This window comes from Vreelandella sp. L-15 (assembly GCF_056857635.1).
In genome coordinates this window covers 1-57,671 of record NZ_JBSXNN010000096.1, presented here as the reverse complement: position 1 = coordinate 57,671, position 57,671 = coordinate 1, and the positions used below count along the sequence as shown (strand labels likewise).

At 56.1% G+C, this 57,671-nt stretch carries 49 protein-coding genes (1 of these 49 running past the window's edge); 20 read left to right on the top strand and 29 right to left on the bottom strand.

Features of this window, described 5'->3' with window-relative positions; all coding sequences use genetic code 11:
• The 3 genes from AC13CY_RS15485 to AC13CY_RS15475 form a co-directional block, all read right to left on the bottom strand.
• Positions 1–560, bottom strand: partial view of an NADH:ubiquinone reductase (Na(+)-transporting) subunit B gene (locus tag AC13CY_RS15485; RefSeq protein WP_054645012.1) — the start only. 667 nt of this gene lie to the left of the window's left edge; 560 of the gene's 1,227 nt are visible here — the first part of the coding sequence; the start codon lies at positions 558–560; its stop codon lies beyond the left edge, outside the window.
• Positions 560–1,909, bottom strand: coding sequence for a Na(+)-translocating NADH-quinone reductase subunit A (locus AC13CY_RS15480; protein ID WP_172514423.1), 1,350 nt, complete (start codon positions 1,907–1,909; stop codon positions 560–562). Before AC13CY_RS15480 ends, AC13CY_RS15485 begins: the two co-directional genes overlap by 1 nt.
• Before the next feature lie 306 nt (positions 1,910–2,215).
• Positions 2,216–3,679 (bottom strand): glyceraldehyde-3-phosphate dehydrogenase, encoded by a 1,464-nt coding sequence (locus AC13CY_RS15475; protein WP_044628069.1) that lies wholly within the window; start codon positions 3,677–3,679, stop codon positions 2,216–2,218.
• Between the two features lie 242 nt (positions 3,680–3,921).
• Between AC13CY_RS15475 and mfd the strand changes: the two genes are divergently transcribed.
• Together mfd and AC13CY_RS15465 are read left to right on the top strand one after the other, a co-directional pair.
• Positions 3,922–7,371, top strand: coding sequence for a transcription-repair coupling factor (mfd, locus tag AC13CY_RS15470; RefSeq protein ID WP_172514422.1), 3,450 nt, complete (start codon positions 3,922–3,924; stop codon positions 7,369–7,371).
• Positions 7,372–7,469: 98 nt separating this feature from the next.
• Positions 7,470–8,603, top strand: a complete 1,134-nt coding sequence (locus AC13CY_RS15465; protein WP_044628071.1) for a L,D-transpeptidase family protein — start codon at positions 7,470–7,472, stop codon at positions 8,601–8,603.
• Positions 8,604–8,702: 99 nt separating this feature from the next.
• Here AC13CY_RS15465 and AC13CY_RS15460 read toward each other — a convergent pair whose 3' ends face one another.
• From AC13CY_RS15460 to AC13CY_RS15435, 6 genes are all read right to left on the bottom strand, one after another.
• Complete coding sequence (locus tag AC13CY_RS15460; protein ID WP_016914087.1) at positions 8,703–8,966, bottom strand: Lpp/OprI family alanine-zipper lipoprotein; 264 nt, start codon at positions 8,964–8,966, stop codon at positions 8,703–8,705.
• Between the two features lie 224 nt (positions 8,967–9,190).
• Positions 9,191–9,823, bottom strand: coding sequence for a L,D-transpeptidase family protein (locus AC13CY_RS15455; RefSeq protein ID WP_089674789.1), 633 nt, complete (start codon positions 9,821–9,823; stop codon positions 9,191–9,193).
• A 153-nt stretch (positions 9,824–9,976) separates the two neighbouring features.
• The gene (locus AC13CY_RS15450) at positions 9,977–10,441 is read right to left on the bottom strand and encodes a 2-hydroxyacyl-CoA dehydratase (RefSeq protein WP_228219516.1); all 465 of its coding nucleotides are present in this window, start codon (positions 10,439–10,441) and stop codon (positions 9,977–9,979) included.
• Positions 10,442–10,566: 125 nt separating this feature from the next.
• Positions 10,567–11,028, bottom strand: a complete 462-nt coding sequence (locus AC13CY_RS15445) for a DUF6586 family protein (RefSeq protein ID WP_054640988.1) — start codon at positions 11,026–11,028, stop codon at positions 10,567–10,569.
• Positions 11,025–13,652, bottom strand: coding sequence for a type I DNA topoisomerase (topA, locus tag AC13CY_RS15440; protein ID WP_483052776.1), 2,628 nt, complete (start codon positions 13,650–13,652; stop codon positions 11,025–11,027). Before topA ends, AC13CY_RS15445 begins: the two co-directional genes overlap by 4 nt.
• A gap of 321 nt (positions 13,653–13,973) precedes the next feature.
• Positions 13,974–16,415, bottom strand: coding sequence for a DUF3141 domain-containing protein (locus AC13CY_RS15435; RefSeq protein WP_137093770.1), 2,442 nt, complete (start codon positions 16,413–16,415; stop codon positions 13,974–13,976).
• Positions 16,416–16,689: 274 nt separating this feature from the next.
• Here AC13CY_RS15435 and AC13CY_RS15430 point away from each other — a divergent pair, with 274 nt between their 5' ends.
• Positions 16,690–17,679, top strand: a complete 990-nt coding sequence (locus AC13CY_RS15430) for a LysR family transcriptional regulator (RefSeq protein ID WP_062359427.1) — start codon at positions 16,690–16,692, stop codon at positions 17,677–17,679.
• A 190-nt stretch (positions 17,680–17,869) separates the two neighbouring features.
• A complete protein-coding gene (gene lipA, locus AC13CY_RS15425) occupies positions 17,870–18,922 on the top strand; it encodes a lipoyl synthase (RefSeq protein WP_044628077.1) in 1,053 nt (350 codons plus the stop codon).
• A gap of 45 nt (positions 18,923–18,967) precedes the next feature.
• Here lipA and lipB read toward each other — a convergent pair whose 3' ends face one another.
• The 11 genes from lipB to AC13CY_RS15370 all read right to left on the bottom strand — a co-directional run bounded on the left by lipB (position 18,968) and on the right by AC13CY_RS15370 (position 29,477).
• Positions 18,968–19,636, bottom strand: a complete 669-nt coding sequence (lipB, locus tag AC13CY_RS15420; RefSeq protein WP_054645017.1) for a lipoyl(octanoyl) transferase LipB — start codon at positions 19,634–19,636, stop codon at positions 18,968–18,970.
• A gap of 2 nt (positions 19,637–19,638) precedes the next feature.
• Entirely contained in the window at positions 19,639–19,950 is a 312-nt protein-coding gene (locus AC13CY_RS15415; RefSeq protein ID WP_044628079.1) for an HP0495 family protein, read from the bottom strand.
• A 105-nt stretch (positions 19,951–20,055) separates the two neighbouring features.
• Complete coding sequence (locus AC13CY_RS15410) at positions 20,056–21,255, bottom strand: D-alanyl-D-alanine carboxypeptidase family protein (protein ID WP_044628080.1); 1,200 nt, start codon at positions 21,253–21,255, stop codon at positions 20,056–20,058.
• Positions 21,256–21,324: 69 nt separating this feature from the next.
• A complete protein-coding gene (locus AC13CY_RS15405; protein ID WP_058577797.1) occupies positions 21,325–22,287 on the bottom strand; it encodes a septal ring lytic transglycosylase RlpA family protein in 963 nt (320 codons plus the stop codon).
• Positions 22,280–23,305, bottom strand: coding sequence for a lytic murein transglycosylase B (gene mltB, locus AC13CY_RS15400; protein WP_062359393.1), 1,026 nt, complete (start codon positions 23,303–23,305; stop codon positions 22,280–22,282). Before mltB ends, AC13CY_RS15405 begins: the two co-directional genes overlap by 8 nt.
• Positions 23,306–23,349: 44 nt before the next feature.
• The gene (rodA, locus tag AC13CY_RS15395; RefSeq protein WP_044628083.1) at positions 23,350–24,510 is read right to left on the bottom strand and encodes a rod shape-determining protein RodA; all 1,161 of its coding nucleotides are present in this window, start codon (positions 24,508–24,510) and stop codon (positions 23,350–23,352) included.
• 2 nt (positions 24,511–24,512) lie between these two features.
• Positions 24,513–26,420 (bottom strand): penicillin-binding protein 2, encoded by a 1,908-nt coding sequence (gene mrdA / locus AC13CY_RS15390; protein WP_483052770.1) that lies wholly within the window; start codon positions 26,418–26,420, stop codon positions 24,513–24,515.
• 95 nt (positions 26,421–26,515) lie between these two features.
• Entirely contained in the window at positions 26,516–26,983 is a 468-nt protein-coding gene (rlmH, locus tag AC13CY_RS15385) for a 23S rRNA (pseudouridine(1915)-N(3))-methyltransferase RlmH (RefSeq protein ID WP_044628085.1), read from the bottom strand.
• Positions 26,980–27,366, bottom strand: coding sequence for a ribosome silencing factor (gene rsfS / locus AC13CY_RS15380; RefSeq protein WP_044628086.1), 387 nt, complete (start codon positions 27,364–27,366; stop codon positions 26,980–26,982). The genes rlmH and rsfS overlap by 4 nt, the downstream gene beginning before the upstream one ends.
• Before the next feature lie 132 nt (positions 27,367–27,498).
• Positions 27,499–28,173, bottom strand: a complete 675-nt coding sequence (nadD, locus tag AC13CY_RS15375; RefSeq protein ID WP_228168815.1) for a nicotinate-nucleotide adenylyltransferase — start codon at positions 28,171–28,173, stop codon at positions 27,499–27,501.
• Positions 28,170–29,477: a glutamate-5-semialdehyde dehydrogenase gene (locus tag AC13CY_RS15370; RefSeq protein WP_483052769.1), complete on the bottom strand. Its 1,308-nt coding sequence runs from the start codon at positions 29,475–29,477 to the stop codon at positions 28,170–28,172. Before AC13CY_RS15370 ends, nadD begins: the two co-directional genes overlap by 4 nt.
• Before the next feature lie 155 nt (positions 29,478–29,632).
• Between AC13CY_RS15370 and AC13CY_RS15365 the strand changes: the two genes are divergently transcribed.
• The 3 genes from AC13CY_RS15365 to AC13CY_RS15355 are packed head-to-tail and all read left to right on the top strand — an operon-like array spanning position 29,633 to position 32,831.
• The gene (locus AC13CY_RS15365; protein WP_483052768.1) at positions 29,633–30,487 is read left to right on the top strand and encodes a hypothetical protein; all 855 of its coding nucleotides are present in this window, start codon (positions 29,633–29,635) and stop codon (positions 30,485–30,487) included.
• Positions 30,484–31,410 (top strand): diguanylate cyclase domain-containing protein, encoded by a 927-nt coding sequence (locus tag AC13CY_RS15360; protein ID WP_483052767.1) that lies wholly within the window; start codon positions 30,484–30,486, stop codon positions 31,408–31,410. Before AC13CY_RS15365 ends, AC13CY_RS15360 begins: the two co-directional genes overlap by 4 nt.
• A gap of 23 nt (positions 31,411–31,433) precedes the next feature.
• Complete coding sequence (locus AC13CY_RS15355) at positions 31,434–32,831, top strand: bifunctional DedA family/phosphatase PAP2 family protein (RefSeq protein WP_230834242.1); 1,398 nt, start codon at positions 31,434–31,436, stop codon at positions 32,829–32,831.
• 30 nt (positions 32,832–32,861) lie between these two features.
• Here AC13CY_RS15355 and AC13CY_RS15350 read toward each other — a convergent pair whose 3' ends face one another.
• Genes AC13CY_RS15350 through mpl form a run of 3 tightly spaced genes read right to left on the bottom strand, consistent with a single transcriptional unit; the run spans position 32,862 to position 35,523 of the window.
• Complete coding sequence (locus AC13CY_RS15350; RefSeq protein WP_228219510.1) at positions 32,862–33,485, bottom strand: LysE family translocator; 624 nt, start codon at positions 33,483–33,485, stop codon at positions 32,862–32,864.
• Positions 33,482–34,141, bottom strand: a complete 660-nt coding sequence (locus tag AC13CY_RS15345) for a flavin prenyltransferase UbiX (RefSeq protein ID WP_483052766.1) — start codon at positions 34,139–34,141, stop codon at positions 33,482–33,484. The genes AC13CY_RS15350 and AC13CY_RS15345 overlap by 4 nt, the downstream gene beginning before the upstream one ends.
• Positions 34,138–35,523 carry a UDP-N-acetylmuramate:L-alanyl-gamma-D-glutamyl-meso-diaminopimelate ligase gene (mpl, locus tag AC13CY_RS15340; protein ID WP_058577807.1) on the bottom strand — a complete coding sequence of 462 codons (1,386 nt, stop codon included), beginning with the start codon at positions 35,521–35,523 and terminating at the stop codon, positions 34,138–34,140. Before mpl ends, AC13CY_RS15345 begins: the two co-directional genes overlap by 4 nt.
• 246 nt (positions 35,524–35,769) lie before the next feature.
• Between mpl and AC13CY_RS15335 the strand changes: the two genes are divergently transcribed.
• Positions 35,770–36,159, top strand: coding sequence for a glutaredoxin family protein (locus tag AC13CY_RS15335; RefSeq protein ID WP_054640994.1), 390 nt, complete (start codon positions 35,770–35,772; stop codon positions 36,157–36,159).
• A 19-nt stretch (positions 36,160–36,178) separates the two neighbouring features.
• Here AC13CY_RS15335 and AC13CY_RS15330 read toward each other — a convergent pair whose 3' ends face one another.
• A complete protein-coding gene (locus AC13CY_RS15330) occupies positions 36,179–36,691 on the bottom strand; it encodes a hypothetical protein (protein WP_063610118.1) in 513 nt (170 codons plus the stop codon).
• 278 nt (positions 36,692–36,969) lie between these two features.
• On the opposite strand from AC13CY_RS15330, the gene AC13CY_RS15325 reads away from it, so the two are divergent.
• The 7 genes from AC13CY_RS15325 to pepQ all read left to right on the top strand — a co-directional run bounded on the left by AC13CY_RS15325 (position 36,970) and on the right by pepQ (position 45,021).
• Positions 36,970–38,541: an ABC transporter substrate-binding protein gene (locus AC13CY_RS15325; RefSeq protein ID WP_483052765.1), complete on the top strand. Its 1,572-nt coding sequence runs from the start codon at positions 36,970–36,972 to the stop codon at positions 38,539–38,541.
• 134 nt (positions 38,542–38,675) lie between these two features.
• Positions 38,676–39,725, top strand: coding sequence for an ABC transporter permease (locus AC13CY_RS15320; protein ID WP_058577810.1), 1,050 nt, complete (start codon positions 38,676–38,678; stop codon positions 39,723–39,725).
• A complete protein-coding gene (locus tag AC13CY_RS15315) occupies positions 39,722–40,666 on the top strand; it encodes an ABC transporter permease (RefSeq protein WP_058577811.1) in 945 nt (314 codons plus the stop codon). Before AC13CY_RS15320 ends, AC13CY_RS15315 begins: the two co-directional genes overlap by 4 nt.
• A gap of 7 nt (positions 40,667–40,673) precedes the next feature.
• Positions 40,674–41,690, top strand: a complete 1,017-nt coding sequence (locus tag AC13CY_RS15310; RefSeq protein ID WP_054640996.1) for an ABC transporter ATP-binding protein — start codon at positions 40,674–40,676, stop codon at positions 41,688–41,690.
• The gene (locus AC13CY_RS15305) at positions 41,687–42,748 is read left to right on the top strand and encodes an ABC transporter ATP-binding protein (protein WP_044630421.1); all 1,062 of its coding nucleotides are present in this window, start codon (positions 41,687–41,689) and stop codon (positions 42,746–42,748) included. Before AC13CY_RS15310 ends, AC13CY_RS15305 begins: the two co-directional genes overlap by 4 nt.
• Positions 42,749–42,797: 49 nt before the next feature.
• Positions 42,798–43,709, top strand: coding sequence for a LysR family transcriptional regulator (locus tag AC13CY_RS15300; protein WP_062359403.1), 912 nt, complete (start codon positions 42,798–42,800; stop codon positions 43,707–43,709).
• Positions 43,710–43,722: 13 nt separating this feature from the next.
• Positions 43,723–45,021 (top strand): Xaa-Pro dipeptidase, encoded by a 1,299-nt coding sequence (gene pepQ, locus AC13CY_RS15295; RefSeq protein ID WP_348665487.1) that lies wholly within the window; start codon positions 43,723–43,725, stop codon positions 45,019–45,021.
• A gap of 66 nt (positions 45,022–45,087) precedes the next feature.
• Here the strand turns inward: pepQ and AC13CY_RS15290 are convergent, their stop codons facing one another.
• Positions 45,088–45,699, bottom strand: coding sequence for an OmpW/AlkL family protein (locus AC13CY_RS15290; protein ID WP_208596165.1), 612 nt, complete (start codon positions 45,697–45,699; stop codon positions 45,088–45,090).
• An 880-nt stretch (positions 45,700–46,579) separates the two neighbouring features.
• Between AC13CY_RS15290 and AC13CY_RS15285 the strand changes: the two genes are divergently transcribed.
• Positions 46,580–47,344, top strand: a complete 765-nt coding sequence (locus tag AC13CY_RS15285) for an SDR family oxidoreductase (RefSeq protein WP_483052764.1) — start codon at positions 46,580–46,582, stop codon at positions 47,342–47,344.
• 74 nt (positions 47,345–47,418) lie between these two features.
• Here AC13CY_RS15285 and AC13CY_RS15280 read toward each other — a convergent pair whose 3' ends face one another.
• Together AC13CY_RS15280 and AC13CY_RS15275 are read right to left on the bottom strand one after the other, a co-directional pair.
• Positions 47,419–48,495, bottom strand: a complete 1,077-nt coding sequence (locus AC13CY_RS15280) for a 2,3-butanediol dehydrogenase (protein ID WP_483052763.1) — start codon at positions 48,493–48,495, stop codon at positions 47,419–47,421.
• 31 nt (positions 48,496–48,526) lie between these two features.
• Complete coding sequence (locus AC13CY_RS15275) at positions 48,527–50,341, bottom strand: NAD(P)/FAD-dependent oxidoreductase (RefSeq protein WP_427721212.1); 1,815 nt, start codon at positions 50,339–50,341, stop codon at positions 48,527–48,529.
• Positions 50,342–50,629: 288 nt separating this feature from the next.
• On the opposite strand from AC13CY_RS15275, the gene AC13CY_RS15270 reads away from it, so the two are divergent.
• From AC13CY_RS15270 to AC13CY_RS15260, 3 genes are all read left to right on the top strand, one after another.
• Positions 50,630–52,603: a sigma-54-dependent Fis family transcriptional regulator gene (locus tag AC13CY_RS15270; RefSeq protein WP_287837969.1), complete on the top strand. Its 1,974-nt coding sequence runs from the start codon at positions 50,630–50,632 to the stop codon at positions 52,601–52,603.
• 90 nt (positions 52,604–52,693) lie between these two features.
• Positions 52,694–53,548, top strand: a complete 855-nt coding sequence (locus AC13CY_RS15265) for an AAA family ATPase (RefSeq protein WP_287838091.1) — start codon at positions 52,694–52,696, stop codon at positions 53,546–53,548.
• Positions 53,549–53,551: 3 nt separating this feature from the next.
• Positions 53,552–54,730, top strand: a complete 1,179-nt coding sequence (locus AC13CY_RS15260) for a vWA domain-containing protein (protein WP_483052762.1) — start codon at positions 53,552–53,554, stop codon at positions 54,728–54,730.
• Between the two features lie 153 nt (positions 54,731–54,883).
• Here the strand turns inward: AC13CY_RS15260 and AC13CY_RS15255 are convergent, their stop codons facing one another.
• Positions 54,884–55,444 (bottom strand): hypothetical protein, encoded by a 561-nt coding sequence (locus AC13CY_RS15255; protein ID WP_044630412.1) that lies wholly within the window; start codon positions 55,442–55,444, stop codon positions 54,884–54,886.
• Between the two features lie 187 nt (positions 55,445–55,631).
• Between AC13CY_RS15255 and AC13CY_RS15250 the strand changes: the two genes are divergently transcribed.
• The gene (locus AC13CY_RS15250) at positions 55,632–56,036 is read left to right on the top strand and encodes a RidA family protein (RefSeq protein WP_054641791.1); all 405 of its coding nucleotides are present in this window, start codon (positions 55,632–55,634) and stop codon (positions 56,034–56,036) included.
• A 6-nt stretch (positions 56,037–56,042) separates the two neighbouring features.
• Here AC13CY_RS15250 and AC13CY_RS15245 read toward each other — a convergent pair whose 3' ends face one another.
• On the bottom strand, positions 56,043–57,491 hold the full coding sequence (locus AC13CY_RS15245; RefSeq protein ID WP_054645377.1) for a cobyric acid synthase: 1,449 nt from the start codon (positions 57,489–57,491) through the stop codon (positions 56,043–56,045).
• Positions 57,492–57,671: the final 180 nt, after the last annotated feature.

Sequence of the window (57,671 nt, the reverse complement as noted above, 5' to 3'; positions counted from 1 at the left end):
AAGATCTCCTTACCGATCACGACACCGAAGGTAATGCCGAGTGCAACCTGCCATAGTGGAATAGTGGCTGGCAGAATCAGCGCAAACAGCACGGAAGTCACGAAGAAACCTTCGTTGACTTCGTGACCACGCTTAATGGCGAACAGCACTTCCCAGAAACCACCCACGACGAACGTCACGAGGTAAATGGGCAGGAAGTATGTCGCGCCAAGAACGAAGTTAGCCCACAGGCTGCTGGGATCATGACCGCCCGCGAGGGTCATCATGATGGCATCGCGCCAGCCGTTCATGGAGGCATAACCCGCTTCGATGGCAGTGTTCGCCTGCCAGCCTGCGTTCCACATACCGAAGAACATGGCCGGGAAGGTACACATCCATACCGTGATCATGATGCGTTTCAGGTCGACGCCATCACGCACGTGAGCGGTGGTTTTTGCAACGCTGGGGGGCGAGTAGAAAATCGTATCTACCGCTTCATAGAGCGGATAGAACTTTTCGTACTTACCACCTTTGTGGAAGTGCGGCTCGAGATTATCGAGTGTTTGTCGAATACCCATCATCAGGCCTCTTTCTCGATCATGGTGAGATTGTCACGCAGGATGGGGCCGTACTCATATTTGCCGGGGCAAACGTAGGTACACAGCGCCAGATCCTCTTCGTCCAGCTCAAGACACCCGAGCTGCATGGCAACCTCAATGTCGCCCACAATCAGCGAACGCAGCAGTTGCGTTGGCATAATATCCAACGGCATGACGCGCTCGTAGTTACCCACCGGCACCATGGCACGCTCGGAGCCATTTGTAGAAGTAGTCGGCGCGTAGTTACTCAGGCCTTTAAATTTGGAAAGATAAATGCCCATAACGGAGTGGCGATTCGCACCCAGAGATAACCATCCCATAAAGGTGCGCTTATTGCCCTCTTCCAGCAAACTGATTTGGTTGTGGAAGCGACCCAGATAAGTCAGTTTGCCTTCAGCGACGGCGCCAGAGAAAACCGAACCGGAAATCACGCGGGTGTCATCGGGCTTGATGACTTCACCTGCTAAGAGTTCCTGAGTGCTGGCACCCACACGGGTACGCAGAATGCGCGGTTTTTCTGCACGCGGGCCACCTACCGCTACGATGCGGCTTATGTCCAGCTTACCTTCTACAAACAGCTTGCCGAAGGCAATCACGTCCTGATAACCGATGTGCCACACTTTCTTATGCAGCGCCACGGGCGAGAGGTAGTGAATGTGTGTGCCTACCAAACCAGCCGGATGCGGCCCAGCAAAGCTTTCGGTTTTTACACCGCTGACATCACCACCCGGAATTGAGGCGTTTGCACCCGTGCACAGAAAAACGTTGCCCTCGGTCAGGCGGGTTAGCACCTTGAGGCCGTCTTCAAATGCTTGGGCATTTTCATTGATGATAAAGGCAGGGTCAGCGCTTAGCGGATGAGTATCTACAGCGGTGACAAAGATATCAGCAGGAACGCTATCGATGGCTGGTGTGCGTGAGAAAGGACGGGTGCGCAGGGCAGTCCAAAGTCCTGACTCAACAAGCTGATCGACAACGGCTTGACGATCAAGCTGTCCTAAAGCACCACGATCATGAGAAGCAAATGTAATCGCTTCTTCATTTTCATCGACTTTAATAACCACAGACAGCAGACGACGTTTTTCGCCACGGTTAATTGCGACTACTTCACCACCGGCAGGCGCGGTAAAACGCACGCCATCAATTTTCTTGTCGGTGAAGAGAAGCTGGCCTAACTTGACCTTGTCCCCTTCCTGAACTTTCATTGTTGGTTTCATACCAACATAGTCAGTGCCCAGGATTGCCACGTGACGCACAGGCTGCGCATCTTCAATACGCTGCTCGGGCGCTCCCGTGATGGGGAGATCCAGGCCTTTTTTGACTTCGATCATAGTCTCGCCCAGTTGATGGATCGGATATACGAAGGTAAGGGGTTCGAATGCTTATTTTCTGCTCAGTGAATTCTTATTTTCTGTTCAGATTGTTACCAGTCAGGCCCAAGCAAGCTTGAACCACCCCGAAAAATCTATCGCATTATAAAGATAAGCGCGGCCAATGACCACATCCCTGATGGCCTCCAAAAGTGCTATATGCATTTGTAGTGCATTTGTTTCTGGTACAAAAACGCCACCCGAAGGTGGCGTTGATTCAACGTTTTAAGTAATGCCCTAATTTAGCGCACTACGGACCCGCACCAATTAACTCGCCTGACGTGGCAGCTTCAAAAACTGCACATTCGACATATGCTGAAGAATACGAATGACCTGGCAGCTATAACCAAACTCATTGTCGTACCAGACGTAGACCACTGCATGATTGCCGTTAGCAATGGTCGCTTTGGCATCAACAATGCCCGCGTGGCGATTACCAACGAAGTCAGAAGAAACCACTTCTGCAGAGTCAACGAAATCGATTTGCTTTTGGTAAGCAGAATCAATCGACATACGGCGCAGGTAGTCGTTCAGCGCGTCTGCATCGGTACCTTTATCCAGCGTCAGATTCAAAATCGCCATAGATACGTTCGGGGTCGGTACGCGAATGGCGTTACCAGTCAGCTTGCCTTCTAACTCCGGCAGCGCCTTAGCAACCGCTTTAGCTGCGCCTGTTTCGGTCAGTACCATGTTAAGCGCCGCACTACGGCCACGACGATCACCTTTATGATAGTTATCAATCAGGTTCTGGTCGTTGGTATAGGAGTGAACGGTCTCTACGTGCCCTGTCGCCACACCGTACTCATCGTTGAGTACTTTCAACACCGGCACAATGGCGTTCGTCGTACAGGAAGCCGCCGACACGATGCGGTCATTATCGCCAATCGTTTCGTGATTAATGCCGAATACGATATTTTTGATGTCACCTTTACCCGGCGCCGTCAGCAGCGCTTTTGCTGCACCTTTACACTCAAGGTGCTGGCCTAGACCCGCTTCATCACGCCAAATACCGGTGTTATCAACAATCACCGCGTTGTGAATATCGTAGGTGGTGTAATCAATTTCGCTGGGGGAGTCGGCGTAGATGACCTGCACCACGTTGCCGTTAATGGTCAGCGTACGCGCGTCAGCATCCACGGCGATGGTGCCATCAAACGGGCCATGAACCGAGTCGCGGCGCAGCAGACTGGCACGCTTCTCCAGGTCTTTCGCCACATCACCACGGCCGCGCACCACAATGGCACGCAAACGCAGTAGGTTTCCGCCGCCAGCCTTCTCGACCATCACGCGCGCCAGCAGGCGACCAATACGGCCAAAACCATACAGCACGACGTCTTGAGGCTCGCCTTTGTTGCCGCCCGGCTGAAAGCCGTCGATGATCTCGCCTAGCTCATGGCGCAAAAACGCATCAAGGTCGCCACCGCCCTGGCGCTTAAAGCTCACTGCTAGCTTACCCACATCGACGTGAGCAGGCCCCAGATTCATCTCACTCATCGCTTTTACGATGGGGTACGTGTCTTCTACCGACAGCTCTGTGCCTTCAATTTTGCGCACAAAACGGTGATCTTTAAGGATACGAATGACCGACCGCTTGATCAGAGAGCGTCCGAACATCGTGGCCACAACGTTGTTCTGGCGATAGAGCTGCCCCACTAGTGGGATCATTTGCTCCGCCAGAGCTTCGTTGTTTTGCCATTCCTGAAAAACGTTTTCGAGCGCTTGCTGACTCACGTGCGGCCTCATTGAGTTATGAACGGGGATGTCCCGAGCATTATCCGGAGCTTATTAAGGTGCCGCAATGAATGGATAGTCGCACAACATGTAGGGGTATTACAGAAACAGGGTATTGACTACAAACGCCAATGATGCAGCGACCAAGCGATCTTAACTCCCCATGGCGCCAAAGCCTCTGCGCGAAAGGGCGGATCGTGTATGATCTTGGTTCCGTTTCTGTGCAAAACGATACCTTTACTATGCCTTCTTTCTCTCTGTTCGAACCGCCTCAGCCGCAAGGGATTCGCGATACGCTCTATTTGCAAGCGCCGCCGGGCAGTGCGACTGCCCTGGCGCTAGCTCAGGTAGCGTCAAGCGCACCGTTACTGGTGATCACTCCCAACACCGCCAGCGCCCAGAGGCTGGAACAAGATCTCGCTTTTTATAGCAGCGTACCGGTTCTCCCCTTCCCCGATTGGGAAACCTTGCCCTACGACAGCTTCTCGCCCCACCAAGATATTATTTCTGCTCGGCTGAGAACGCTGCGCCTGCTACAGGATGGCGTGCGCGGTATCGTGCTTGTGCCAGTCAATACCCTCATGCAGCGGCTGCCGCCTGTCTCGTACATCGCTGGCCGCGTGATGACGCTAAAGGCGGGGGCCACGCTGAATCGCGAAACCTTCCGCGAATCGCTCTCCCGGGCAGGCTATCGTGCGGTAGAGACCGTTTATGAGCCGGGCGAATACGCCATGCGCGGCGCGATTATCGACCTATTTGCCATGGGCATGGATGAGCCGATTCGTATTGATCTATTTGATGATGAGATCGACACACTGCGCCACTTCGACCCCGGCAGCCAGCGCTCTACCGACAAAGTGGATGTCATCGAACTGCTGCCCGCCCATGAGTATTCGCTCAGCCGCAGCGCCATCGCATGCTTTCGTGAGCAGTTTGAAACCCTGTTTGATGTCGACCCGCGCCAGTGCCCGCTCTATAACGATGCGCTGAAAGCGATTCCCTCTCCTGGGCTAGAGCAGTATTTACCGCTCTTTTTCGAGGAAACCGCCTCGCTGTTTGAGCATCTCACCGAAGACACTCGCATCGCCTTGCTCCCAGACGTTTTCCACGCGGCTGAGCAGCACTGGCAGTCGATTGAATCGCGCTATGAGAATTTAGGTGTTGACCCTACACGGCCGCTACTACCGCCTCACCGGGCGTTCTTCCCAGTTAACGAAGTGTTTTCAGCCATTAAAGCGCGGCCTCGGCTTGAGTTCACTGAGGACGACAGCCAACGCCATGCGCTTGCTCCTCTGGCCCAAGCACTCCCTTCTCTGGCCATCAATGCGCGTGCCAAACAGCCGCTGAGCGAGCTGGCGAGCTTCTTAGATAACCATCCCAAGACCCGCATGCTGTTTGTTGCCGAGTCTCGCGGGCGGCGAGAAGCACTGGAGGAAGTCCTCTCCCCGCTGAAACTATCGCTGCCCCATAGCGATAGTTTCCAGGCTTTTTTAGCAGGCAGCGAGCACATCGCTATAACGGAAAGCTTGGTGGGCAGTGGCCTATGGCTCACCGAGCCCGATGTCGCGGTAATTAGCGAAACCGAGCTGTTTGGCGACGTCGTGCGGCAAAGCCGTCGGCGGGAAAAAGCCACCGACGATAACGAACTAACGGTCCGCCACCTTTCCGAGTTGCGCGAAGGAGCACCGGTGGTTCACCAAGCCCACGGCGTAGGCCGCTACCTGGGCCTGGAGACTCTGGAAGCGGGCGGCCAGGCCAACGAGTTTCTCGCCCTCTCCTATGCCGACGGCGCCAAGCTGTATGTGCCAGTAGATAGCCTGCACCTTATCTCGCGCTATAGCGGTGCCGACGACGAACTTGCCCCGCTGCACAAACTCGGTTCTGACCAGTGGGAGAAAGCACGCCGCAAGGCCGCCGAGAAGATCCGCGATACCGCTGCCGAATTGCTAGATATTTATGCCCGCCGAGAAGCCCAGCAAGGCACAGTGTACGACTCACCGGGGGATGAGTACGTTCGCTTTTCAGCCAGCTTCCCGTTTGAGGAAACACCCGACCAGCAAGCCGCCATTGAGGCGGTGATTAGCGATATGGTGTCGCCACAGCCAATGGATCGCGTGGTATGTGGCGACGTCGGCTTTGGTAAAACCGAGGTGGCCATGCGCGCCGCCTTCCTCGCCGTACAGTCCGGCAGACAGGTCGTAGTGCTAGTGCCGACAACGCTGCTAGCACGCCAGCACTTCGAGAACTTCCGCGACCGCTTTGCCGACACTGCCGTCAATATCAGCCTAATCTCGCGCTTTACCGGTGGCAAAGAGATGACGCAAACCCTGGAAGGCATCAAAAGCGGCCAAACCGATATCGTTATTGGCACCCATAAGCTGCTCTCGAAAAGCGTCGAGCTGCCCAAAATGGGACTGCTGATTATCGATGAAGAGCACCGCTTCGGCGTCGCCCAAAAAGAGAAGTTGAAAACCCTACGCGCGGAAATCGACATTCTCACACTCACCGCCACGCCTATTCCGCGTACGCTCAATATGGCCATGGGCGGCATCCGTGACCTTTCTATCATCGCCACTCCGCCCGCAAGGCGCTTATCGGTAAAAACTTTTATACAGCAGCGCGATAACAGCATTATTAAGGAAGCGCTACTGCGGGAGATCCTGCGCGGCGGTCAGGTCTACTTCCTGCACAACGAAGTTAAAACCATTGAGAATGCTGCTGAACAGATCCGCGAGCTAGTGCCGGAAGCCCGCGTTGCTGTGGCCCACGGCCAGCTTCCAGAGCGCAGCCTTGAGCGGGTGATGTCTGATTTCTACCACCGACGCTTTAACGTGCTGGTGTGCTCCACCATTATAGAAACCGGCATTGACGTACCTAGCGCCAACACCATTTTGATTGAGCGTGCGGATAAGTTCGGCCTAGCACAGCTACACCAGCTGCGCGGCCGCGTAGGGCGCAGCCACCATCAGGCCTATGCTTACCTACTAACCCCGCCACCCAAAGCCATGACGCGAGATGCCGTAAAACGCCTTGAGGCGATTAGCGCCTCCGACGACCTGGGGGCAGGCTTTACATTGGCCAGCCACGATATGGAAATTCGCGGTGCGGGTGAGCTTTTGGGAGACGAGCAGAGCGGCCAAATGGAAACCATTGGCTACACCCTTTATATGGAAATGCTGGATCGGGCGGTGAAAGCAATCCGCGCAGGCAAAACCCCTAACATCGACGCGCCCTTCAACACAGGCGTCGAAATAAGCCTGAATCTGCCTGCCCTCATTCCCGATGATTACATTCACGATGTACAGCAGCGCCTAGTCATGTATAAACGCATCGCTAATACGCAATCAGATACCGAGCTTAAAGAGTTGCAGGTAGAGTTGATCGACCGTTTTGGTCTACTGCCACAGCCGTTGAAGAACCTGATTCGGCAGACGAAGCTGCGCCACCGGGCAGAACAGCTCGGTGTTGCGCGCATAGAAGCAGGTGAACAGCGCGGCCGCGTGATTTTTAACACCACTACCCAGGTAGACCCGCTGACCCTGGTCACGCTGATTCAAAAATCTCCCCAGCACTACCGCTTAGATGGTTCCGATACTTTACGTTTTGAATTTCCAATGGAAACGGTCGAACAGCGTTTCGAAAAGATTGAAGCACTGCTAACGACCCTTAATCAAAAAGTAGCGGCGGCGTGAACCTTGGGGCAAACTTGTCATTAAGCAGCACATATCGGTAACGCATCGCTGCCCATTACCATGCGTACCAGCAGTGCATACATTGATTAGGATCGACCATGAACATTCGTAAGAACATTACCCGTTGGGGACCTACCAGCCTGGCAGTTCTGCTGGCAGCGAGCCTTGTGGGCCCCGTTTATGCACAGCCGTCGGCCGAGCAGGCCGAAAGCACTGCGGCGATTACTGACGACGCCACTGCTAGTGCAGAGCAAGTTGCTGAGGCGCAGGAACTACCGCGCGGCCACTTCCGACTACCCGAGCACGGCGATATTATTGGTGAGTACTACACCGTTACGGTGGAGGACCCCGAAGAGACGCTTATCGACATCGCTCGTCGCCATAATATTGGCTACGAAGAGATTCGCATGGCGAACCCAGACGTTAGCTTATGGGTACCGGGTAAAGGCACCGAGGTAGTGATCCCTGCGCGGTACATTCTGCCGCCTGCGCCACGCGAGGGCGTGGTGGTCAATCTCTCCGAGCTGCGCCTTTACTACTACCCTGCCGACAATCCCGGCATTGTGGAAACCTACCCTGTCAGCGTTGGCCGCGAGGAGTTTGCGACTCCGGTAGGCATCACGCGGACCACGGTCAAAGTCAAAGACCCTGCCTGGGCACCGCCCGCCTCGATGCGTCGTGAAGCGGCTGCAAGAGGCGAGCCTGCACCCGCTATCGTTCCACCAGGGCCTGACAACCCGCTTGGCCGTCATGCCATCTTGCTGGCTATGCCGAGCTACTTGATCCATGGGACCAATCGCCCTGATGGCGTGGGTATGCGTGTCAGCCGTGGCTGTATTCGCATGTACCCGGAAGATATCGAGTCGCTGTATGAACGCCTACCAAGCGGCACTAAGGTAAACCTGATGGATGCGCCTTTTAAAGCAGGCTGGGCGGCAGACGGCACACTGTTTGTGCAATCCTACCCTCAGCTGGAAGAGAACGTAGGCAACTTTGAGCCGCTTCTTAATGCCATTGAGCGGGTCAGCGAACTGGCAGAAGATCAAGCAGAAGTGGATTACGAGCAAGTCAAACGCGCGGTGGAAGCACCAGACGGCCGCTTTGTGGCGCTATATGGCCCGCAAGCACCCGCCCCTGAGCAGGAACCCGAGCCGCAGCCCACTCAGCAGCTAGAGGGAATTTTGGAAGGTGTCGAGCTTTCCACGACCGTTCGAGTTGAAGGCGACGCTTAACGCGCAAAGCGCTAGCCAACAAAAAACCCCGCCGAGGCGGGGTTTTTCACATCTACAGCGACCACCGAACATGCATCATGCTCGGTGGCCCAAGCAGAATTACTTCTGCATGGAACGCTGGAACATGCGGTTCATTTCTTCACGGTTCTGCTCAGACATCTGCAGAGCAGCTTGCGCGTCGCGCTGAGCTTGGTTTGCAGTGTTCAGAGCTTGTGAAGCCATGCTGCGTGCTTCTGCGGCATCAGCCTGTGCAGATTCAGCAGTCATGCGAACTTCTTCCAGAGCGCTGGTAGAAGCACAGCCAGCCAGGATTGCCAGAGAAGCGGCAGCGGCAGTCATCTTCAGAGCAGTCTTCAGAGTCATAATGTTCTCCTTGAGTCTTCCTTGGGTACTACGTTAAGGGTATGACAAAAAATAAAGCTAAAGCGTTAGCTTAAATTTGTCTACCTGCGGTGCAGGTTCTTTACAGCGACTTGTACCAGGGTTACGTACCAAGGCACGCAAGTCAAACGCTGTTTTATAATAGACCACAGCGGTTGTCTATAGCCACATATTTAAAACCTAGAACTTCCTTCAACAACACAAGCCTAGCGGATCACCACGCGTGTGCCAACATCTACTAATTCGGCCACACGTACGATCTGTTCATTGGTGACTGCCACACACCCTTGGGTCCAGTGGAAGCTACCATGGATCTCTGGATCACCGCCGCCAACTCCGTGAATCCCAATAGCGCCACCCAACGCAGTATTCTGCGGGGGAGAGCCATAACGCCGGTAGTGGTCAAAATAGGCTTCGTAATCCGCTTGGGAGTAGATACCTTTTTCAAGCGCCATACGTGCGTGAGGTGGCGTAGGATAATCGATACCAATAAAGATATGCCACTGGCTTTCGAAATTAAATCGATTAACTCTGAATTCGCCCAGCGGTGTAACGTTATCGCCGCGAATTCGCTGGGTTTTTGCGCCACCGCGCCCCAATGAAATAGGCGCAAAGCGCTCTACCAGCGCATTCCCGCGAAAAATGGTCAGCGTTGCCTCTTTATCGTCAATTAGCACCCACAACTCACTACTGTGGCGTGGCACAGCAGCGCGAGAAAGCAGCGTCTCAACCAAATCGGTTGACTCATAATCATTTACAGCGCTTGTAGCAGTTGCGCTAGCCACTGCTGGCCAGCCCAGTGCCAACGCCAAAAATCGGCGACGGTTCACAGACATTATTTTGCTCTCAAATACAGGCCAGTGTGGCTAGGCCGAGGACACATTAGTGGCGGCTGTTATACCTTATTCACACAGCTATTGTCAGCGTTTCGACCATCAAATTAGCGTTCAGAATAACGAGCAGCACTGAAACAAACTTTAATTCAACGTTCACTAAATATCGTCAAACTCCTGCATGCTCGCGACTAGTTTGCGAGCTTCTGCATTATGACCTTCTGCCAATGCGCTAAAAAACGTCTCCTCGGGCTCAATTTTGGCCCGAGAAGCGCGATGTTCATAAAGGCTTTGCAACTTACGATGGGACTCTACCGCTGTTTTGGTTAGCTCATCAATCGAACCTGCCACGCTCTGCTTTGCCAGAGCATCAAGCTCAGGGGGCTGGGGGAAGTCGCTTGAATCGTCAAACCATATTTCTAACACTTGACGATGATCCGAGCCATCGTGCAACAGCGCCTCAAGCCCTGTTTTCATCTTTAGCTCGCTATCGGCTAGGTAGGTGAGCACCATGGCTAGGCGCTCATGCTCGGCTTGTTCTGCGCCAGCGCTGTATTGGCGCGCCATGCGGCCATGATAACCCGCTGCCCACTCAATGAGATCTTTGACTTGATTATAGCGCATCCGTGCCTCCTGTATCGCTGTTTTCATACAACGTGGTGACGAATAGGCACATTTCAACCTATCAGAGTAAGCAACCAGACGCTATTGGCAACCTCTCCCTCTATCACCACCGCACTGCCGCTGGACTACCACTCTTGGCTTGTCTCCCGTAGCGAGGCAATATCACGCTTAGCCGCTTGGAGGTTCTCTAACAGTTGCTCGGCTAACGTCAACTGGCTACCTACCGCAATCATAGAAGGATTTTGCACAGCGCGACGCGCAGCACCATCATCACTGTGCAGCTTCTCTAGCTGCCCCACCAGCCAGTAAAGCCAGCTTTCCGGCTGCTGCATGGCATCGCGTAGACGCTGCAGCTCTGCCACATCGGGGCCGTCACTGGCGAGCAGCGCGCGCCAGTCATGGCTCGTCAACCGTGCGTGCTCGGTTACCTCTTTGAGCAGCGAGCCCAGTGCTAGCTCGAACAGCGCCAGCGCGCTCTCTTCGATGGCCATCCGTCGGGCAGGGCTGTGCTCATCATCGCCAACCGGCAGGCCGACCAGCAGCTCGGCCTGATACAGCAGTTGATTGGTACGCGAACGCGGGCTCACTTGCGCTTATCCTCCACATGCCATTTGCCGCCTTCAAAGGTCGCCTTCCAGCCGGTCGCTTTGCCCTCTTCGTCTGTCATCACGTACTGCTCTTTGTTTTTACGCGAGAAGCGGATCTGCGCGGGGCGGCCATCGGGGTCTTCGCTTGGCGCATCAAGAATAAAGTGATACTTCTCTGGCAGCTCGTCAGCGTGAGCTTTCAGCTCTTTAACCAGCGGCGGGCGGGTTTCACGATTTTTAGGGAACTTACTAGCAGCCAGGAACAAGCCACTAGCGCCATCCCGTAACACGTAATGATCTTCCACCTTTTGGCAGGCAAGTTCGGGCATGGGAATCGGGTCCATCTTCGGCGGCGCGACGTCACCACTGCGCAGCAGCTTGCGGGTGTTTTTACACTCGCTGTTGGTGCAGCCAAAGTATTTGCCAAATCGGCCAGATTTTAGCTGCATCTCGGAGCCGCACTTATCGCACTCAATGACCGGGCCATCGTAGCCTTTAATCTTGAACTTGCCGCTCTCTACTTCGTAACCGTCACAGTCTGGGCTGTTGCCACAAATATGAAGCTTACGAGTTTCGTCAATCAGGTAGTTATCCATCGCCGTGCCGCATTTCGGGCAGCGACGCTTGGCACGTAGGGCATTGGTTTCCGCTTCTTCGCCCGCGTCTTCCGCCACGGCCTCTTCACCAGGAATCAGGTCAATGGTGGTTTTGCAGCGTTCTTTAGGCGGCAAGTTGTAGCCGCTGCAGCCCAAAAACACACCGGTAGAGGCGGTTCGAATCTGCATTTCTCGGCCACAGCTGGGGCAGTCGATATCAGTCGGCACCGGCTGGTTCGGACGCATGCCCTCCTCGCTTTCAGCCTTCATCAGCTCCATGCGGAACTCATCGTAGAAGGCATCAAGCAGCTCCCGCCAATTGCGCTCGCCTTCAGCCACTTCATCAAGGCTGTCCTCCATGCGGGCGGTGAAGGAGTAGTCCATTAAGTCAGGGAAGGACTCTTTCAACCGCTCGGTGACGATATCGCCCAATTTTTCGGCATAAAAACGGCGGTTCTCCAGCTTCACGTAGCCACGATCTTGGATAGTCGAAATAATCGATGCGTAGGTGGAGGGGCGGCCAATGCCCTGCTTCTCTAGTTCTTTGACCAAGCTGGCTTCGGTGTAGCGCGCGGGCGGCTTGGTAAAATGCTGCTGAGGGTCGAGTTTTTCTAGCTGCATTGCCGTGCCCGTCGGCAGGTCAGGCAGGCTTTGATCTTCGTTTTTGCCCGTAGGCTTCATTACCCGGGTGTAACCATCAAATTTCAGCACGCGGCCTTTGGCACGCAGGTCGTAGCCATCTACTTCCACACTGAGCGTGCTGGAGAGGTATTCGGCTGGGGTCATCTGACACGCCACAAATTGCCGCCAAATAAGCTCGTAGAGGCGTTCGGCGTCACGCTCCATACCTGCCAAGTCAGTCGCTTTGCGCTCGACGCTAGAGGGCCGGATGGCTTCGTGCGCTTCTTGAGCACTCTCTTTGCTGCTGTATCGATTAGGCGACTCAGGCAAATAGCGCGCACCATACTCATCACCAATAAACGAACGGACACTCTCCACCGCGTCTTTAGATAGGTTGGTGGAATCGGTACGCATATAGGTGATGTAGCCCGCTTCATAAAGCCGCTGGGCCATGGTCATGGTCTTCTTCACCGAAAACCCTAATCGGCCGCTGGCTGCCTGCTGAAGCGTAGAGGTGATAAACGGCGCGGTCGGTTTAGAGCTGGTGGGTTTATCTTCCCGCGAGGTAATCGAGAGCTTGGCTTTGCGCAGCTGCTCAATACGCGTCAGGGTATCCTTTTCAGAGGTGGGACGGAACGGCTTGCCATCCTGGCGAACAAGGGCAAAACGCACCAATTCTCCATCCGGAGAGAGGAGATCCGCATGAACGTCCCAAAACTCTTCGGGAATAAAAGCGCGAATCTCCCGCTCACGTTCCACAATCAGACGCACCGCGACAGATTGTACGCGCCCGGCGGAAAGCCCGCGGGCAATCTTGGCCCACAATAGCGGCGAGAGCATAAAGCCCACTACGCGATCCAAGAAGCGGCGTGCCTGCTGGGCTTCAACCCGGGGGATGTTCAAGACACCGGGGGCTTTAAACGCATCCTGAATGGCGTTTTTAGTAATTTCGTTGAACACCACGCGCTTGTAGCGGCTATCGTCGCCACCGATGGTTTCGCGAAGGTGCCAAGCAATCGCCTCCCCTTCACGATCCAAATCCGTAGCGAGATAAACAGCATCGGCCTTCTCAGCCAGTTTCTTTAACTCAGCAACTACCTTCTCTTTCCCCGGAAGCACTTCATAGCGCGCTTCCCAGCCGTTATCTGGGTCAATGCCCATGCGTCGAATGAGCTGGTCGTGAGCTTTGCGCTTTTTATACTCCGCCTTCTCTTCCGCCGACATCTTACGCGTTGCCGCGGCCTGGCGTGCACGCTCCTTTGGGTCGGAGGCTGCCTTACCTGAGCCGCTGGTCGGCAGGTCACGGATATGACCTACGCTCGACTTTACGATGAAATCGTTGCCGAGATATTTATTAATCGTCTTCGCTTTCGCTGGCGATTCGACGATGACCAGTGACTTGCCCATAGTGCTCCACTTTTCTATTGCCCAGGCGCTATCGCCCATGCTTTGAATACGTTGCCGCCTCAATGTGTGCTTGGCGACCATGAGAAAAATGCGCCTACCCTACCCCAGCCCTTGATTAAGCGCTAGTAGCAACCGCCTCTTAGGGAGCTAAGCGAACACTAACAACAACGCATTAGCGGCGCGGTGCGTTTTACGATGCTTTTTTGCATCAGGGTAGCTAGACACTAGACTGCCGCTCGGCACTCGGCAACCCAAATCGCCGCCTATCAATGCAAAAGCCCCCGCTAAAAAGCGGGGGCGAAGGCGTCTTAGCAACTTTATCTAACGCTTACGGGGCGAGCTTCTGCGCTGCCCAGCCGGCCGGGTGGCTGGCTTTTTCTTTGGCGCCTCTACCGATGATTCTTGGGCCTTTTCAGCCGTTACCGTGTTACTCGCTTCGGCTGCTATTTCCGCTGTAGCCGCAGTGGGGTCAGATGTGGGCGCTGTTTCAGGGGCTGGCGCCGCCAAGGCACCCGGACGCGCTTTATCAAACAACGCTTTTACTTGGTCAAACCGGTTAGCGGCATGTTCAGTTAACTCACCGCTAGCGGCAAAGACATGCTCTAAGTGGCTAATATAGTTATCTATCTCCTCACCGGTCTGCCCTTTTAATAGCTCCGGCAACGTATTAAGCGCCTGCTCACGATCAAGCTTCAAAATAAAGAACTGCTCACGCACTAGGCGCTTAAATTCGCTCAAGGAGGTGCTGGGTTCAAGCTCCGCCCGAGAGGCGCGTAGGCGCTTAAAGTTACGCTCATCGGTGGCCGGTGCGCCACCTAGCACATAGATCACTGAACGCATCACGGCTTCATGAGGGCCACCCTGAGCAATTTTATGACGCAGCTCATTTTGGCGGTTTTCAATAAAGCGGCGGTGCTCAGGCTCTGCGCCAGGACGGCGGCGATGTACATGGGCATCCCCGTACAAGCCAACAGCGGCCTGGAGCAGCGGTTGACCATAAATATCCATAAACAGGCGCTCGGTTGAGCTATCGCGCAGGTCACGCCATGCATTCAGGCTCACTACAATTTGATCAGATGCCATGAGCTCTAGCGCTTTAAATATGTTGTCCTGCTCCACCGGCTGACGATAGCGGCGCACGTAGTCGGCCATAACCGGTAGCGGCACCGTCAGCGGGTTACGGTCTGACATGAGCTTGTAGCCCAGGCGAATGGGGTGCATACGCCGTATCCAGCGCGCCGCCTCGGGTGTCATGATGGACTGTATCCACGGCTGCACGTAGAGACGATAAAACCCCAGGTTAATTTCAGAGATGCGGGCAACGGTGGCGAAGCGACGATCATCCTCCGGCTGATGCATCACGTCACGATCAAGCTCCTCGAAGTTGCGCGGCGCAAATTCCAGCAGATAGTCACGCTCAATCAGCTCGGCGTCTGTGTGTTCGTCGGCATGAGAAATCGTCGTTTCGTACAGCCCTGGCGGCATCACATCGATGTAGTCCATGTTGGCCGTAAATTCGGAGTGCTCTTTGCGGGAAACACTGCCAGATACGAAGATTCCCAGGTGCCCAGTGGTATCATGCAAGCAGTAAATAATCGTCTGCTCATTCGCAATGATATCCTCTTCGCCCGCGTACAGATCACGAATCCACCCCAGGGCCTGAGGCGGTGGCGTAATATCGTCCCCCCGTGAGCAAAACACCACCACAGGCGAGCGTACATTACGCAGATCAATACGCCGTCCATCGCGGGTAACCAGTTGCGCCGTAGAAAGGCGATTGCCGACAAATAAGTTATCGACAATGTACTGGATCTCATTACCGCCCAGCACCACATGACCACCCCACCAGCGTTCAAACTCTAAATAGCGTTTGGACTCGGTATCAATATTGGCATACAGGTGGTACTGCTTTTTCCAGTAGGTATTAGCCGGGTTGAGGCGCTCAAAGTTCTGAACCAGCCACGCCCCATCAAATAGGCCGTTGCCGATATCACTGGTCAATGCAGTAATCCAACTTCCCCCTGTCATACCGCCGGTATAACGCATGGGCGCCTTGCCATGCTCGCCAGCCCAATAAGAGAGCGGTGCACCAGCGATTAAGATTGGCCCAAATACTTCAGGCTCAAGGGCGGCGGCCATCATGATTTGCCAGCCCGCTTGGCAGTTACCAACCACCATCGGTTTTTCAGTGGTTTCCGGGTGTAGCGCAATCACGTGGCGCAAAAAGGCCACTTCCGACTCCACCACATCTTCCACCGTTTGGCCTGGCTCAGGGAAAGGTAAAAAGCCGATAAAGTAGCAGGGATGGCCCGCTTTTAGCGCGACACCGAGTTCGCTATCAGGCTTAAAACCGCCGATACCAGGGCCATGGCCTGCACGCGGGTCAATAACAACAAAGGGGCGTTTTTGTGGGTCAATCTGGATATTCTTAGGCGGCAATACCCGCAGTAACTCATAGTTAGTCGGATTAGGCAGCGTACGGCCATCCACTAACACCTCGGTTTCAAAGCCGAGCACATTGGGCTTCGTTTGCTCCATGTGTTCGAGATACTGGTTGCCGCGCTCGCGCATGACATCCCAATAAAGGATGTTGCGCTCTACACTGTCACGCCAGTAGCTAACCGCGGCACGACCAAACCCAAAAGGGTCCATCATGCTAGCGAGAGCTTCACCGCCCGGTAACGCCGCGGAATCATTCGATGAGCCAAACCAAGGAGCAGCAAGCGCATTGGCGGTAAGCAAAGGATTAGCGAGAAAGTTCATATATTCTCCCATTGGGTTGATGCATGGCACCAATCCCGAAGCAATGATGCTGCAATGCAATATAGTTTAGGCCACTCCTTGCCTAACGTCGATGATTACCCCCCATTTTCCAACAACTGCCTTATTGATCGAAACGTACACCGTTTATATACCGCCAAGCTTTCAAGGCGGTAGCCCTAAATCAGTGATAGCATTTCGACGCTGAGGCCAAGCCCTATATAACAGGCCTTATACAGTGCGCTTTTTTACCGAGGAAGTTTACCCTGAGGTGGTTATGTCATCCCCCACGCTGCTCAACCGCTTAACGTTTCGACAGCTACAAGTGTTTCAGGCAGTGCATCAACAACGCTCCTATTCACGGGCCGCCGAGCAGCTCGGCCTGACACAACCAGCCGTGAGCGCGCAGATTCGACAGCTTGAGCAAGCGTTGGGGCAGCCTCTCTTTAAGTATGCGGGGAAAACTCTCCACGTGCTGCCAACGGCCGATACACTGGCCCTCTCTACGCGGGAAATCTTTGGTCAGCTGTCGCGGCTGCAAATGAGCCTTTCAGACATTAACGGCAAGATCAGCGGCAAGTTGAACGTCGCTGCCGTCTCCTCCGCGCAGTATGTCGTGCCCTATGTGCTGGCTAAATTTCGCGCACGATACCCGGATGTTCAGTTGCGTTTAAAGGTGTGTAACCGCAGCCAAGCACTTGAGCGGCTGGCCGAACAACAAGACGACGTGGTGATCATGGCCATGGTGCCAGAAGACGACGGCTTGGTGGTTATGCCAATTCTTGAAAACGAGCTTGTGGCGGTAGTGTGGCCAGAACATCCTCTGCTAAGTATGCCCAATCCAACGCTGACGGATTTCGCACGCCATTTCGTACTAATGCGCGAACCAGGATCAGGGGTGCGCAGTGCCTTCGAGCAGCTCGCCGTGGATCAGGAAGTGGGGCTGGCCCACCGTATCGAGCTGGGCACCAACGAAGCTATCAAACAAGGAGTCATGGCTCACCTGGGCGTCGCCGTGTTGCCCCGCTTAGCCGTACAGCGCGAGCTTGAACAGGGGTTGCTAGCTACCCTGGAACTGCCCAACTTCCCCATTCGCCGCGCTTGGTGCACGGTGTATCGCCGAGACCACTTTCCCACTCCGGTAGCAGAGCTCTTCCTGCGTTTTGTGCGTGAGCATCTGAGCGAGTTCCAGCGCCACTTCCAAGCGACTGGCAGCCCGCTTCCTAGCCATGGAGTTTCCTGCTTACCCGCCCTGTCACTGGAATAGGATCACTAGCGGTTCTACGGTGTCTTGTTGATTGCCAAATATGTTACATTATTTACAACCTACGTATCAGTTAGCGTTACTCAGGGCATGGTAAACAGTTGCATCGCGGCCACATTTTGCACGTATATTTTTCGTGATGCGTCGCTCGGATTTTCTGCTTACCAGCCGCACAGTAGAGAGGCTCTCTCCTATGAGCAACACCCCTTCCCAGCGCGTGCCCAGCGGCGAAAAATTCCGTAACGAACATGGCATGACGGTGATTAAAGATGGCATGAAGCAGCGCAAAGCGCAGGCAGATGCCCCTTCACTTGAGCGCAAGCCAAAGTGGCTGCGCGCGCAAATTCCCGGCGGCGAGCGTTTTGAGGCCGTTAAGAAAAACGTGGCGACGCACCGGCTCAGCACCGTTTGCGCTGAATCCCATTGTCCTAACATGGGTGAATGCTGGAGCAATGGTACCGCCACCATTATGTTGATGGGCTCAGTATGTACCCGCGCTTGCCGCTTCTGTGCGGTTGATACTGGCAACCCTAAAGGTTGGCTGGATCACGAAGAGCCGGAAAATACCGCCAAATCCGTCGAGCTAATGGGTCTTCGCTATATCGTGCTGACCTCAGTAGACCGTGACGATCTAGACGATGGTGGCGCCACCCACTACGCCAACTGTATTCGCGCCATTAAAGCGCGCACGCCGGAGGTGGTTGTTGAGGCGTTAACGCCTGATTTTGATGGCGATAAAGCCGCTATTGAGCGCGTGGTCGATTCAGGGCTTGAGGTGTTTGCGCAAAACGTTGAGACCGTTGAGCGGCTGACCAGCAAAGTGCGCGACCCTCGCGCTGGCTACCGCAAAACGCTCGACGTATTGGCCCACGCCAAGCAGTATCGCCCCGACATCATCACCAAAACCAGCTTGATGCTGGGGCTGGGAGAAACGGACGAAGAGATCCTGCAAACCTTCGACGATTTGCGTGAGATTGGTGTCGATATCGTGACGTTAGGCCAATACCTGCGCCCAACCAAAAACCACTTGGCCGTGGAGCGCTGGGTAAGCCCAGAAGAGTTCGAGCGCTATCGCGTACTAGGCCTTGAGAAAGGCTTTATGGAAGTGCCATCCGGCCCGCTGGTACGCTCTAGCTACCGGGCAGACCGCGTGTTCGAAAAGAACAACTTGGGTCTTGCCGCTCCTGCGGCCATTCCAGGTCAAGAGCCGGACAGCAACCGCATCCCCGCCTTCAACGTCGGCTAACTCGCCGCGGACTGCCTGCATACAGCGCTCTGCAGGCAGTCTTCGTTACTCAGGCACCACCAAGGTACGCTTCAGTCGCGCGGCCAACGCCTGCGCAAGCCGTTCGCCAACGTCTTTACCATTAGTCCCGTCTTGTCCATGAGAGAGATCGACCAAGTCGGCAAGACAAGTGACCTGCATACCCGCGTAGCCACAAGGATTGATACGCGCAAACGGCGACAGGTCGCCGTCGACGTTCAGCGCGACGCCATGGTAGCTGGCCCCACGACGAATACGCAGGCCGAGCGAGGCGATTTTGGCCTCCCCCATGGCCGTTTCTACGTAAACCCCCGGCGCATCGGGCTTGGCCCAGCCGCGCACTCCATACGCGTCTAGCACGTCGATCACGGCATTTTCGAGCGCCGTGACCAAGTCGCGCACGCCGATCTTGCCCCGACGCACGTCCAGCAGCGGATAGAGGACCACCTGCCCCGGCCCGTGATAGGTAACCTGTCCGCCCCGGTCGGTATTGACCACAGGAATATCGCCCGGCATCAACAGGTGTTCTGGCTTGCCCGCCTGCCCTTGGGTAAATACAGGCTCATGCTCGACCAGCCAAAATTGATCCGCCGTGTTTTCATCGCGCGTGTCGGTAAGCTCACGCATGGCTTCCCATACTGGTAGATAGGGGCGATAGCCGAGGCGGTGCAGAGCAATCGGGGCGTCGTCGCTCATGGTCATACCACCATGTGCACGCGGCCAGTGGCCTTCAGCTCGTTGAACAGTTGGCTCAACTGCTGCTCCCCTGTGGCCACGATGGTGACTCGAACGGACTGGAAACGACCATTGCGACTATCCACGACTTCCAACGTGGTCTCATCGAAGTCAGGCGCGTGACGCACGATGACTTGACACACGGTGGCTGGAAAATCGTCAGCCGCATCGCCCACGACCTTTAACGGGTAATCGCACGGGAAGGTAATTTTGGGTGGCTCTTTCGCCACGGGCTGGCGTAAATCACGCAGCCCTTGCTTGGCACCTTTTTTCATAACTCGCCTTTACATTAAGTGAATCGTTGGGCTAATCCCAATAAATAAGGCCCAACCTCTCACAATACAAGGCGTATGTGAGAAGCTGGGCCCAACACTGGCCGTTTAGCTGGTGAAATTACTAATCAAGTTGCTGAAGAAACGCTGCACTTGATCGAACAGGCGCTTGAACAGCCCACCCTCTTCGATGTTTTCCAGCGCGACGAGCTGGCGCTCCCCCACCATCTCTTCGCCTAGATAGACTTCCAGCGTACCAACGTCATCACCTACTGCCACAGGTGCTTGAATGTCAGCATCCAAATTTAGACGGGCGCGGAGCTCTTCATTGCGATTGCGGGGCAGCGTCATGAAAACTTCTTCATCCACCCCCACACGTAGCTCGTTGATGTCCCCGCCCCACACGCGCGGCGTTGCCAGCACGGCGCCGCGCTCATAGAGCTTCATGGTTTCATAGAAACGGAAGCCATAGCTCAGAAGCTTTTGCGATTCCTGGGCACGCGCCTCTTCGGAACTGGTGCCCATCACCACGGAGATCAGACGCATGCCATCACGCTGCGCCGAAGAGACCAGGCAGTAACCTGCTTCGGTGGTCCAGCCGGTTTTCAGGCCGTCTACGGTCGGGTCGCGCCACAACAGGCGGTTACGGTTCGGCTGATCGATGCCCGCAAACGAGAAGTTACGCTGTGAATAGATGGCGTAGTGCTCGGGATAGTCGTTGATAATGTAACGAGACAAACGCGCCATATCATGGGCGGTCGAGTAGTGATTCTCATGGGGCAAGCCAGTGGCATTCATGAAGTGGGTATCGTTCATGCCCAAACGCGTGGCGTGCTGATTCATTAGGTCGGCAAACGGCGCTTCACCGCCCGCCAGATGTTCTGCCATGGCCACGCTGGCATCGTTACCCGAGACGATGATGATGCCATGAAGCAGATTATCCACCGAAACACGATCGCCCACTTCGATGAACATCTTCGAGCCGCCGGTACGCCAAGCGTTTTCGCTGATATTGACCATATCGGTCAGGTTGATGGTGCCACGATCCAGCTCGCGCTCCACCAAATAAGCGGTCATCAGCTTGGTCAAACTTGCAGGCGGCAAACGCTCATCGGCGTTGTGCTCTGCAAGAATGCGACCACTGTTGGCGTCCATCAAAATCCACGAACTCGCGGCAAGCTGCGGTGGTGCAGGGATGATCGTTTGGGGTTGAGGGATCACCTGAGCCATCGCCGGGGCGACGACGGCCGTCATCGCTGCGAAGAGGCAGAGCTTGGCGGTACGGCGGATTGACATCATTACATTCATCACATACTTCTCACTGACAAAGAAAAATGGCGGCGCATGATACGCCACTTGGGCACATGTAGAGAGCGATTATCTCACGACAAATACTTGAGGAAAGCCTGCGCGACGAAGTTCTTCACGAGCCTGTGTCTCTTGACTGGGACTGACGGGGCCGACCTGAACGCGGTGAACGTCGGTCTCACTTTGCACTCGAACGCCGCGGGGTAACTCATCCGACAGCCGCTGCTGTAGCTGCTGCGCTCCTTCGGCACTCCCCAGCGCAGCCACCTGCAAATAGACGGCATGACCACTGCTCGGCTCGGCTGACGCTGCCCTAACAGGCCGAGTCTCAGAAACAGGTGTGGAAGCCGCAGCGGCGGGGGCCGCCGATGTGGCTTGGGGGGACGAAACGCTGCCCCCTCGACCACGCTCGGCTAACCACTGAGCAGGGTCGATCGCCTCGACGCGCACGGGCCCGGTTCCGTTTTCGAGAATCCCCAAGCGTGCTGCCGCCGCATAAGAGAGGTCGATTTCACGATCGCTATGGAACGGGCCGCGGTCATTGACGCGAACGATCACCGAGCGTCCGTTGTTCAAACTGGTGACCCTGGCAAAGGTGGGCAGCGGGAGCGAGCGGTGAGCTGCCGACATTTTGTACATGTCGTAAATCTCACCGTTGGACGTGGCGTAGCCGTGGAATTTTTCACCATACCAAGACGCCGTACCCTGGCGCGCATAGCCGCGTGAGTCGGGCAGCACGTGATAGGTTTCGCCCCACACTTCATAGGTGGAACGGTTGCCCGCCCGGGAAGGCGCTTCGATTCGCGGCTCGGCATCGGGTACGGTGCTGACATCCGGCGGCGCCACCGGGTAGGCATCGCCAGTCATCGCATAGCGCTCGCCACTGGCAGCCGCCGGAGCAGCAGGCGCGGAGCTTGAAGCACCTACCTCTCCGCCTGTACGCTGCGGCGCTTGGCTGGCACACCCGCTCACCAAGGCAGCTAACAGCAGCGAGCCGCTTAGGTAGCGCATATTGATTCGCAGTTTAGTCATGCTCAGCCTCAGCTTGCTGCTTGATAGCCTCTGCCAGTTCGGCGACTGCCATGGCGTAGAGGTGGCTATGGTTATAGCGGGTAATCACATAGAAATTGTACTCACCCAGCCGGTAGCTTTCCTGGCCATCGGCATACTCCAGCACCAGTGGCACCACTGGCGTATCGGGCGTTAAGGAAGTTTCCGTCACCACACCCTGCTCAGCGGCTTCGGCAGCCGTCGTGCTTGGGCGCACCGTCTGATTGAAGCTCAGCGCTTCAGGGAGCTCTTCAGGGCCTTCGGCTTCATGGTAAATCGCGCCGCCTCGTTGCCAACCATGCTCGGCGAAGTAATTGGCAACGCTACCAATCGCATCGACTGGGTTATTCCACAAATCGCGCTTCGCGTCACCGTCAAAATCGACGGCGTACGCTTGATAGCTGGTAGGTATGAATTGAGGGTAGCCCATGGCCCCTGCATAGGAGCCGTAGAGCGACTCGGGTGCCACCTCTTGCTGATAGGCGATGGTCAAAAAGGCCGCTAGCTCGCCGCGAAAGAAATCGCCGCGTACCGGGTGGTGGAATGCCAGCGTGGCGAGAGAGTCCAACACTTTATGACGCCCTTTGTGGCGACCGTAGTAGGTCTCTACACCCATGATGGCGGTAATCACTTCCGGCGGCACACCGTATTCCGACTCGGCACGCGCCAGCGCATCGGCATGGGCCTTCATGAACGCAACCCCTTCGTCGATACGCTGCTCGGTTAGAAAAATATCGCGATACTCGAACCAGCGCAGCCGACGCTCGGCCGCGCCTGCCATGGCATCCAACACTTCCTGTCGATAGCTTGCCTGAGCCAGCGCTTGCTCCAGCCACGCATTTGGCACGCCCTGCTCGGCCAGCTCGTCAGCCAGTTGCTGGGTTTGCGGATTATGCTGCGGATCGAAACTGACCGTTTCCTCAGCGACGACCGCTGGGGCCGAACACGCTACTAGCATGGCAATGACATAGCCACCCACTTGACTTCGCGCCCTGTTCATTTGCTCACCACTCCTGTGAATTCATACTGCCACGACCTTGACCGTCAGCGTGGCAGCAACCGCCGATGGGCGTGTATGGACATGAGAATACCGAACCCCGCTAACAAGGTCACGCTAGAGGTGCCGCCATAACTGACCAGTGGCAGCGGCACGCCCACCACCGGCAAAATGCCGCTCACCATACCCACATTGACAAATACATAGATAAAAAACGTCAGGATAATACTGCCCGCAAACAGCCGCCCAAAGGTATCCTGGGATGACGATGCCAGCCATAAGCCGCGGCCTACAATCATGATATATAGTGTTAGCAGCAAGAGCATACCCACCAGGCCGAACTCCTCACCAAGTACAGCAATAATAAAGTCGGTATGTCGCTCTGGCAGGAACTCAAGCTGAGACTGCGTTCCTTCCAACCACCCCTTTCCCCACAGCCCGCCGCTGCCAATAGCCGTGGTGGATTGAATAATGTTCCACCCTGAGCCCAACGGGTCGCTATCAGGGTCTAAAAATGTCAGTACCCGCTGGCGCTGGTAGTTGTGCATGTTCATCCATAGTACCGGCAGGCCCGCCGCGCCCAGGGCCGCGACCAAGCCAATGAGCTTCCAAGAGAGCCCAGCCAGAAGCACCACAATCACCGCAGCACTAGCCACCAGCAGCGATGTCCCAAGGTCAGGCTGGATAGCCGTGAGCACCACGGGCACGCCGATAATCACCGCACACACCACAATATCACGCAGCCTAGGCGGCAACTGGCAGCGATTTAAGTAAGCGGCCACCATGAGCGGTACGGCCAACTTCATCATCTCAGAGGGCTGAAAACGGATGACCCCCGGAATTTCCAGCCAACGCTTGGCGCCCATACCTACATCGCCGACAACTTCAACCGCCAACAGCATCGCTAGCCCAGCACCGTAAGCCAGCGGGGCCCAGCGTAAAAAAGTTGAAGGGGAAAATTGTGCAATAATCACCATGCCAGAAAGCGCAATACCAAAGCGCATGGCTTGGGCAATCACGGTGTCGATACGCTGCCCGGAAGCGCTGTAAAGCACCACCAAACCGCCACCCATCAACACCAACAGCATCCCTAGCAGCCAAGGGTCGAGGTGGATACGCTCCCAAATACTTTTGCGACGGGCAATACCGCTATCAGGCGGGCGTACCGGATAACGGCGCAGCGAGCGGGTAATCAGTTGCCAAGGCATCGCTAGTTACCCTCCACGTTGGCGGTATCTTCCTCTAACACCTCTTTGACTTCCTCGGCCTCGGGGGCCTCATCTTCGAGCAGCCAAGCATCCGTCATCGCCCGCGCCAAATGCGCGGCATGAGTGCTGCCACCCCCCGCGTTTTCAACGATGACCGATACCGCAATTTTCGGTTCTTCAATGGGCGCAAAAGCCATAAAGAGCGCGTGGTCTCGTAGCCGCTCCTCTAACTCCTCCGCGTTGTAACGCTGATCCTGGCCGAGCGAGAACACCTGGGCCGTGCCTGACTTGCCCCCCATGCGATACTCGAGCCCTACCCCAGTTCGACGCGCCGTACCCTCGCTGCCACTGAGCACTTTTTCCATACCGCTATATACCCGATCCCACCAGTTATCGTTGGCCAGCTGAATATCGGGGAGCGTATCGGGTAGTTCTGCGGGCACTGGCTCTTCACCAATACGCAGGGCAAGGCGAGGCTTCACCCAGTGCCCACGGTTTGCCAACGCGGCAGTGGCGCTGGCCAATTGCAGAGGTGTGACCTGCCAGTAGCCTTGGCCAATCCCCACCGATAGCGTTTCACCGGGGTACCAGGGCTGGTTGAAACGTGCTCGCTTCCAGTCTCGGGAGGGCATGAGTCCAGTGCTTTCCCCCTGCACATCGTGGGCAACACGCTGGCCAAAACCAAAGTTGCTCATACGCTCATGGAGCTTATCAATGCCGAGGTCATGAGCCAGCGTGTAGTAGTAGGTGTTGTTGGAGACCGCTATCGAGCGCTCCATATCGACACGGCCATGCCCCCAGCGCAGCCAGTTACGGTAGCGTCGGGAGTCGTTTGGTAGCTGATAAAAGCCGGGGTCATTAATGGTGCTGTCGGGGGTAATGACCCCTTCCACCAAACCTGCCAGGGCCAGAAACGGCTTGATGGTGGAGCCTGGCGGGTAGTGTCCTCGAATGGCACGGTTAAACAGTGGGAGGTCGATATCTTCCTGCAGTGCTCGATAAGAGGCTACGTCGATCCCGGTCACAAACTGGTTGCTATCAAACCCCGGGGTCGACACCATCGCCAGAATCTCACCAGTATTTGGCACAATAGCCACAATAGAGCCACGCCGACCATCCAAAAGCTCGTAAGCCAGCATCTGCAGGGAACGGTCGAGAGTAAGCGTTAAGTTAGCGCCGGGCACCGGGTCAGTACGGCCAAGCTCGCGAAGCACGCGACCACGGGCGTTGGTCTCTACCTTGCGTAGGCCCGCCTCTCCATGTAGCTCGGTTTCGTAAAAACGCTCGACACCGGTCTTGCCAATAAAGTGCGTGCCCGCGTAGCGGCCTGGGTCTAAGTCCTGTAGCTCTTCGGCGTTAATACGTCCCACATACCCCAGAGCATGAGCCATGACTTCAGCATCGGGATAGTAGCGCAACAGCTGGGCTTCCACTTCAACACCAGGCAGCCGGTGGCGGTTAACGGCCAGTCGCGCAATCTGCTCTTCGCTTAAGTCACTCATCAGCAGCGCAGGTTGAAAAGGACGCTGACGCTGCCGCGAGCGCACCTGAAATGCCTCTATCTCTTCCTCAGGCAGCTCTAATAAATCGACGATCAGGGCCAGAGTGTCGTCTAGATCATCGACACGCTCACGCACCAGGGTCAGGTTGTAGGTAGGACGGTTTTCCGCCAGCAGCGTACCGTTACGATCGTAGATAAGCCCGCGGTTAGGCGGCAGAGGCTCGACGCGTACCCGGTTCTTCTCGGAGCGCGTGCTGTATAAATCGTGTTGAACGATTTGCAAATAGCCAAGGCGGCTTACCAGCAAGCTCGTCAACACAATCACTACCAAGACAGCAAGCAGCGCCCTGACACGGAAAATACGCAGCTCTTGCTCAGGATTTTTTAGCGTGTCACGGCGCTGGGGCATGGCAACAGATGACTCTCAAATCAAACAATAAAAGCGGCGGCCCCAGTGGGGAATAAATGCAACATAACGGCTAGTGATTAACTCTGTGTTGCTCACTAGCGGTGATAGGGGTGGCCCACTAGCAGTGTCCAGGCGCGATAAAGCTGCTCTGCCAACATAATTCGCACGAGTGGGTGAGGTAGCGTTAGCGGCGAAAGTGACCAAGCTTTATCAGCCATAGCGGAAAGCGCAGGCTCTAAGCCGTCCGGGCCACCCACCAACAGCACCACATCACGCCCTTCCATGCGCCAGCCATCCGCTTCCTGCGCCAACTGTTCGGTGGTCCAGGGTTTGCCCTTTACCTCCAGCGCCACCACGATTTCATCGCCACGCAGCTTTTCACGAATTCGCTGCGCCTCTTGCGCGCGGGCTTTAGCGATATCGGCATTTTTGCCACGCTGGCCGAGCGGTATTTCTTCAATTTCCAGCGTGAAATCCCGAGGGAGCCGCTTGCGGTAGGTCTCAACGCCTTGTTCCACCCATGCAGGCATTTTTGTACCCACCGCTAACAGCCGAATCCTCATGACATCGTGGCTCGCTCTTCAAACTGCTTCAGCGATTCACTAATCGCGCCAGCGTCGCTAGGCAGATCTGCCCAAAGGCGCTCCAGGTCATACAGCGCACGGGCTTCTGGAAGCATAATGTGAACCACCACATCGCCCAGGTCGACCAGCACCCAGTCGGCATTATCGCCACCTTCAACACCGCGAGGGTGAAGGCCGGATGCCTTGGCTTTTTCGACAACGTTCTGGGCCAGTGCGGCCACGTGGCGGGTAGAAGTACCACTGGCAATCAGCATCAGATCGGTAACTTCGGTTAATTTCGCAACGTCGAGTTGAGTAATATCGCGTGCTTTAAGCTCTTCTAGCGAGTCAATCGCTAGGTTTTTCAGTGTATCGATGTGCATGACTCCTGAAGGCAACCCCTTGTTGTGGTGGTATCGAGTGGTGGTATCGAGTGTCGTTACTAACGTCGGTATTTCGAGTGGCATCAGCCTGTAAGCGGGCCATTGTAACGGCTTCTTTCACGACTGCCAGTGCTATTTATCGGACTGATAAAGCCCTTGATAAAAAATAGCCTGTTCTACCGCTTCTGGTAGTAAGTAGCGCACGCTTTTACCCGCCTGCAGCCGCTCCCGAATATAAGTGGCAGATATCGCCATTAAAGACGGCAGCTCAAGCATCAACATTCCGCCTCTCGTGCGCTGCATTAATACATCGACACTATCGACTTCTCGATTGCCGACCAGTTCCTTCAATGCTGACGGCCAAGAAGATTGATAACCTGGGCGAGCAATGACCACTAGGTGGGCCAACTCGAAAAGCTGCTCTGCACGGTCCCACTTCGCCAAACGTAAAAAGGCATCGAAGCCGATCACCATGACTAACGGTACATCGTCGCCATACTGCTGGCGGAGTTCCGCCAGCGTATCCACGCTGTATGAGGGGCCGTCGCGCTGAAGCTCTCGATCATCCGCTAACAGCCCTGGCGTATCGCCAATGCCCGCTTTTAAGAGGGCTAAGCGCTGGGCAGCCGACACCTGCGGTGTATCTCGCAGGGGCGGCTGCGGCGCGGGCACCATATGCAGCGTATTGAGGCCTAACACCTCGCGCACTTCTACAGCGCTGCGCAGATGGCCGTTGTGAATGGGGTCAAATGTCCCCCCGAGCATACCTACCCGCATTGGCCCGGCGATGCTGGGCGTGTCACTCATTGTCTAACCTGGCCGTCACCCAATACGATATATTTTTGAGTCGTTAAGCCTTCAAGCCCCACCGGACCACGGGCGTGAAGCTTATCAGTGGAGATACCGATTTCTGCCCCTAACCCATACTCAAAGCCATCCGCAAAACGGGTAGAGGCATTCACTATCACTGAGCTTGAGTCCACTTCGGCCATAAAACGCCGCGCCAGCGAGTAGTCTTGAGTCACAATCGCGTCGGTATGGTGCGAGCCGTAGCGCTCAATATGCTCAATCGCCTCTTCCATTCCATCGACCACTTTAATGGCGAGGATCGGCGCCAAATACTCCGCATGCCAATCGTCCTCTGTAGCCAAAGTGGCTTGGGGAAGTAACGCGCGCGTGCGCTCACAGCCACGCAGCTCTACCTGATGTTCTGCATAGGCCCGGGCCAGCTCCGGCAGCAAAATATCGGCAACGGGCGCATCCACCAGCAGCGTCTCCATGGTGTTGCAGGTGCCATAGCGGTGCGTTTTGGCATTAACGGCAATCACCAGCGCTTTAGCGGGGTCGGCGGTGGTATCAATATAGACGTGGCATACGCCGTCCAAATGTTTGATAACCGGTACTTTAGCTTCGCGGGAAATACGCTCAATCAGTGACTTACCGCCGCGAGGAATAATCACATCAATATAGGCAGGCATACTGATCATTTCACCTACGGCCGCACGGTCGGTAGTGGCCACTACCTGCACACTGCCCGCTGGCAGGCCCGCATCGGCTAGCCCTGCCTGAAGGCAGCGGCTAAGCGCTGCATTAGAGGCGCTGGCTTCGGAGCCACCGCGTAGCACGCAAGCGTTTCCCGATTTAAGACACAGGCTGGCCGCTTCGATCGTTACATTGGGGCGTGACTCATAAATAATGCCGATAACTCCCAACGGAACGCGCATTTTGCCAACCTGAATGCCGCTGGGGCGGTAGCTCATGCCGTCAATCTCACCCACCGGATCGGGTAGCGCTGCCACTTGGCGAAGACCTTCAATCATCGCGTCAATGCGCTGGTCATTCAGGGCCAGCCGGTCTAGCAGTGCATTGTCTAGCCCATTGTCACGCCCACGCTGCATGTCCTCGGCATTGGCCTGTAGAATATCACTGCGTGCCGCCGCCACACGCTGCGCCATTGCCCCAAGCGCTTGATTCTTAATGTGGGTATTGGCACGTCGCAATGCGCTTGCCGCTGCCCGAGCGCCCTGCCCCAGGGCCTGCATATACGCGGGCACATCCCCGGCAGCCAAATGGTGTTGGGCGTCTTCTTGGAATGCATCAGAACCGCGCATACTATCTCCCTGTGTTGTGGTCAGCGTTGCTAAGTGAAGTGGGCTTATATTACGCCATTTGGGCATTATACTGAGTGATTCAAAGGACTAGGCCAAGCAATGCATTATGCGACTGCTAAATAGGCCAACCGCCATCAGGTAAATAGTAAGCCACCATGCAAAGCAAATACAAAATCAGCCTGCTAAGAGCCAGTCTACTCGCCGCTGCCGTGGCGCTGGCTTTATGGACGCCCATGGCACCGCCAGCAGCTGCCCTGTTGCTCTGGCTGTCGGTTGGTTGGCTCTTTATTACGGCGCTGGTACTGGATTTTAGCCATCGCCGCTCTCCTGGGCTGCCCTGGCAGATGCTCGCTGGAACGCTACTACTAGGGTTAATTGCCGCCGCACCTGAGCGGCATGCGCTGCTTATTTGGGCATGGGGAGCAGTGTTTATGCTGCCTCAACATCGCTGGGCCGCCATTTTTAATGCATGCGCGGCCATGCTTAGCTGCTTACTACTCGCTCCCGTGGTGAGCCTACCGGAGTGGCTCCTAATGGTTTTATCGCTGGCAACACTCAGCGTACTGGCCCTTTCACGCACTCACCAGTTAATTAATATGAATGGCGATATACGCCAACGCCTAAGGCTAGTACCAGGAGCAAACCTATGGGCAGGCGAGCAGCTCTTACGCGATTTACTGCGAGAACAAACCCGCTCAGAGCGGGAAGCTATCCATGCCGAAGTGTTAGTCATTCAAGTAAAGCGTCACCAACTTTGGCCAGTCGCCCAAAAACTCTGCGAGTTGACTTATAAGTTTGAAAACGTCTATCGACTGAATGGCACGACACTCGCCACCCTCATATTATCGAGAACGCCCAAAGAGGCCGCTAAACGGCGCGAGCTCCTATGTGCTGTTCTACCCGACAGCGCCGCCATTTATCACCAGCCCCTAATGGAGATCGAGCTGGCGTCACTCTCAATCGAAGCCCTAAGCCGCTACCCGAAACGTCAGCTAAGTGAGGCCGCATGAGAGTGCAGCCACTGCCCAAGCGACTAATGACTGCGGCCTATAGCGCCAGTATGTTCATCATGGTGGGCTACATGATGTGGCTGTACGCGATGGGCAGCTACCGCGAACTGCTAATACCGCTATTTTTGGCAATGCTGTTATTGGTCAGTTTGCTGATGCATTTAGGCCAAGGGTTTCGCCCCTGCATACCGCGCATACTGTTATTGGCGAGCATCTATATTGCTGTGCTAACCGCCACCTATACACAGCCAAGCCCAGCGCCCCTATGGCTCGGCTTACCCATTGCAGCCACATTTTTACTGTTGCCGCTTTGGAGCGCGCTTAGTCTGAATATGGTTTGCCTTTCCGCCTGGTGGTGGCTAGCACCTTTTGAGACGACTGCTTTTTCACTTAGTCATGTGGCGTTAACGCTACTGCTCGCCCTTCCCCCATGGGAACATGCACGCCGTCGGGCGCTACTGCGGGCCACAGACCCAAACGATAGCGACTGTGATGCTTACCATATTGATACGCTGAAAGAGCGGCTCAATAATGAATTTCAACGGGCAGCAATGCTCAATAAGCGCTTGGCAGTCCTAGTGCTTCACTTACCACAGTTGGATATGGCAGAAGAGCAGTTTGGTCACCGTGCGCAAACCGCCTTATTGGGTGCCCTGTGCAGCGAGGTCAATAGCCGTTGCCGTGATCACGATATACTGGGTCGCGCTGGCAATGCGACATTCTGGCTGGTCCTACCCGATACCAGTGAAAGTGGCGCCTTGCTTGTTAGGGAGCGCTTACAGAGAGCGCTTTCCCGTCGTGTGCTAGTGGAAACTGGGCAACTAGAAGCGCGCATTACCACCTGCCTGCCTCTTCGCAAAGAGAGCTTCGAGCGATATGTACAGCGCCTGGAAGCGCGTGCCGAAGCTATTGCCAACGTGTAACCCATCTGCGGACGGAATCGCCCTTGTCTATCGCCGACACACTGTTATCTCTGTCGCTTTCACCTACGCTGCTGCTCCTACTGGTGCTGGGGATTGCCATGGTGGAATCTCTAGCGCTGGTAGGCTTACTGGTGCCCGGCGTTGTGCTTATCACTGCCGCTGCCTCTATGGCAGGGCATCAAATGGTCGCGCTACCGTGGCTAATTGGCGCAGCCTTCGCAGGGGCTGTGTTAGGCGATGGGCTTAGCTACTTTTTAGGCTATCGCCACCGCGATACCGTGGTGACCCGTTGGCCGCTTTCGCTTCATCCCGAATGGCTAGGCCGAGGCGCCCGTTTTTTTGAGCGTTATGGTATCTACTCGGTGTTTATTGGGCGCTTTGTCGGACCCGTGCGCCCTATTATTCCGCTCATCGCGGGCATGATGCATATGCCAGCGCGCACCTTTCTCTTAGCCAACGTAATTTCTGCTGCTCTTTGGGCACCGGCATACGTTTTACCCGGCTACCTGCTGGGCCACACTTGGCAACAGCAGCTCAACCTGCCCGCCAATGTTGAAATGGCCGTGGTGATGATGGCCGTTAGCGTCGTGGCACTGGCCGTAATGTTCTCCTGGGGCCGCGCGCAAGTAGGTCACAAGGGGCGGGTGTACTTTGCAATTGCACGTATTGCTCGCCGAATACCCGCCATGCGCCGCCCGTGGCTCGCTATGAGTCGCAGTGGCGAGGTGCCTTTAGCCTCACTCTTTTTATGCATCATAGCGCTTACCGCAGCATCCGCCTGGACACTGATGGTCATGCAGCATCCAGGCCCTTTGCTGATTGACTTGCAGGCGCAGCGACTCTTCTCCTGGCTGGCAACTCCCTGGCTAACAGACGCCAGCCTGCTACTTGCCGAGGTGGGCGATAAAGCGGGGATTATTACACTCGTCGCCCCTTGGGCACTCTGGTTGCTGTTGGTCAAACGTATTGACCTACTTGCCCATGGGGCGCTAGCGCTGGGAGGTATTGGCGCACTCAACACATTAGGTAAAGCCGTATTTGCGCGGGCTAGGCCTGACACACCGGACTATTTAGTCGGGTCGTTTTCCTACCCAAGTGCACATACCTCCACATGGGTGGTAGTGGTGGGTATCACAGCAGCCTTTGTCGCGTCACAGATGCCGAGACAAAGGCGGATGTGGGTATATTGGCTTGCCATTGCCATCACGATCCCAATGGCACTTTCGCGTCTGATCATTGGTGTCCACTGGCTCAGCGACTTAATGGGCGGTGTGCTGCTTGGTCTGGTCGTCTGTGCGCTTGTTCAGCTTAATTGGCAACGGCGTTATCGTCCTCCTTTGCCGACTTTTCCCTGGCTTGGGCTGCTGCTTGGGTCACTGCTACTCATCATTCTACGTGTTACTTTTTTCCCGCCCGTTTAAACATGGGGATTCATGCAGGGAATGACTCGTTCAACCCAATGCCAGCCACATGCCTACGCCAATCATCAATGTGCCCGCGATGCGGTTAAGCAGCCTCACATTGCCGCTTTTACCTAGCAGCTTACGCAACGTTTTACCGCCGGTGGCGTATACCAACATACTGGCAAACTCAATGGTGAGAATGACAGCAATTAGCATACTGAGCTGCGGCGCAAGCGGCCGACTGCCATCTAAAAACGGCGGCAGTAGCACCATAAAAAACGCCCACCCCTTTGGGTTGGCAACGGCCGTTACCAAACCTTGGGTGGCAAGCTGAAGACGCCCAGCGGCAGGGCCAGTATCCAGCTCACTAGGAATAGCCATACGGCCCCGTGAGCGCCACATCATGATGCCCAAATAGGCCAAATAGGCACCGCCCACCCACTTGAAGGCGATGAATAGTTCGGGCTGGCGCAGCATCAACGCAGCGACGCCCGCCCCCGCCGCCGCCGCCACGAAACCGACGCCGATCAGCTCCCCGATCATCATCCACAGCGTGCGTTTGACGCCTTGCGTCATGCCCAACACCATGGCCAGCGTCATGCACATGCCTGGTGTTAACGAGACGAAGAGAAACGTCGGTATGAAGACCGAGAGCGTCGCCCATGACATCATGGCGAACCGTCCTTGTTTTGCGCATCGCGAGAGGTGGCCACGGCGTCTTCGCCCCAGCGGGGCATCAGGCGGTGGGCAATACCCAACTGATTGAGTATGCGCGCAACAATAAAGTCGATCAGATCTTCCATGCTTTGAGGGCGGTGATAAAACCCTGGAGCGGCGGGCAAAATCACCACACCCAGGCGGCTAAGCGCCAGCATGTGCTCTAAATGAATGGGAGAAAACGGGCTTTCGCGTGGCACCATCACCAACGTACGGCGCTCTTTAATGGCCACATCAGCGGCGCGCTCAATCAAGTTATTACTGGCGCCGGTAGCGACTGCCGAGAGCGTGCCCGTTGAACAGGGGCAAATTACCATGGCCGAAGGTGCACCAGACCCAGATGCCACGGGCGCCATCCAGTCTTCTCGACCAAAACAGCGAATTTGCCCTGGCTGGGCACCGCTTTTTTCTGTGAGCGTCTCTACCAATCGCTGCGGCTGGGCAGGGAGTGACACATCCGTTTCCGTGGCAATCACCATGTGAGCCGCTTTGGAAATCATTACCCACACTTCATGCCCCGCCTCGACCAGCACATCGATCAAGCGAAGGCCATACTGAGCGCCTGAAGCACCTGTTAGCGCTACTGTTACCGGAGGTTTAAACTTTGTCACTTCGACTGCTCCCGCGCTGTTAATGCATCTAACAACCGCTCGTGCACTCCCTCAAAACCACCATTAGACATCACCACAATACGATCTAGAGGTGACGCTTGAGTGACCACTGCTTCTACTAGCGCATCAATATCGTTAAACAGCGCGGCACGCTCTCCTTGAGTCTCTACCAGCGATTCCATCGACCAAGCCACTCCCGCTGGCTGAAACCAGAACACCGCATCCGCATCGGCCACGCTGTCATTTAAGCGCTCCCGCAGGGCACCCAAACGCATGGTATTGGAGCGTGGTTCAATCACTGCCAGCAAACGCCCCTTGGTCGTGGCTGCGCGCAGACCTTGTAGCGTGGCGGCAATGGCCGTCGGATGGTGGGCAAAATCATCGATCACCTGAATGCCATTGACCTCGCCCCTTACCTCTTGCCGACGGCGCGGTGTTTTAAATCGCGCCAGCGCGGCACACGCCCGCACCAAATTCACGCCACACAGTCGTGCTGCCGCGAGCGCTGCCAGTGCATTGCGCGCGTTGTGTTCGCCGGTTAACGCCCACTCCACCACGCCATCCTCTTCACCTTGCTCGCCTAAATACAAGACCTGAAAACGGCTAGCGTCGGCACGTTCTAAGCGCAGCTGCCACTGGCTGTTTGCATCAGCTCCAAAATAGGCCACCGGTGACCACGCCCCCATCTTCAACACTCGTTCCAGTGCGGGCTGCTGATCGGCTACTAATAAATGCCCTTGGCTGGGAACGATACGCACTAAATGGTGGAACTGGCGCTCGATAGCGGCGAGATCAGGAAAAATATCAGCATGATCAAACTCAAGGTTATTGAGTACGGCAATCGTCGGGCGGTAGTGAACAAACTTGGAGCGCTTATCAAAAAAGGCCGTGTCATACTCATCGGCCTCTACTACAAAGGGGGCGTTTTCGTCGCCTAAGCGCGCCGAAACGCCAAAATTACGCGGTACGCCACCAATCAGAAAGCCAGGCTTTAGCCCAGCACTTTCTAATAGCCAAGCTAACAAGCTGGCAGTGGTGGTTTTGCCATGAGTGCCCGCCACCGCAATCACTTTGCGGCCAGGCAACACATAGTCTGCAAGCCACTGCGCCCCTGAGGTATAGCGCATGCCACTATTGAGCAGTGCCTCCACCTCCGGATTGCCCCGTGAGAGCGCATTACCCACGACCACCAAGTCGATTGAGCCTGAGAGATTGGCTGCTTGATAGCCTTCCATCAGGGTGATCCCAGCCTCAGCTAGCTGCGTACTCATCGGTGGATATACGTTGGCATCGGAGCCGCTTACTTCATGGCCTAACTCCCGTGCAAGTAGTGCAAGGCTCCCCATAAAGGTGCCACAGATGCCAATAATATGCAGACGCATGGGCCAAGCGCTCCCTTCCTAACCATTTCAAACGATTGAACTTACTAAACACATCAATCAACGAGCGCTGAGATTAGCACGCCACGCGGTGTTGCTCATCTCGTTCCCCGCGCGACATGGCATTACAGGCTCAGAAAGTGACAATTCTGACGATTTATTGCAGGATGCGCGCACCTTTTCTTATTCGACATCCAACAACCCGTCCACTGCATACGCTGTAAAGCAGTGCAGTGAGAGGAGACAACCATGCGCATCTTAATTCGTTACTTCTTTCGGGGCGTTCGCGTCCTGCTAGCCCCCGTCATGCTGATCTCCGAGAAGCTATCCACGCCAAAAGCCGTAGAGCGCACCCCAGAAGAGCAGGCTCAGGTAGACGCCGCTTGCCAACAGCTTGCGCTCTACCAGTTCAGAACGTGCCCCTTCTGTATCAAAGTGCGTAAAGAGATTGCCCGGCTGGGGCTTAATATTGAGCTTCGCGACGCACAGCTAGACCCTGCACATAAGCAGGCCCTGCTGGAAGGTGGTGGTAAAGTAAAGGTTCCCTGCCTAAAAATTACCGATGACGCAGGTCAAGCCACCTGGCTATACGAATCGGATGAGATTAACCGCTGGCTTCACCAGCGTTTTGGCGCGTAATTACGGCGACATACGCTGCCTAAAACTCGACCTTTTGCGCGGTAATATCGAAGTGCACGCTGAGCGGCACGCCCTCCGAAGCGCTGGGGGATGACTCTAGCGTGTGCTGAAGCGCTAACTGCCCTTCAATATGGCCCACCACATGGAGGTCTCTCCCGGTTTGCTCAACGTGGCTCAGCGTTACTGTGATATCGCCACCCTCAGAGGTATAGAGAGGCGGCATCGCCGTTTCGCCCATAAACTGCACCACGCTTGCCTCCATGAGCTCCTCATTCTCTAACGTTAAACTCATGGCCAATGCCTGTTGAGCATCCCACTCAACTGGATCAATAAACCCAGTGACCTCGATTTTCAGTTGATCACCTACCTCCATAAACGACGCATTTGAATCGTCACCTTGGTGTAATACGAACCAGGCATACTCATCTTCACCCAAGATCCCCACCATATCCGCCGTTTCATCAGCGCTTACCAACAATGAACACCCAGCGATGAGACTGACAGCCAGCCAGCTAACACATTGTTTCAACATAGTCTGTTATGCCCTATCTATTGAGTTAGGTGTTGATCGTATTCTCACACCGCTTAACTATCGACTTTTGTCTAGCACCCTATGCTACAACGTCCGCCGTTAGCCCCATCATTCAGCAGATGAATGATGCCAGTCATTATTTCGATTGTATGACGCCACCACCTCTCTCTATGTTGTCAGCATAGCTTACGAGCTGACCGTGTCTGTTTTACTGACAAGTACCTCGCTGAACACTCACTCAGTAAGACGAACAATAAACAACATGCATGGGAACATTTATGACGCTCAAGAAGACGCTACTGGCCTCTGTGATCGGTGCTACTGTGGCAGCAACAGCCATGTTGCCGATGACCGCAAACGCCGAAACCCTCCGTATCGGCTACTCCGCTGACCCTGAAACCCTGGACTTGCATGAGCAGCTGTCAGGCGGCGTACTGCGTTTTTCGCACCTCGCGTTTGACCCGCTGGTTCGCTGGACCAAAAACTTTCAGTTTGAGCCGCGCCTAGCCACTGAGTGGGAGCAGGTAGACGACACCACCATGCGCATGACCCTGCGCGAAGGCGTTACTTTCCATTCCGGTAACCCTTTCACAGCAAAAGATGTCGTGTGGACCATCGAGCGTCTGAAAGAGAGCCCGGACTACCGCGCCATTTTTGACCCGGTTGCCAGTGCAGAAGCCGTTGACGACTACACCGTCGAAATCACCACGTCTGAGCCCTACCCGCTGCTGTTGAACCTCGCCACCTACATCTTCCCGATGGATAGCGAGTTCTACACAGGCGAAACCGAAGACGGTAACGACAAAGCCGAAATCATTAAAGCGGGTAACTCCTTCGCTTCACGCCACGTATCAGGTACCGGCCCGTTCATCGTCACTGACCGTCGCCAGGGTGTCCGCGTTGACTTCAAACGTTTTGAAGACTACTGGGATACCGAAAGCGAAGGCAACGTTTCTGAAATCGTGTTAACGCCGATTGCTGAAAATGCCTCACGCGTGGCGGCCCTGCTGTCTGGCGGCGTTGACTTCATCGATGCCGTTCCGCCTAACGACCTTGATCGTGTGCGTAACGCCGACGGTGTGGAATTGGTAGAAGTGCCCGGCACCCGCATCATCGGCTTCCAGCTCAACGAAGAGCGCGTGGAAGCCTTCCAAGATGCTCGCGTTCGTCAAGCCGTTGACTTAGCCATCAACCAGGAAGGCATCGCCGACCGTTTAATGCGCGGCTTCGCCACGCCGGCTGGCCAGTTCTCTCCGGAAGGTTACTCTGGCCACAATCCGGATCTCGTTCCCCGTTACGACCTTGAGCGCGCCCAAGCGCTGATGGCCGAAGCGGGCTACGAAGAGGGCTTCAGCGTTGATATGATCGCGCCGAACAACCGTTACGTGAACGATGCGCAGCTGGCCCAAGCGGTTGCCAACATGCTGGCGCGTATCAACATCAACGTTAACCTGCGCACCATGCCGCTGGCCCAGTACTGGCCTGAGTACGACACGCGCCAGTCAGACATCGCCATGATCGGCTGGCACGCGGACACCGAAGACACCGCCAACTTCTTCCAGTACCTCTCTTTCTGTATTGATGAAGAGAGCGGTGCTGGCCAGTACAACTACGGCAGCTACTGCAACGAAGAGATCGACGCGCTGGTGACAGCAGCCGACAGCGAAACCGATCTTGAAAAACGCAACGAAATGCTGCGTGAAGCAGAAGCCATGCTGTATGAAGACGTTGGTTTCGTCATGCTGCACTGGCAAAACCTTGCCTATGCCGCAGCTGAAGGCGTAGATGTTGAGCCGGTTGTTAGCGCGCTGGACTTCCCCTACCTGGGTGATTTGGTGATTAACCGCTAATCCCCACGCAGAACCGAACACCCGCGCAAGGATGCTTCGCTCTCCAGCCCTGCTGGAGAGCGAAGCGTTTTCTTTGCGGCCGCCAGACGGCCACGCGGCGCTTCTCTGATTAACCTACATAGGTGGCGTACGCCATGATTGCTTTTTTAATCAAGCGGCTGATGCACGCAATATTGGTGATGTTTGTCATCAGTGTATTGGCCTTCGCCATCCAGGATAACCTGGGTGACCCTGTACAGCAGATGGTCGGACAGTCGGTCCCCGAAAGTGAACGCGAAGCCATTCGCGAACGGCTGGGGCTCAACGACCCCTTCCTAGTGCAGTACGTGCGTTTTGCTAAAAACGCTGTGCAGGGTGATTTTGGCTACTCCTACTTCTACCGCGAACCAGCGCTGGAAGTGATTGCCCGGCACCTACCCGCCACCCTTGAGCTGGTATTTGCTGCCACCCTGATTATCGTGCTGCTATCTGTTCCCATTGGCGTGTATAGCGCTATCAAACCGCGCTCGCCGATATCCCGGTTCTTCATGGGGGCATCGATTATCGGTATTTCGATCCCGGTCTTCTTGACCGCGATTGTGTTAATTCAAATTTTCTCGATTGGTATTACCGTCTCGCTGTTCCCCGAAGGCACTGCCTGGGGTGCTTGGTTAAACGGCCTGCTCTCGACCGAGGGCAATATGCCGTCGTTTGGTCGTGGCTATGATTTGGTGCATGTCGTCGGCCACTGGGATACCAACCTAGTTACCTGGAATGGCTTGCAACACCTTGTCCTACCCGCCGTATCGCTAGCCTCCATTATGCTGCCGCTGTTTATTCGTTTGATTCGCGCAGAAATGATGGAAGTGCTGCAATCTGAATACGTGAAGTATGCGCGCGCTAAAGGGATTTCCATGCGCCGTGTCTATTTCGTTCACGCGCTGAAAAACACCATGCTGCCGGTGATTACCGTGGGTGGCGTACAGATTGGTACCATGGTGGCCTACACCATTTTGACCGAAACCGTATTCCAATGGCCGGGCATGGGGCTGATGTTCCTTGACGCCATCAACCATGCCGACATTCCGCTCATTGTGACCTACCTGATGATTGTCGGCGTCATTTTCGTGGTTACGAACACCATCGTGGACCTGATCTACGGCTTCGTGAACCCCACTGTAAAACTGACTGGTAAGCCCGCATGACAACGTCCACAACTTCCACTGCACCAAGCCGCTGGGAGCGCCTGCGCGACTCCTTTTTGTGGTACAGCTTCAAACGTGACCGTACGGCGCAACTGTGTTTGGCGGTCTTTATCTGCTTAGTCATTGCGGCATTTTCGGCACCGCTATTAGCGCCGACCGACCCTTATGACCTGGCTCAAATCGACATTCTCGCCTCCGAGCTGCCGCCTTTCTGGATTGATGGCGCCGACGAGATGTATACGCTCGGCACCGACGCCCAGGGGCGTGATCTGCTGTCGATCATTCTGTACGGCACGCGGGTATCGCTGCTGATTGGCTTTGGCGCGGTGGCGCTGCAAGCCCTACTGGGGGTGACTTTCGGCCTAATGGCAGGCTACCTGGGCGGCCGTGTCGACGCTTTCCTGATGCGCCTAGCGGATATCCAGCTCTCGTTCTCCACCTTGATGGTGGCGATTGTGGTCGGTGCGGTGGTGAAGGCCACTATGGGCAGCGCGTTCTACAGCCAATACGCCGTTTTGATGCTGATATTGATTATCGGCCTTGCTGAATGGCCCCAGTATGCTCGTACCGTGCGCGCGTCAGTGCTGGCCGAGAAAAACAAAGAGTACGTGGACGCCGCCCGCGTAATGGGCCTGCGTAGCCGACGCATCATGTTCCGCCATGTGCTGCCGAACACGCTTTCACCGATCTTCGTTATCTCCACGGTGCAAATTGCTAACGCGATTATCTCCGAAGCGGCGCTGTCGTTTTTAGGGCTGGGTATGCCGGAAACGCACCCCTCGCTGGGTTCGCTGATCAAAGCAGGCTTTGATTATATTCAATCAGGCTCTTGGTGGATCACGTTGATCCCCGGTGCGGTGCTGGTAGTGCTGGTGCTGTCAATCAATCTTCTGGGCGACTGGCTGCGCGATGTCATGAACCCACGACTCTACAAAGGCTGAGGACACCATGGCACTTCTTGAAGTTTCTCATCTCGATGTCCGCTTTGCCCTTCGTCAGGGCGAAGTGCGCGCCCTGCGCGACGTTAATTTCACCCTGGAGCGCGGCGAGCGCCTGGGTATCGTCGGCGAATCTGGCGCGGGTAAATCCGTCGCCGCTTTCTCACTGCTGAATTTGATCGCCAAGCCCGGCTTTATTGCCGGGGGTAGCATTAAATTTGAAGGGAAAGAACTCAACAGCATGTCGGAGCGCGGCCTGCGCAAAGTGCGCGGCAACCGCATTTCAATGATCTTTCAAGATCCGATGATGACCCTGAACCCAGTACTCTCCATCGGCGAGCAGATGGTGGAGTGCTTAAAGGCGCATCGGCGTATTTCGACCAAAGAAGCGCGCGCCATCGCCCTGGATAAGCTGCGCCAAGTGCAGATCCCCTCTCCGGAAAAGCGCTTAGACCAGTACCCCCACGAGCTTTCCGGCGGGATGCGCCAGCGTATTATTATCGCCATCGCCCTGCTGCTCGACCCGGATATCATCATTGCCGACGAGCCAACCACGGCGTTAGACGTCACCATCCAGGCCGAAATCATGGCGCTGCTGTTGGAGCTGTGTGAGCAGCACAACGTGGGCTTGATTTTGATTACCCACGACCTGGGTGTGGTGAGCCAGGTAACGCAGCGCATGCTGGTCATGTACGCAGGCCGAGTAATTGAGCAAGGTCCCTCACGGGAAATCATCAACGACCCGCAGCACCCTTACACTCAAGGTTTGATCAACGCACTGCCGCAGATGGCAACACCGGGCGAAAAACTCAACCAGATTCGTGGCAGCATGCCGTCGCTCTCTAACTTGCCCAGCGGCTGTGCGTTTCACCCCCGCTGCGACTTTATCAACCGTGCCGACGGCCAACCTCGGCCTGCGTGCACCCAACAAGTCCCCGACTTTGTTGAATCCGGTAACTGCCGCGTTGCCTGCCACATGGTGGCGGAAATGCTTGAAGACCGCCGCTTGAAGGAGGAGACCCTATGAACGCCCAGGCGGAAACGATCGCGACCATGCCGACCCAAAACGAAGCGAGCAACGACTCGCTACTGCAAATTCGCGGTCTTAAAAAGCGTTTCTCACTCTCCGGTGATTTTCTGGAACAGCTACGTTTCAAAGGCGGCAAGCTGGTTCGCCATCAGGAGTTTATCCACGCCATTAACGGCGTGAACCTGGACATCAAACGCGGTGAAGCGCTCTGCGTGGTGGGTGAATCTGGCTGCGGTAAGTCCACCGTGGCGCGCACGGTCATGGGGCTGATTTCTCCCTCAGAGGGTGAAATTCGCTACGACAGCCAGCGCATCGACGATCTCAGCTCGAAGCAGCTCCTGCCCTACCGCAAGCGCATGCAGATGATCTTCCAGAACCCTTACGCGTCGCTGAACCCACGCATGACCATTCAGCAGACGCTGGAAGAGCCACTGCGGCTTCACCATCCCGACTGGAAGCGCCAGCAGATCCTCGATAAAGTCGAGGAGGTGATGCATTCGGTGGGTATCGACCCAGACTGGGGCAAGCGCTTTGGACACGAGTTCTCCGGCGGACAGCGCCAGCGGATTGCGATTGCTCGCGCACTCGCCGTCGACCCCGAATTTATCGTGGCCGACGAGCCCATTTCAGCACTGGACGTATCCATTCAGGCTCAGGTGCTCAACCTGCTGATGGATGCCCAACGGGACCGTAACCTGACCTATCTGTTCATCACCCACGACCTGGCGGTGGTAGAGCATTTTGGGACGCGGGTGGCCGTTATGTACTTGGGCACGGTATGCGAGATTGCGACCACCGCTACGCTGTTTGCTAAGCCTCGGCACCCTTATACTCAGGCGCTGCTATCCGCTATTCCTCGCTTGGAAGATGACCGCCCCCAGCACATTCGCCTCTCCGGTGAAGTGCCTACGCCGGTCAATCTGCCTAGCGGCTGTGTCTTTCATGGCCGCTGCCCCCATGCCAACGTCCGCTGTAAACAGGAAATTCCTGCACTAAGAACCCAGGATGATGGTACCCACGTTGCGTGCCACGCTGTTGAAGAAGGCCGCCTATGAGCGCGGCCCATTCAACCGTTATACGCTTGGCCGCTTTGCGAGGTAGGGCATGGAAATTCGCTGGCTAGAAGACTTTATTGCTTTGGCCAGAACGCGACACTTCTCTCGCGCTGCCGACGAACAGCACGTCACACAGCCCACCTTTTCCCGGCGCATTAAGCTGCTGGAAGAGGAGATGGGCGTCACGCTGATCAACCGGCAAACGCTACCGCTGTCGTTAACGCCTGCGGGGGAAGAGTTTTTAACGCTATGCGAACAGGTCACCGACCGGGTTCGCTTAACGCGTGATCGCGTTCGTGAGATCAGTGCCGGGCAGCAGCGGCGCATTATGGTGGCAGCACCGCAAAGCCTGCTGGCGCACTTTCTGCCTGAGTGGCTTGCCAGTACTGGCAGGCAGGAGCGTATTCAACCCTACCTACGTGCGACGGGCTGGGTAGCCAGCGACTACTTCCAGGCGCTTGCCCGGGCGGAGTGTGATCTGGCGATTTGCTACTGGCCGATTGGCCGCTGTGATCTAGATATTGATACCAGCGCCTGTACTTACCGAGTCATTGGACATGAGCGGTTGATTCCCGTGACCGGGCTGAAAAGCGATGGCACCGCGTGCGCCCTGCTGCCCGGCTCTCGCCAGCAGCCAGCGCCATGGTTGGCGTACCCCAAACGGGGGCTGCTAGGCTCGGCGGTCAAAGCGCATTTGGCGCGACTGCCCCAAAGCACGTACTTAACAGCGCAAAGTGAAAATCTCTACGCGGCGGGCATTAAAGAGCTGGTGCTGCTGGGCTATGGCATGAGCTGGCTACCGGAACGCAATGTGGCGGCGGAACTCGCCAACGGCACGCTGGTCAGGGCTGGCGATAGCCGCTGGGACGTGCCGATGGAGCTGCGGCTTTATCGTCACCAAAGCCAGCACCACGCCGATCTCGATAGCCTGTGGAGCGAGCTTACCCCGCCCCGATCTTGAAAGGATGTCTTATATGTCAGCAACCCTCTACCAACAGCAGCGCGAGCATATCGCGTCGCTACAGCGTGCTTACCAGCAATGCTTGGCTAACCATCAGCTGGATAGCCTGGCGATTTACAGCGGCCACGCCCGCTACCATTTCGCCGATGATCACACCACGACCTTTCAGGCCTACGGCCACTTTATACACTGGGTCGGTATGGCAGACGTTCAGCATAGCTGGCTGGTGATTCAACCCGATCAACGCCCCCAGCTCTACCTCTATGCGCCCGCAGATTTTTGGCACTTGCCGACACAGCTACCTGAAGAGCCGTGGGTCGCTGAGTTTGATGTGCACCTATGTAGCGACAAAATCACGCCACCGCTATCAGGCCGCGCCACCGTCATTGGCGATGTAACGGAGCTTGAAAGCACCGCGCAGCTCGCTAACGTGGCCACGTTGCAACCTGAAGCGTTAGTTCGCGAGCTAGATGAGCTGCGGATGACGAAATCTGCTTATGAAATTGCCTGCCTGCGTGAAGCTAACCGGCTGGCGGTAGCAGGTCATCAGGCGGCTAACGCCGCTTTTATAGGCGCTGCCGCCGAGCTGGATGTGCAGTTAGCCTATCTGGCAGCCAGCCGACAACGCGAGTCTGAAGTGCCCTATCAAAATATTATTGGGCTAAATGAGCATGCCGGGGTCTTACACTATCAGCACTATGACCTGTCAGCCCCCAAGCAGCGTTATAGCCTGCTGGTAGATGCGGGCAGACGCTTTCGGGGTTACTGCGCCGATATTACCCGCACCTATACAGGCCCAGATGCCCCCAGCGAGTTTGGCGCTTTAATTACCGCCATGCACAGCCTCAAAGATGAGCTGATTGCACACATCGCCCCTGGCGTTGATTTCGTTGCGCTGCATGAAAAAATGCACCAAGGCTTGGCTGATATCTTGGTCGCACACGGGCTATATAACGGCAGCGCCGAAAGCGCCGTGGAAGCAGGTATTACGAGAGCCTTTTGCCCCCACGGGCTGGGGCACTCGCTGGGTATTCAGGTACATGATGTGGCCGGGTTGAGACAGCCAGACGGCACGCCATCACCGGCACCTAACGCTCACCCTGCCCTTCGCCTCACCCGCCCCCTGCAACCCGGCATGGTAGTGACCATTGAACCAGGGCTCTATTTTATTCCCATGCTGCTCGCGCCGCTGCGAAACCAGTCTCATCCTGTCAACTGGACACTGGTTGATCAGTTGGCTGTCTGCGGCGGTATTCGCATTGAAGATAATATTCTGGTGACGGATAGCGGCTCAGATAATTTAACGCAGTAATAATCTACCAATGCAAAAACGCCCGGCCCACATCAGTGGGCCGGGCGTGTGTCTTACAAACCTGGATTAGAAGCGGTAAGTAATACCACCGCCGATGGTCACAGGCTCCATATCGACTTCGCCAATGGTGGCGCCAGCCGCGTTATTAATGTCAGCACTCACGTCAGCATAACTAACGTAGCCATTCAGCATAACGTTGTCAGTCACTGCCAAGTCCACACCCGCTTGGCCAATGGCGCCATAGCTCTCATCGATGCTCAAACCTGTCGGCTCGCTAGAGAAGCGGGTGTAGTTTAAGCCAACACCAACGTAGGGCTGTACTTTAGAGTCTAAACCACCCATCGGGTAGTAGTTGACCAGCAGGTTGACCGGCAGGCGATCGACGCTACCTGCGCTACCGCCGGGCTTGGTGTTCAGATCGTGCTCGAATTTTTCCGAGCTGTTGAGTTCAACGCCGAATTTGTCGCTGAATAGGTATCCCGCACCGTAAGTGAAACCGCGTGCGCTTTGTACGTTGAGGTCTGCGCCACCAACGTTGCCATTACCTGAGCCCGTGTCCGTTTGGGCAACACCGCCGCGAACAAAGACATCGCCAGCTTCATAAGCCATAGCGGCTTGGCTCGCCATGAAAGCGCTGGCTGAAACGATAGCGGCGGTGATCAATTTCATTTTGCTCATCAGGGTCATCCTCTTGCATCTTGCTTGGGATTGGTGCTGGTCGACACCAGCTAACCTATACAATATATAGTATACGAACAGTGTTTCCAAATTTCCTGTGAAATTTTATTATAGGTTTTCTGACTCTGATAGCTTTTATTAACCAACGGCCCCGAAAAGCAGGCATAAAAAAAGTCCCCCGAAGGGGACCCAGGTGGAGCACGCCAGCTCACTCGGTGGGTTGCCAGGCATCGCCTTAGCAACGTCGCAAAGAAGGGAGAGCATCGAGTGTCGTCATGCAAGCGACCTAAATGACTCTGTTCATTTGCTGCTTACCGTTTATGTAGCGAGCCGCATGCCAATAAATATATTTCTACTTAAATACATAGAGTTATAAAAAATAAACCGTATTCGAAAGACGCGCATCGCTTGCCAGACGGCAAAAGCGCACCAGCAGTGCGCAATTGTTGCTGCGTTGCTCCATAACGAATCATGCCAGCGCCGTCGACGGATAGCGCTACTGGCACACCTGGTTGCGGCCCTGCGTTTGGCGCGGTAAAGCGCCTCATCCGCCAATACCAGTAAACGATCCCGATCTTGATCTGACGCATCGAGGCTGCACACCATGTGCTCAACACCCATCATGGCATCGACAATTAAAATATCGGGGCTCTTTGTTAATCTCCTTGCACGCAGCCGGAACCGAGGAGAACAGGCGTACCACGTAGCTGAAGTTTGTCAACTGTTCCAGGATATGCTGCCCTAGCGTTGGGTCCTGTTCAATTAGCAGTTAATGTCAATGTATGCATTTATTCAGCTGCTGTCGTTAGCTGTATCGATATTTCACATTTAAAACGGCTACCGTGCCAAGACACGTTTAACTCACCATGGAAAAGTGCGTATGACTAAGCCCCACATCATCTATATCACTGGCGGTGCCCAAGGAATTGGTCTCGGTATCGCCCACACCCTGCTCACCGACGGCTATCGCGTTGCCATTACGGATATTGATAAAGAAGCCCTAAGTGCGGCCGCTGAACGACTGCCCCACCGTGAGAACCTGCTAACACTAATGGCGGATGTCAGCGATGAAGCCCAAGTGGCAGCCAGCCTCGAAAAAACCGTCGGCCACTTTGGCCAGCTCAACGGCATCGTGCATAACGCGGGCCTTGCCGACCCCTTCCATGGCCCGGTGGAGCAGCTCTCGCTAGAGACATGGCAGGCCTACTTAAACACTAACCTCACCGGCGCCTTTTTGTGCGCCAAACATGGGGCTGCTTATCTACGCCCGCACGGCGGCAGTATGGTGCTGATGGCCTCGTCACGCGCCATCCAATCCGAGCCGGATACCGAAGCCTACGCCGCTAGCAAAGGTGGCATTGTCGCGTTGACCCACGCGCTAGCGGTCAGCCTAGGCCCGGATATTCGCGTCAACGCCGTTAGCCCTGGCTGGATCGAGGTCGGCGACTGGCAAAAACCCAGCCGCCAGCAGCCGGTGGAGCACCGTGATATCGACCGCGAACAGCACCCGGCGGGGCGCGTGGGCACTCCCGAAGATATTGCCGCGCTCACCCGCTTTCTTCTCTCCAAAGAATCCGGCTTTATCACCGGACAGAACTTTGTCGCCGACGGCGGGATGACGCGCAAAATGATTTATGCCGAGTAGCGGCACCGCCCATCAAAAAATCCCATTAAAAAAGGCCATCCGCGGATGGCCTTTCGCCTTTCCAAAACGTACCGCTATGGCGTGACGATAATTTTCACCTGCGCCTTGTCGCTCAGCAACGCCTCAAAGCCCTCCTCCACGATATCCGCCAGCGGAATGCGTTGAGTGACCATATCCTCGGCGCGGAAGTAGCCCCGCTGCATCAACGCCATCACCGCTGGGTACACATGGCGATAGGCAATGATGCCTTTCATGGTGCGCTCCTTGATGACCAGGTCATTGGGCTGGAAGCTGGCGTCACCCTCCCAAATACTCACCACCACCACTTCGCCCCCTTCGTGGGTGCTGTGCAGCGCTTGGTTGAGCACGGCGGGAATGCCGGTGACTTCGAAGGCCACGTCCACCCCACCGCCGCTCAAGGCGTGCAGTTTCTCCACCGCGTCTTCTTGTTGTGGGTCGACGACCATGGCTCCCAGCGCTTCGGCTTTGGCCTTACGGGACGGCGCGACTTCCACCGCATAAATCTGTGCAGCCCCGGCAGCTTTAAGCGCTTCGATGGTCATTAAACCAATCGGCCCCGCACCAAACACCACGGCACTATCCCCGGCTTTGAGGCTGCTCTGGCGTACTGAATGCAGCGCGACCGCCGCAGGCTCGACCAGCGCCCCCTGCTCGTAGCTGAGGTCATCCGGCAGTTTGTGCACCATATGCTCACCCATCACGGTGAACTCCGAAAATCCGCCGCCACCGCCGGAGAGGCCGTGAAAGCCGAGCAGCGGCGTCAGGTTGTAGCGCTCCATCTGGTAAGCGCCATCCTTGTTAGGTGAAAGTATCGGCTCAATGGCCACACGGTCGCCTACTTTCACCCGCGTCACTTTCTCACCAACCTCCACCACTTCACCCGCAAACTCATGGCCCATGATGATCGGAGCCTGTTCGCCGCTAATGGGGTGCGGTTTGCCTACCGGAATAAAAATCGGCCCGGCGGCATACTCGTGTAAATCGCTGCCGCAAATACCGCAGGCGGCGACTTTCACCTTCACCGAGTGAGGGTCGTTAATGGTTGGCACCGGCACGTGCTCAACGCGCAGATCTTTAGCGGCATACCACACCGCGGCCTGCATCTGTGATTGATCCGTTGACTGGCTCATAGGTTGCCCTTCCTGTTAAGACACATAGCTTTTAAGACACATGGTGAACCGGCTGCAGCCCATAGACGGGGGTATCTAGTCCTTCCATACGCGCCTTCAACTGCAGCGCCAAATAGTGCGAGTAGTGCCGGGACTGGTGCAGGTTGCCACCGTGGAACCACAGCGCCTCTTGTTGGGTGGGCTTCCACATATTGCGCAGCTCGCCTTCCCACGGGCCGGGGTCTTTGGTGGTGTCGGAGCCCAAACCCCAACATTTGCCCACCTTGTCCGCTACCTCTTGAGAAATCAGTCGAGCCGCCCAGCCGTTCATGGAGCCATAGCCGGTGGCGTAGACGATCAGGTCAGCGTCCAATTCGCTGCCGTCGGTGAGCGTGATCGAGCGCGGATTGATCCGCTCGATACCCACACCGCTGCGCAGCTTAATATCGCCATTGGCGACCAGATCGCAGGCCCCCACATCGATGTAGTAACCCGAGCCACGGCGCAGGTATTTCAAAAACAGGCCAGACTCATCGTCACCGAAATCGAGCATAAAGCCCGCGTCTTCGAGTTTTTGGTAAAACTCAGCGTCGCGCTGTTTAATCGCCTCAAACGCCGGGCGTTGGAAGTCAGGCAGCACTTTGTAAGGAATGGAGGCAAACAGCAGGTCGGCTTTTTCGTGGGTCAACCCGCCAGCTACCGCCTCTTCCGAGTAGAGCGGCCCCAGCACTTCTTCCATCAATGAATCCGACTTAACGATATGGGTCGAGGAGCGCTGGAGCATGGTGACATCGGCATCGTGCTCCCAGAGCGCTGCGGCAATATCGTGAGCCGAGTTATTCGAGCCCACGATCACGCACTTTTTACCCGCGTAAGCATCCGGCCCTGGGTGCTGGCTGGAGTGCTGCTGCTCGCCTTCGAAGCTTTCCGAGCCTGCAAACTTGGGTACGTTAGGCATACCGGACATCCCGGTAGCCATCACCAGCTGTTTAGGGCGTAGCGTAATCTCTTCACCGTTGCGCTTCACGTTCACGATCCACTCGCCTGCGGCTTCATCGAAGCGTGCATTGTCGCAGGTCGTGGAACTCCAATAATTGAGCTCCATCACCTTTGTGTACATTTCCAGCCAATCGCCCACTTTGTCTTTCGGGGCAAACACCGGCCAGTTCTCCGGGAAAGGAATGTAGGGCAGGTGGTCGTACCATACCGGGTCGTGCAGGCAGAGGGATTTATAGCGCTTGCGCCAGGAATCCCCTGCACGCTCGTTGCGCTCGATGATGATGGTGGGCACGCCCATTTGCTTTAGCCGCGCCCCCAGGCCAATACCGCCCTGGCCACCGCCAATGATCACGCAGTAAGGCTGGCGCGTGTAACCAAGCTCCGCTTCTTCCCGCTCGCGGGCTTCCAGCCAGGTTTCACGCTGTTTGTTGGCACCATGCTCGGCCCCTTTAGGGCGATGGTGGTTGCGCGGTTCGGGAAAATCGTCCAGCGCCTGCATGGTGGTCAGCAGTGTCCAGCACTTGCCGTTTATCAAACGTAGGTAGCCTTTTCCGCTGGCAATGGCCGTTTTGAAGGTGAACCACGCCTCGACGGTATCGCCGTTTTCGCTGGCCTCACCGTCAAGCTGCCACTGGGTGGGCTGAGTATTGGCCAGCGTGGCATCAAGCATGGCCTGGATTTCCTTCTGGCCTTCGCAGGTTTTTAGATTCCAGGTAAACGCCAGAAAATCGCGCCAGTAGCACTCGTCGTTGAATAGCATCAGCACGCGTTGGATATCGCGCGCCTGGAGCGCTTCATCAAACTCATGTAGCCATGCGTTGACGGTGCTGGTAGCGCTTGATGGGGTACTTACCTCTGTGTGAGTCATCGCGGGTACTCCAAGGTCGTTGTTATTGTTGAACTGTCGATAAGACACTCAACCCTAAGCACCTGCCGTGCCAAATGCGCTAAATAGGCAATAAGCAACTGAAAAATATCAGCAATCAAACATCCACACAGCGCCATAAAACAGCGCAAACCGCGTACACCTGTCACGTCGTGTGTACGGCTAACGTTACAGGTGTAACGCACGACTAACGGCGTAATACACCCTCGTTGACACCCTCTACAAAGCGCATAGTCTGGAAGTACAACAATAATCGTGTGTGGATTCGCCATGCCAACGCCATCACTACCACCGACACGCTTGGCCTCCGTGCAGCGCCAGCATATCGAGCACATCTTCCAGCTAGGTGAAGGGCTGGATGCGCCGCAGCTTCCGGCACAGGCCACCATCCGCCGCTCTTGGCTGCGCTGCCTCAACGAGTACCAACTCGACCCCACGCAGCCACGCCCTGCCCGGGTGGTGCCCCAGCAAACCTTGATCGAGCACCGAGAATCCGTCGATGAGCTGCTGCACGTCGCCCGGGCCGGGGTCGAGCAGCTCTACGGGCAAATCGCCCAGCTCGGCTACGTGCTGCTCCTCACCGATCATCGCGGCATTACCGTGGAGTTTCGCGGCAATCCCAATCAAGACCAGCAGCTACGCAAAGCGGGCCTCTATTTAGGAGCTGACTGGGACGAGCGCTTCGCGGGTACCTGCGCCGTAGGCACCTGCCTGCACGACCGCCAAGCGATCATTTGCCACCGCCAGGAGCACTTCGACGCCACGCATATTTCGCTGACCTGCACGGCTGCCCCTATCGCCGACCCGCAAGGCAACGTGATGGCCGTGCTGGATATCTCTGCGCTGCAGTCGCCCACTCAGCATGAGAGTCAGAACTTCAGCCTCTCGCTGGTGACGCTCTACGCCCGCATGATCGAAGACGCCTACTTTCTGCAGCGCTACCGCGACTGCTTGATGGTGCGCCTGGATACCTCGCGGGAGTTTGTCCACGTCAATGGGCGTGGGCTGATCGCGATAGAAGAGAACGGCCAAGTGATTGCCGCCAATGCCGTCGGCCGCGAACTGATCAGTACGCACCAACAGCGCTGGCCGCCGTGGTCTGCTCAACACGCACCGATGCTCAGCGAACTGTTTGAGTGCGAAATTGCCGATGTGCTGAGTATCAACAGCGCGACCAACGACCAGCTCAGGGCGTTTCGCGCCCGCGCCAGCAACGCCATCTACTTTATTAGCCTGCTGGAGCCGCGCAGGCCGCGCATCGCACCACTCGGAAAGCCCGCCTCCTCGCTGCCAACAGCGCTAGAACGGCTGGGGGCCGACGACCCCGCTATACGTAAAGTGCAGAAATTGGCCGAACGGCTGCGTAACGAAGCCAGTGTCAACGTGCTGATCAGTGGTGAAACCGGTACCGGCAAAGAAGTAGTCGCCCGTGCTCTGCACGATAGCGGCAACCGCGCCAAAGGCCCCTTTATTGCGGTGAACTGTGCGGCGATTCCCGAAGCGCTGATCGAAAGCGAGCTGTTCGGCTACGAACCCGGCGCGTTTACCGGCGGGCGAGCAAAAGGTATGCGCGGGCTGATCCCTCAGGCCCATGGCGGCACGCTGTTTTTAGACGAGATCGGCGATATGCCACTGGCGCTACAAACCCGCCTGCTGCGGGTACTGGCCGAGCGGGAAGTGATGCCGCTAGGGGCAAACAAACCCGAAAAAGTCGATATCCGGGTGATCACCGCTACCCACCGCCATATCGATACCATGATTGCGCAGGGAGAGTTTCGTGAAGACCTCTACTACCGCCTGAACGGTGCCCAACTGCGCTTACCACCGCTGCGCGAACGCGCCGACAAGCTCTACGTGATTCGCCAAGTATTCAGCGATGTGGTGAGCGAACGCGGCGGAAGCTCCGCCCCTAGGCTGCGGGCCGACGCCATCAGCGCCCTACTTGCCTACGCCTGGCCCGGCAATATTCGTCAGCTTAAAAACGCCCTGGCGTTTGCACTCGTCACCGCCGAGAGCGACGAAATCACCGTACACGACCTGCCCGAACAGTGCCTCAGCCAGCGCATTACTCGTACACCTGCGATAACCGCGCCTGAAAGCGAGGCCACTGATTGCCACCTTGTGACACGGCTGCAGCAACACCAATGGAACATTAGCGCCGTGGCACGCGAGCTGGGGGTTTCACGGCCAACGGTGTATCGGCAAATGCAGCGCCAAGGCATCGTACCGCCGAATAAGGCCTGACAGCGGACGGCGCTTGGCCTGGGCGGCCAGCCTCACGTACACTTGTTTGAATCTAATATTCACCACGCTTCCAATAAGCCGAGGCCCACTATGGCGTTTGATTCCACTTCTTCGTATATCGCAACCAATGCGCTTAAACAGGCGGTGAATGCTGCCGTGGTGCTTGAGCGCCCGCTGCTGATCAAAGGCGAGCCAGGCACCGGCAAAACCTTATTAGCAGAAGAGCTGGCAGAATCCCTCGGCACCAAGCTGATCACTTGGCACATTAAATCCAGCACCAAAGCCGCTCAAGGGCTGTATGAGTACGATGCGGTGAGCCGGCTGCGCGATTCACAGCTAGGTGTGGAAGGTGTTGAGAACGTCGCTAACTACATCAAGCCCGGCAAACTGTGGGAAGCGTTTACCGCTGATGAGCGAGTGGTCCTGCTGATCGATGAAATCGACAAGGCGGATATCGAATTCCCCAACGACCTGCTCCAAGAGCTGGACCGTATGGAGTTTCACGTCTACGAAACCGGTGAAACCATTCGCGCCGAAAAGCGCCCCATCATCGTCATCACGTCCAACAACGAGAAAGAGCTGCCGGACGCCTTTCTGCGCCGCTGCTTTTTCCACTACATCGAATTCCCCGACCGCGAGACCATGCAGGCAATTGTGGATGTTCACTTCCCAAACATTGCCCCAAAACTGGTCAGCGAAGCACTGGAGGTTTTCTTTGAGCTGCGCAACGCTCCAGGGCTGAAGAAAAAGCCCTCAACCTCAGAGCTGGTCGACTGGCTCAAGCTGCTGATGGCCGATGAGCTGGCGCAAGAAGCGCTCTACCATCGCGACCCCGCCAAGGCGCTGCCGCCCATGGCCGGTGCGCTGGTCAAGAACGAGCAGGATACCCACCTGCTTGAACGCCTGGCGTTCATGATGCGCCGCCAGAAAAACAGCGGGCGCTAAGCCATGTTCATCGGCTTGTTCGAGACCCTCAAACGCGCAGGCGTACCCGTTTCACTGCGGGAGCTGTTGGACCTTCACGCGGTGGTGGAGCGCGGCGTGGTGTTTGCCGATATGGAGGCGTTTTATCAGGTGGCGCGTACGGTGATGGTCAAAGATGAGCGCCATTTTGACCGCTTCGATCGCGCCTTTGCGGCCTGGTTTAAGGGCCTTGAGGACATGGACGCCGCCATCGAAGCGCTGATTCCCGATGAGTGGCTGCGCCGCGAATTCGAGAAACAGCTCACCGACGAGGAGAAGGCCAAGATCGAATCGCTAGGCGGGCTCGAAGAGCTCATCAAGACGTTCAAAAAACGTTTGGAGGAGCAGAAAGAGCGCCACGCAGGCGGCAATAAATGGATTGGTACCGGCGGCACCAGCCCGTTTGGGGCTTATGGCTACAACCCGGAAGGCATTCGCATTGGGCAAGATGGTTCCCGCCACCGCCGCGCCACCAAAGTGTGGGACGAGCGACGCTTTCGCGATTACGACGACTCGCTGGAACTGGGCACCCGCAACATCAAAATGGCCCTGCGACGGCTGCGCAAATTCGCCCGCCAGGGCGCTCGGGACGAGTTCGATGTGGACGGTACCATTCGCGAAACCGCCCGCGATGCCGGGCTGCTCAATATCCAGATGCGCCCAGAACGCCACAATGCGGTCAAGGTGCTGCTGTTTCTGGACGTGGGCGGCTCCATGGATGACCACATTCGCGTCTGCGAAGAGCTCTTTTCTGCGGCACGCTCCGAGTTCAAGCACCTGGAGCACTACTACTTCCATAACTGCCTCTACGAAGGCGTCTGGAAAAACAACCTGCGCCGTGGCAACGAGCGTATCCCTACCATGGACGTACTGCACACCTACGGCGCGGACTACCAGGTGGTCATCGTCGGCGACGCCGCCATGTCGCCTTATGAGGTCACCCATCCTGGCGGTAGCGTCGAACATTTCAATGATGAAGCCGGCGGCGTGTGGCTCAAACGCTTGACCGAGAAATTCCCCCGTTTGGCTTGGCTAAACCCGATGCCTCCCAGGGCGTGGGAGTACACCTACTCCACCCAGTTGATCCGCGAACTCATCGATGACCGAATGTATCCGATGACGCTGGAAGGGCTGGAAACCGCCATGCGCGAATTGGCGAAGTAGCGTTTGCCCACCCAACGCCGTTGCTTGGGTGGGATATTCCAAACCTTCGACAAACGATAGCGTTTTACTCCCTGATCACGTGCCCTAGCCACGCTATTGAGAACATGACAACAGCGTGCAAGCTAGTCGCGAATAATGGAACGCCGCGTTGCCTTAAAGCGTCGCAGGCACGTTATTGATCCCGGTTAAAAATGCCTCTTTAGCCTGAGCAAACGCAGCCGCATCGTGTTTAAAGCGACGCAAAATCAGTGCTTCATCCAGTGCTAACGTGGGCGATAGCGCCTCAAGGCTCTTGGCAGGATGGCGCGCCGACAGCCCAATATGCTGGCCATTATCCGCCGCGAACCAGCGTTTGAAGCCGCACTTCTGATAGAACGCTTTCTCTTTTTCATCCTGCGCATCGATGCGCAGCGGAGCCTTCAGACTGAGCTCGCTCAACAAACGAGCTTTTGCACCTTTTGCAAACTCGCAGGCGTGAGTCACGGTCATGCCCTCGCCCGCTTCATCCAGCACCAGCAGGGCTAGCGCCAGCGGCTTTCCAGCACCGTCTACACCCGCCAAAAGGCGTGCGCCTTCTTGGGCAAACAGTACATTTTTAGTACCGGTAAACACTACCAGCGGCGTTAGGCCTGCCTGCTGGCCATACACCTCAGCACATAGCTTGGCCAAACACGCATCACGCGGCTCACTCTGACTTACATGGACTACCTTCATAACGCTCTCTCGTTGCGTTCAATCACCCCGCCACTTCTTTACCTTACAACAAGCGCTGGCGAGCTATAAAAGCCCGCCAGCGTAGAGCAAAGCGCGTGATGACACCAGTCTGGTTATTCATTGAACCCTAATGCCCTGAGGCAGTCGCAGTAAAGGCAAGGCATTTTTTTATTGCCAAGGAGAGCACATGACACAGTTCATCAACGACCCTACCCTGCCAAAACCCAGTTTCCCGGGTAGCCATATGGTAGTTGACGACCACTATATGTTTATTTCTGGCCTGACGGTGGCCGATCTTTCCAACGGGGAAGCGGCGCGAGGCGATGTTAAAGAGGAGACCCGCCTAGTGATGCGCGAACTCGCGCGCATGCTAGAGCAAGAAGGTGGCAGTCTGGCGGATGTGGTTCGCGTGGATGTTCACCTCACTGACCTAAAACAGATCAATGCGCTAGACAGCATCTACGCCGAATTTTTTGAGCCAGGGCGCTACCCAGCGCGCACTTGTACTGAATCACCCCACATTTGCGGTGGCAGTTCGGTAGAAATTACCTTGATGGCGAAACGTCCATCGAAAGACACTGCAGCGGAATAGCCTCCGTTAAGATTTGACTAACGCCAGGATCGCGTCAATATCCAGATGTGCTTCTAGCGTATCGGCCAAGCGCTCCAAGGCTTGTTCGCGGTGGGCGTTGTAATCTACGCTGCCTGCCTTGGCTAGGCCAAGCTTCGTGAGTAGCGCTTGGCAGGCGTCTGGATGATCAAACAGGCCGTGTAGGTAAGTGCCCATCACTTGGCCGTCCTCGCTGATGGCCCCATCCAAGTGGGTACCGAGATCGAATAGCGGATTGTCCAGAGCGGAGCCTTTGCTAACGCCGTTATGGATCTCGTATCCCTTTACCTTTGCTTCTTCCCCCACCAACATGCCGCTCACGTTGCGAAGCTGCTTGCCCGCCACCATGCGTGTCGTCAGCGGTAACAGACCCAACCCGGCGACTTTCCCGGGCGTGCCCTCTAGCCCGTCGGGGTCATCCACCCACTCCCCCAGCATTTGAAAGCCGCCGCAAATGCCCAGCACTTTGCCGCCATAGCGCAGGTGGCGAGTCATCGCGGCGTCCCAACCTTGGCGCTTTAACCAGGCTAAGTCGCTAGCGGTGCTTTTACTGCCGGGAAGTACGATCACATCAGCGCAGGGAATGGGCTGATCGGGGCCGATAAAGCTAAGCGATACCTGCGGATGCAGGCGAAGCGGATCGAAATCGGTATGGTTACTGATGCGCGGCAGTGCAGGAACGATAACCTTGAGCGTTTGGCTCTCTTTCTCCGCCTGCACGGTGCCGATGCTATCTTCGGCATCCAGCAGCAGCCCTTGTAGATACGGCAGCGTGCCCAGCACCGGCTTTTGGGTGCGCGCTTCCAACCACTCTAGCCCTGGTTCGAGCAGCGCAATATCGCCCCGAAAACGGTTGATAATAAAGCCTTTGGTGCGGGCCTGTTCGCTGTCACTCAGTAGCGCCAGCGTGCCAACCAATTGAGCAAACACGCCGCCGCGGTCAATATCGCCCACCAGCAGCACCGGGCAGTCCGCGGCTTCGGCAAAGCCCATATTGGCAATATCCCCTTTGCGCAGGTTGATTTCCGCCGGGCTGCCTGCGCCTTCGGCAATAATCACATCATAGCGCTGCTCTAACGCTTGCCACGCTGCCATCACGCTCTCTTGGGCGGTGCGTTTGAAGGCGTGGTAGTCCAGCGCGTCCATATGGCCGTACACCTTACCACGCAGAATCACCTGGGCACCCCGGTCGGTTTCTGGCTTTAGCAGTACCGGGTTCATATCGCTATGGGGAAGGACGCCGGCCGCTTGGGCCTGTAGCGCGGTGGAGCGGCCAATCTCGCCACCATCGCTGGTCACCGCACTGTTTAGCGCCATGTTTTGTGGTTTGAACGGGGCCACCGAGAGACCCCGGCGCTTGAGAACTCGGCAAAGCCCCGCCACCACGGTGCTTTTGCCCGCATCCGAGGTGGTGCCTTGAATCATCAGTGTGGTCATGGCGTCTTCTCGACCTACGCAGTTGCTGAATATCCGTCCTTGACCTCCTCCCCTTCCTCAGCTTCTTAGGAAGCTGCCGCCTGCGGCGGAAAGGAAGGGGATTCCCGGTTGTTGCCTTCCGGGTTCCTGCTTCACAGCCCGTTGCCCTTGGTGATGGCACCTCAGGTCTTACACAAGCTC

What these genes read in the sequence shown, in the direction of transcription:
- AC13CY_RS15480 (WP_172514423.1), bottom strand. Translation starts at nt 1,909, where the DNA reads ATGATCGAAGTCAAAAAAGGCCTGGATCTCCCCATCACGGGAGCGCCC.
- mfd (WP_172514422.1), top strand. Translation starts at nt 3,922, where the DNA reads ATGCCTTCTTTCTCTCTGTTCGAACCGCCTCAGCCGCAAGGGATTCGC.
- AC13CY_RS15465 (WP_044628071.1), top strand. Translation starts at nt 7,470, where the DNA reads ATGAACATTCGTAAGAACATTACCCGTTGGGGACCTACCAGCCTGGCA.
- AC13CY_RS15460 (WP_016914087.1), bottom strand. Translation starts at nt 8,966, where the DNA reads ATGACTCTGAAGACTGCTCTGAAGATGACTGCCGCTGCCGCTTCTCTG.
- AC13CY_RS15450 (WP_228219516.1), bottom strand. Translation starts at nt 10,441, where the DNA reads ATGCGCTATAATCAAGTCAAAGATCTCATTGAGTGGGCAGCGGGTTAT.
- topA (WP_483052776.1), bottom strand. Translation starts at nt 13,652, where the DNA reads ATGGGCAAGTCACTGGTCATCGTCGAATCGCCAGCGAAAGCGAAGACG.
- AC13CY_RS15435 (WP_137093770.1), bottom strand. Translation starts at nt 16,415, where the DNA reads ATGAACTTTCTCGCTAATCCTTTGCTTACCGCCAATGCGCTTGCTGCT.
- AC13CY_RS15430 (WP_062359427.1), top strand. Translation starts at nt 16,690, where the DNA reads ATGTCATCCCCCACGCTGCTCAACCGCTTAACGTTTCGACAGCTACAA.
- lipA (WP_044628077.1), top strand. Translation starts at nt 17,870, where the DNA reads ATGAGCAACACCCCTTCCCAGCGCGTGCCCAGCGGCGAAAAATTCCGT.
- lipB (WP_054645017.1), bottom strand. Translation starts at nt 19,636, where the DNA reads ATGAGCGACGACGCCCCGATTGCTCTGCACCGCCTCGGCTATCGCCCC.
- AC13CY_RS15415 (WP_044628079.1), bottom strand. Translation starts at nt 19,950, where the DNA reads ATGAAAAAAGGTGCCAAGCAAGGGCTGCGTGATTTACGCCAGCCCGTG.
- AC13CY_RS15410 (WP_044628080.1), bottom strand. Translation starts at nt 21,255, where the DNA reads ATGAATGTAATGATGTCAATCCGCCGTACCGCCAAGCTCTGCCTCTTC.
- AC13CY_RS15405 (WP_058577797.1), bottom strand. Translation starts at nt 22,287, where the DNA reads ATGACTAAACTGCGAATCAATATGCGCTACCTAAGCGGCTCGCTGCTG.
- mltB (WP_062359393.1), bottom strand. Translation starts at nt 23,305, where the DNA reads ATGAACAGGGCGCGAAGTCAAGTGGGTGGCTATGTCATTGCCATGCTA.
- rodA (WP_044628083.1), bottom strand. Translation starts at nt 24,510, where the DNA reads ATGCCTTGGCAACTGATTACCCGCTCGCTGCGCCGTTATCCGGTACGC.
- mrdA (WP_483052770.1), bottom strand. Translation starts at nt 26,420, where the DNA reads ATGCCCCAGCGCCGTGACACGCTAAAAAATCCTGAGCAAGAGCTGCGT.
- rlmH (WP_044628085.1), bottom strand. Translation starts at nt 26,983, where the DNA reads ATGAGGATTCGGCTGTTAGCGGTGGGTACAAAAATGCCTGCATGGGTG.
- rsfS (WP_044628086.1), bottom strand. Translation starts at nt 27,366, where the DNA reads ATGCACATCGATACACTGAAAAACCTAGCGATTGACTCGCTAGAAGAG.
- nadD (WP_228168815.1), bottom strand. Translation starts at nt 28,173, where the DNA reads ATGAGTGACACGCCCAGCATCGCCGGGCCAATGCGGGTAGGTATGCTC.
- AC13CY_RS15370 (WP_483052769.1), bottom strand. Translation starts at nt 29,477, where the DNA reads ATGCGCGGTTCTGATGCATTCCAAGAAGACGCCCAACACCATTTGGCT.
- AC13CY_RS15365 (WP_483052768.1), top strand. Translation starts at nt 29,633, where the DNA reads ATGCAAAGCAAATACAAAATCAGCCTGCTAAGAGCCAGTCTACTCGCC.
- AC13CY_RS15360 (WP_483052767.1), top strand. Translation starts at nt 30,484, where the DNA reads ATGAGAGTGCAGCCACTGCCCAAGCGACTAATGACTGCGGCCTATAGC.
- AC13CY_RS15350 (WP_228219510.1), bottom strand. Translation starts at nt 33,485, where the DNA reads ATGATGTCATGGGCGACGCTCTCGGTCTTCATACCGACGTTTCTCTTC.
- mpl (WP_058577807.1), bottom strand. Translation starts at nt 35,523, where the DNA reads ATGCGTCTGCATATTATTGGCATCTGTGGCACCTTTATGGGGAGCCTT.
- AC13CY_RS15335 (WP_054640994.1), top strand. Translation starts at nt 35,770, where the DNA reads ATGCGCATCTTAATTCGTTACTTCTTTCGGGGCGTTCGCGTCCTGCTA.
- AC13CY_RS15330 (WP_063610118.1), bottom strand. Translation starts at nt 36,691, where the DNA reads ATGTTGAAACAATGTGTTAGCTGGCTGGCTGTCAGTCTCATCGCTGGG.
- AC13CY_RS15325 (WP_483052765.1), top strand. Translation starts at nt 36,970, where the DNA reads ATGACGCTCAAGAAGACGCTACTGGCCTCTGTGATCGGTGCTACTGTG.
- AC13CY_RS15320 (WP_058577810.1), top strand. Translation starts at nt 38,676, where the DNA reads ATGATTGCTTTTTTAATCAAGCGGCTGATGCACGCAATATTGGTGATG.
- AC13CY_RS15315 (WP_058577811.1), top strand. Translation starts at nt 39,722, where the DNA reads ATGACAACGTCCACAACTTCCACTGCACCAAGCCGCTGGGAGCGCCTG.
- AC13CY_RS15310 (WP_054640996.1), top strand. Translation starts at nt 40,674, where the DNA reads ATGGCACTTCTTGAAGTTTCTCATCTCGATGTCCGCTTTGCCCTTCGT.
- AC13CY_RS15305 (WP_044630421.1), top strand. Translation starts at nt 41,687, where the DNA reads ATGAACGCCCAGGCGGAAACGATCGCGACCATGCCGACCCAAAACGAA.
- AC13CY_RS15300 (WP_062359403.1), top strand. Translation starts at nt 42,798, where the DNA reads ATGGAAATTCGCTGGCTAGAAGACTTTATTGCTTTGGCCAGAACGCGA.
- pepQ (WP_348665487.1), top strand. Translation starts at nt 43,723, where the DNA reads ATGTCAGCAACCCTCTACCAACAGCAGCGCGAGCATATCGCGTCGCTA.
- AC13CY_RS15290 (WP_208596165.1), bottom strand. Translation starts at nt 45,699, where the DNA reads ATGAGCAAAATGAAATTGATCACCGCCGCTATCGTTTCAGCCAGCGCT.
- AC13CY_RS15285 (WP_483052764.1), top strand. Translation starts at nt 46,580, where the DNA reads ATGACTAAGCCCCACATCATCTATATCACTGGCGGTGCCCAAGGAATT.
- AC13CY_RS15280 (WP_483052763.1), bottom strand. Translation starts at nt 48,495, where the DNA reads ATGAGCCAGTCAACGGATCAATCACAGATGCAGGCCGCGGTGTGGTAT.
- AC13CY_RS15275 (WP_427721212.1), bottom strand. Translation starts at nt 50,341, where the DNA reads ATGACTCACACAGAGGTAAGTACCCCATCAAGCGCTACCAGCACCGTC.
- AC13CY_RS15270 (WP_287837969.1), top strand. Translation starts at nt 50,630, where the DNA reads ATGCCAACGCCATCACTACCACCGACACGCTTGGCCTCCGTGCAGCGC.
- AC13CY_RS15265 (WP_287838091.1), top strand. Translation starts at nt 52,694, where the DNA reads ATGGCGTTTGATTCCACTTCTTCGTATATCGCAACCAATGCGCTTAAA.
- AC13CY_RS15260 (WP_483052762.1), top strand. Translation starts at nt 53,552, where the DNA reads ATGTTCATCGGCTTGTTCGAGACCCTCAAACGCGCAGGCGTACCCGTT.
- AC13CY_RS15255 (WP_044630412.1), bottom strand. Translation starts at nt 55,444, where the DNA reads ATGAAGGTAGTCCATGTAAGTCAGAGTGAGCCGCGTGATGCGTGTTTG.
- AC13CY_RS15250 (WP_054641791.1), top strand. Translation starts at nt 55,632, where the DNA reads ATGACACAGTTCATCAACGACCCTACCCTGCCAAAACCCAGTTTCCCG.
- AC13CY_RS15245 (WP_054645377.1), bottom strand. Translation starts at nt 57,491, where the DNA reads ATGACCACACTGATGATTCAAGGCACCACCTCGGATGCGGGCAAAAGC.